This window comes from Streptomyces sp. NPDC055287 (genome assembly GCF_053646035.1).
In genome coordinates this window covers 55,248-104,998 of the sequence record NZ_JBSHNE010000022.1, presented here as the reverse complement: position 1 = coordinate 104,998, position 49,751 = coordinate 55,248, and the positions used below count along the sequence as shown (strand labels likewise).

The 49,751-nt window shown below is 71.0% G+C and carries 49 protein-coding genes, 1 tRNA gene, 2 pseudogenes and 1 riboswitch (1 of these 53 only partly in view); of the genes and pseudogenes, 27 read left to right on the top strand and 25 right to left on the bottom strand.

The window, feature by feature from the left end; all coding sequences use genetic code 11:
* Positions 1-165 precede the first annotated feature (165 nt).
* Complete coding sequence (locus tag ACWIHY_RS27905) at positions 166-849, bottom strand: DUF461 domain-containing protein (RefSeq protein WP_454378441.1); 684 nt, start codon at positions 847-849, stop codon at positions 166-168.
* A gap of 569 nt (positions 850-1,418) precedes the next feature.
* On the opposite strand from ACWIHY_RS27905, the gene ACWIHY_RS27900 reads away from it, so the two are divergent.
* From ACWIHY_RS27900 to ACWIHY_RS27875, 6 genes are all read left to right on the top strand, one after another.
* On the top strand, positions 1,419-1,901 hold the full coding sequence (locus ACWIHY_RS27900; protein WP_006380568.1) for a CarD family transcriptional regulator: 483 nt from the start codon (positions 1,419-1,421) through the stop codon (positions 1,899-1,901).
* 342 nt (positions 1,902-2,243) lie between these two features.
* Positions 2,244-2,999, top strand: coding sequence for a 2-C-methyl-D-erythritol 4-phosphate cytidylyltransferase (ispD, locus tag ACWIHY_RS27895; RefSeq protein WP_454378439.1), 756 nt, complete (start codon positions 2,244-2,246; stop codon positions 2,997-2,999).
* On the top strand, positions 2,989-3,492 hold the full coding sequence (ispF, locus tag ACWIHY_RS27890; protein WP_454378437.1) for a 2-C-methyl-D-erythritol 2,4-cyclodiphosphate synthase: 504 nt from the start codon (positions 2,989-2,991) through the stop codon (positions 3,490-3,492). Before ispD ends, ispF begins: the two co-directional genes overlap by 11 nt.
* Positions 3,493-3,683: 191 nt before the next feature.
* Positions 3,684-5,087, top strand: coding sequence for a cysteine--tRNA ligase (gene cysS, locus ACWIHY_RS27885; protein WP_454378435.1), 1,404 nt, complete (start codon positions 3,684-3,686; stop codon positions 5,085-5,087).
* Between the two features lie 112 nt (positions 5,088-5,199).
* Positions 5,200-6,156 (top strand): 23S rRNA (guanosine(2251)-2'-O)-methyltransferase RlmB, encoded by a 957-nt coding sequence (rlmB, locus tag ACWIHY_RS27880; protein WP_454378434.1) that lies wholly within the window; start codon positions 5,200-5,202, stop codon positions 6,154-6,156.
* A 108-nt stretch (positions 6,157-6,264) separates the two neighbouring features.
* Positions 6,265-7,953 carry a DoxX family membrane protein gene (locus ACWIHY_RS27875; RefSeq protein ID WP_454378432.1) on the top strand — a complete coding sequence of 563 codons (1,689 nt, stop codon included), beginning with the start codon at positions 6,265-6,267 and terminating at the stop codon, positions 7,951-7,953.
* Positions 7,954-8,115: 162 nt separating this feature from the next.
* Here the strand turns inward: ACWIHY_RS27875 and ACWIHY_RS27870 are convergent, their stop codons facing one another.
* From ACWIHY_RS27870 to ACWIHY_RS27860, 3 genes are all read right to left on the bottom strand, one after another.
* Positions 8,116-8,841, bottom strand: coding sequence for a nucleotidyltransferase family protein (locus ACWIHY_RS27870; protein ID WP_454378430.1), 726 nt, complete (start codon positions 8,839-8,841; stop codon positions 8,116-8,118).
* 39 nt (positions 8,842-8,880) lie between these two features.
* Entirely contained in the window at positions 8,881-9,297 is a 417-nt protein-coding gene (locus ACWIHY_RS27865) for a hypothetical protein (protein WP_454378429.1), read from the bottom strand.
* 232 nt (positions 9,298-9,529) lie between these two features.
* A complete protein-coding gene (locus ACWIHY_RS27860) occupies positions 9,530-10,666 on the bottom strand; it encodes an ABC transporter ATP-binding protein (RefSeq protein ID WP_454378460.1) in 1,137 nt (378 codons plus the stop codon).
* Between the two features lie 239 nt (positions 10,667-10,905).
* Here ACWIHY_RS27860 and ACWIHY_RS27855 point away from each other — a divergent pair.
* Positions 10,906-10,983, top strand: a tRNA-Thr gene (locus tag ACWIHY_RS27855).
* A gap of 59 nt (positions 10,984-11,042) precedes the next feature.
* Here ACWIHY_RS27855 and ACWIHY_RS27850 read toward each other — a convergent pair.
* Complete coding sequence (locus tag ACWIHY_RS27850; protein ID WP_454378427.1) at positions 11,043-12,434, bottom strand: NAD(P)/FAD-dependent oxidoreductase; 1,392 nt, start codon at positions 12,432-12,434, stop codon at positions 11,043-11,045.
* A 210-nt stretch (positions 12,435-12,644) separates the two neighbouring features.
* On the opposite strand from ACWIHY_RS27850, the pseudogene ACWIHY_RS27845 reads away from it, so the two are divergent.
* Together ACWIHY_RS27845 and ACWIHY_RS27840 are read left to right on the top strand one after the other, a co-directional pair.
* Positions 12,645-12,924: pseudogene (locus ACWIHY_RS27845) on the top strand (aminoglycoside phosphotransferase family protein); the annotation flags it as partial.
* Positions 12,921-13,394 (top strand): N-acetyltransferase family protein, encoded by a 474-nt coding sequence (locus ACWIHY_RS27840; RefSeq protein WP_454378425.1) that lies wholly within the window; start codon positions 12,921-12,923, stop codon positions 13,392-13,394. The pseudogene ACWIHY_RS27845 and the gene ACWIHY_RS27840, both read left to right, overlap by 4 nt.
* Positions 13,395-13,436: 42 nt before the next feature.
* Here the strand turns inward: ACWIHY_RS27840 and ACWIHY_RS27835 are convergent, their stop codons facing one another.
* From ACWIHY_RS27835 to ACWIHY_RS27825, 3 genes are all read right to left on the bottom strand, one after another.
* Entirely contained in the window at positions 13,437-14,783 is a 1,347-nt protein-coding gene (locus ACWIHY_RS27835) for an FG-GAP and VCBS repeat-containing protein (RefSeq protein WP_454378424.1), read from the bottom strand.
* Between the two features lie 181 nt (positions 14,784-14,964).
* Positions 14,965-15,999, bottom strand: coding sequence for a zinc-binding dehydrogenase (locus ACWIHY_RS27830; RefSeq protein ID WP_454378422.1), 1,035 nt, complete (start codon positions 15,997-15,999; stop codon positions 14,965-14,967).
* A 51-nt stretch (positions 16,000-16,050) separates the two neighbouring features.
* A complete protein-coding gene (locus ACWIHY_RS27825; protein WP_454378420.1) occupies positions 16,051-17,244 on the bottom strand; it encodes a phytoene desaturase family protein in 1,194 nt (397 codons plus the stop codon).
* A gap of 112 nt (positions 17,245-17,356) precedes the next feature.
* Here ACWIHY_RS27825 and ACWIHY_RS27820 point away from each other — a divergent pair, with 112 nt between their 5' ends.
* A complete protein-coding gene (locus ACWIHY_RS27820) occupies positions 17,357-18,055 on the top strand; it encodes a pentapeptide repeat-containing protein (RefSeq protein WP_454378418.1) in 699 nt (232 codons plus the stop codon).
* A 3-nt stretch (positions 18,056-18,058) separates the two neighbouring features.
* On the opposite strand, the gene ACWIHY_RS27815 is transcribed toward ACWIHY_RS27820, so the two are convergent.
* From ACWIHY_RS27815 to ACWIHY_RS27805, 3 genes are all read right to left on the bottom strand, one after another.
* Positions 18,059-18,562 (bottom strand): hypothetical protein, encoded by a 504-nt coding sequence (locus tag ACWIHY_RS27815; protein ID WP_454378416.1) that lies wholly within the window; start codon positions 18,560-18,562, stop codon positions 18,059-18,061.
* 174 nt (positions 18,563-18,736) lie between these two features.
* Entirely contained in the window at positions 18,737-19,378 is a 642-nt protein-coding gene (locus ACWIHY_RS27810; protein WP_454378415.1) for a response regulator, read from the bottom strand.
* Positions 19,375-20,511, bottom strand: coding sequence for a sensor histidine kinase (locus ACWIHY_RS27805; RefSeq protein ID WP_454378458.1), 1,137 nt, complete (start codon positions 20,509-20,511; stop codon positions 19,375-19,377). Before ACWIHY_RS27805 ends, ACWIHY_RS27810 begins: the two co-directional genes overlap by 4 nt.
* 331 nt (positions 20,512-20,842) lie before the next feature.
* Between ACWIHY_RS27805 and ACWIHY_RS27800 the strand changes: the two genes are divergently transcribed.
* The 3 genes from ACWIHY_RS27800 to ACWIHY_RS27790 all read left to right on the top strand — a co-directional run bounded on the left by ACWIHY_RS27800 (position 20,843) and on the right by ACWIHY_RS27790 (position 23,727).
* Positions 20,843-21,400, top strand: coding sequence for a GlcG/HbpS family heme-binding protein (locus tag ACWIHY_RS27800; protein WP_454378413.1), 558 nt, complete (start codon positions 20,843-20,845; stop codon positions 21,398-21,400).
* A 45-nt stretch (positions 21,401-21,445) separates the two neighbouring features.
* Positions 21,446-22,078, top strand: coding sequence for an ankyrin repeat domain-containing protein (locus ACWIHY_RS27795; RefSeq protein ID WP_454378412.1), 633 nt, complete (start codon positions 21,446-21,448; stop codon positions 22,076-22,078).
* Between the two features lie 188 nt (positions 22,079-22,266).
* Positions 22,267-23,727, top strand: coding sequence for a M1 family metallopeptidase (locus tag ACWIHY_RS27790; RefSeq protein WP_454378456.1), 1,461 nt, complete (start codon positions 22,267-22,269; stop codon positions 23,725-23,727).
* Here ACWIHY_RS27790 and ACWIHY_RS27785 read toward each other — a convergent pair.
* Both ACWIHY_RS27785 and ACWIHY_RS27780 read right to left on the bottom strand, forming a co-directional pair.
* Positions 23,720-23,881: pseudogene (locus tag ACWIHY_RS27785) on the bottom strand (M4 family metallopeptidase); the annotation flags it as partial. The gene ACWIHY_RS27790 and the pseudogene ACWIHY_RS27785 overlap by 8 nt on opposite strands.
* Positions 23,882-24,078: 197 nt before the next feature.
* Complete coding sequence (locus ACWIHY_RS27780) at positions 24,079-24,654, bottom strand: TerD family protein (protein ID WP_454378410.1); 576 nt, start codon at positions 24,652-24,654, stop codon at positions 24,079-24,081.
* A gap of 155 nt (positions 24,655-24,809) precedes the next feature.
* On the opposite strand from ACWIHY_RS27780, the gene arfB reads away from it, so the two are divergent.
* Entirely contained in the window at positions 24,810-25,235 is a 426-nt protein-coding gene (gene arfB, locus ACWIHY_RS27775) for an alternative ribosome rescue aminoacyl-tRNA hydrolase ArfB (RefSeq protein ID WP_454378409.1), read from the top strand.
* A 36-nt stretch (positions 25,236-25,271) separates the two neighbouring features.
* On the opposite strand, the gene ACWIHY_RS27770 is transcribed toward arfB, so the two are convergent.
* A complete protein-coding gene (locus ACWIHY_RS27770) occupies positions 25,272-25,772 on the bottom strand; it encodes a flavin reductase family protein (protein ID WP_454378407.1) in 501 nt (166 codons plus the stop codon).
* 347 nt (positions 25,773-26,119) lie between these two features.
* Here ACWIHY_RS27770 and cdgB point away from each other — a divergent pair, with 347 nt between their 5' ends.
* Together cdgB and ACWIHY_RS27760 are read left to right on the top strand one after the other, a co-directional pair.
* The gene (cdgB, locus tag ACWIHY_RS27765) at positions 26,120-27,793 is read left to right on the top strand and encodes a diguanylate cyclase CdgB (RefSeq protein ID WP_454378405.1); all 1,674 of its coding nucleotides are present in this window, start codon (positions 26,120-26,122) and stop codon (positions 27,791-27,793) included.
* 109 nt (positions 27,794-27,902) lie between these two features.
* A complete protein-coding gene (locus tag ACWIHY_RS27760) occupies positions 27,903-28,889 on the top strand; it encodes a carbohydrate-binding protein (RefSeq protein ID WP_454378403.1) in 987 nt (328 codons plus the stop codon).
* 10 nt (positions 28,890-28,899) lie between these two features.
* Here ACWIHY_RS27760 and ACWIHY_RS27755 read toward each other — a convergent pair whose 3' ends face one another.
* The 4 genes from ACWIHY_RS27755 to ACWIHY_RS27740 all read right to left on the bottom strand — a co-directional run bounded on the left by ACWIHY_RS27755 (position 28,900) and on the right by ACWIHY_RS27740 (position 32,967).
* On the bottom strand, positions 28,900-29,751 hold the full coding sequence (locus tag ACWIHY_RS27755; RefSeq protein WP_454378402.1) for a class II fructose-bisphosphate aldolase: 852 nt from the start codon (positions 29,749-29,751) through the stop codon (positions 28,900-28,902).
* Between the two features lie 34 nt (positions 29,752-29,785).
* Positions 29,786-30,712: a 1-phosphofructokinase family hexose kinase gene (locus tag ACWIHY_RS27750; protein ID WP_454378455.1), complete on the bottom strand. Its 927-nt coding sequence runs from the start codon at positions 30,710-30,712 to the stop codon at positions 29,786-29,788.
* 129 nt (positions 30,713-30,841) lie between these two features.
* Positions 30,842-31,996 carry an N-acetylglucosamine-6-phosphate deacetylase gene (gene nagA / locus ACWIHY_RS27745; RefSeq protein WP_454378401.1) on the bottom strand — a complete coding sequence of 385 codons (1,155 nt, stop codon included), beginning with the start codon at positions 31,994-31,996 and terminating at the stop codon, positions 30,842-30,844.
* Positions 31,996-32,967: an ROK family protein gene (locus ACWIHY_RS27740; RefSeq protein ID WP_454378400.1), complete on the bottom strand. Its 972-nt coding sequence runs from the start codon at positions 32,965-32,967 to the stop codon at positions 31,996-31,998. Before ACWIHY_RS27740 ends, nagA begins: the two co-directional genes overlap by 1 nt.
* Positions 32,968-33,114: 147 nt before the next feature.
* On the opposite strand from ACWIHY_RS27740, the gene ACWIHY_RS27735 reads away from it, so the two are divergent.
* The 3 genes from ACWIHY_RS27735 (at position 33,115) to otsB (ending at position 35,742) form a co-directional block, all read left to right on the top strand.
* Positions 33,115-34,410, top strand: coding sequence for an ABC transporter substrate-binding protein (locus ACWIHY_RS27735; RefSeq protein ID WP_454378399.1), 1,296 nt, complete (start codon positions 33,115-33,117; stop codon positions 34,408-34,410).
* Between the two features lie 129 nt (positions 34,411-34,539).
* Positions 34,540-34,809 carry a DUF3263 domain-containing protein gene (locus ACWIHY_RS27730; RefSeq protein WP_454378453.1) on the top strand — a complete coding sequence of 90 codons (270 nt, stop codon included), beginning with the start codon at positions 34,540-34,542 and terminating at the stop codon, positions 34,807-34,809.
* A gap of 75 nt (positions 34,810-34,884) precedes the next feature.
* Complete coding sequence (otsB, locus tag ACWIHY_RS27725; RefSeq protein WP_454378398.1) at positions 34,885-35,742, top strand: trehalose-phosphatase; 858 nt, start codon at positions 34,885-34,887, stop codon at positions 35,740-35,742.
* A gap of 124 nt (positions 35,743-35,866) precedes the next feature.
* On the opposite strand, the gene ACWIHY_RS27720 is transcribed toward otsB, so the two are convergent.
* Positions 35,867-37,261, bottom strand: coding sequence for an alpha,alpha-trehalose-phosphate synthase (UDP-forming) (locus ACWIHY_RS27720; protein WP_454378397.1), 1,395 nt, complete (start codon positions 37,259-37,261; stop codon positions 35,867-35,869).
* Positions 37,262-37,343: 82 nt separating this feature from the next.
* Complete coding sequence (locus ACWIHY_RS27715; RefSeq protein ID WP_454378396.1) at positions 37,344-38,294, bottom strand: glucosyl-3-phosphoglycerate synthase; 951 nt, start codon at positions 38,292-38,294, stop codon at positions 37,344-37,346.
* 177 nt (positions 38,295-38,471) lie between these two features.
* Positions 38,472-38,599: riboswitch (SAM riboswitch) on the top strand.
* Between the two features lie 17 nt (positions 38,600-38,616).
* Between ACWIHY_RS27715 and thrC the strand changes: the two genes are divergently transcribed.
* From thrC to ACWIHY_RS27690, 5 genes are all read left to right on the top strand, one after another.
* Positions 38,617-39,915 (top strand): threonine synthase, encoded by a 1,299-nt coding sequence (gene thrC, locus ACWIHY_RS27710; RefSeq protein ID WP_454378395.1) that lies wholly within the window; start codon positions 38,617-38,619, stop codon positions 39,913-39,915.
* Between the two features lie 73 nt (positions 39,916-39,988).
* The gene (locus ACWIHY_RS27705; RefSeq protein ID WP_454378394.1) at positions 39,989-40,264 is read left to right on the top strand and encodes a MoaD/ThiS family protein; all 276 of its coding nucleotides are present in this window, start codon (positions 39,989-39,991) and stop codon (positions 40,262-40,264) included.
* Between the two features lie 451 nt (positions 40,265-40,715).
* Positions 40,716-40,919, top strand: coding sequence for a cold-shock protein (locus tag ACWIHY_RS27700; RefSeq protein WP_005315736.1), 204 nt, complete (start codon positions 40,716-40,718; stop codon positions 40,917-40,919).
* A gap of 315 nt (positions 40,920-41,234) precedes the next feature.
* Positions 41,235-42,857 (top strand): chaperonin GroEL, encoded by a 1,623-nt coding sequence (gene groL / locus ACWIHY_RS27695; protein ID WP_454378393.1) that lies wholly within the window; start codon positions 41,235-41,237, stop codon positions 42,855-42,857.
* A 183-nt stretch (positions 42,858-43,040) separates the two neighbouring features.
* On the top strand, positions 43,041-44,213 hold the full coding sequence (locus ACWIHY_RS27690; RefSeq protein ID WP_454378451.1) for a S8 family peptidase: 1,173 nt from the start codon (positions 43,041-43,043) through the stop codon (positions 44,211-44,213).
* A 65-nt stretch (positions 44,214-44,278) separates the two neighbouring features.
* On the opposite strand, the gene ACWIHY_RS27685 is transcribed toward ACWIHY_RS27690, so the two are convergent.
* Positions 44,279-44,485 (bottom strand): DUF397 domain-containing protein, encoded by a 207-nt coding sequence (locus ACWIHY_RS27685; protein WP_454378392.1) that lies wholly within the window; start codon positions 44,483-44,485, stop codon positions 44,279-44,281.
* Positions 44,469-45,308: a helix-turn-helix domain-containing protein gene (locus ACWIHY_RS27680; protein WP_454378391.1), complete on the bottom strand. Its 840-nt coding sequence runs from the start codon at positions 45,306-45,308 to the stop codon at positions 44,469-44,471. Before ACWIHY_RS27680 ends, ACWIHY_RS27685 begins: the two co-directional genes overlap by 17 nt.
* Positions 45,309-45,424: 116 nt before the next feature.
* Between ACWIHY_RS27680 and ACWIHY_RS27675 the strand changes: the two genes are divergently transcribed.
* Together ACWIHY_RS27675 and ACWIHY_RS27670 are read left to right on the top strand one after the other, a co-directional pair.
* Positions 45,425-45,640 carry a hypothetical protein gene (locus ACWIHY_RS27675; RefSeq protein ID WP_454378390.1) on the top strand — a complete coding sequence of 72 codons (216 nt, stop codon included), beginning with the start codon at positions 45,425-45,427 and terminating at the stop codon, positions 45,638-45,640.
* Positions 45,637-45,858, top strand: a complete 222-nt coding sequence (locus tag ACWIHY_RS27670; RefSeq protein ID WP_454378389.1) for a hypothetical protein — start codon at positions 45,637-45,639, stop codon at positions 45,856-45,858. Before ACWIHY_RS27675 ends, ACWIHY_RS27670 begins: the two co-directional genes overlap by 4 nt.
* A 74-nt stretch (positions 45,859-45,932) precedes the next feature.
* On the opposite strand, the gene ACWIHY_RS27665 is transcribed toward ACWIHY_RS27670, so the two are convergent.
* The 3 genes from ACWIHY_RS27665 to ACWIHY_RS27655 all read right to left on the bottom strand — a co-directional run bounded on the left by ACWIHY_RS27665 (position 45,933) and on the right by ACWIHY_RS27655 (position 49,445).
* Positions 45,933-47,462, bottom strand: coding sequence for a PTS transporter subunit EIIC (locus ACWIHY_RS27665; RefSeq protein ID WP_454378388.1), 1,530 nt, complete (start codon positions 47,460-47,462; stop codon positions 45,933-45,935).
* A 33-nt stretch (positions 47,463-47,495) separates the two neighbouring features.
* Complete coding sequence (gene murQ, locus ACWIHY_RS27660; protein WP_454378387.1) at positions 47,496-48,437, bottom strand: N-acetylmuramic acid 6-phosphate etherase; 942 nt, start codon at positions 48,435-48,437, stop codon at positions 47,496-47,498.
* A gap of 75 nt (positions 48,438-48,512) precedes the next feature.
* Entirely contained in the window at positions 48,513-49,445 is a 933-nt protein-coding gene (locus ACWIHY_RS27655; RefSeq protein WP_454378386.1) for a MurR/RpiR family transcriptional regulator, read from the bottom strand.
* A 67-nt stretch (positions 49,446-49,512) separates the two neighbouring features.
* On the opposite strand from ACWIHY_RS27655, the gene ACWIHY_RS27650 reads away from it, so the two are divergent.
* Positions 49,513-49,751, top strand: partial view of a hypothetical protein gene (locus ACWIHY_RS27650; RefSeq protein ID WP_454378385.1) — the 5' portion only. 121 nt of this gene lie beyond the right edge of the window; only the first 239 of its 360 coding nucleotides appear in the window; the start codon lies at positions 49,513-49,515; its stop codon lies beyond the right edge, outside the window.

Here is a 49,751-nt window from a genome sequence, read left to right as displayed (position 1 = left end):
GTCCTGAGCCTCCGTCTTGAGCCGCTCGGCCTCGTTCGACGCCTCACTGCGCAGCCGTACGGCGACGGGCGCGCCCCCCGGGCGCGGCGGCGGCCCCCCCCGCCCCCCCCCCCGGCTCCCACGGGCGGGGGGCGCCCCCTTCAGTCTGTCGCGCGTGTACGGGCGTCAGTGACCCGCGCCGCCGTGCTCCCCGCCTTCGTCGGAGGATGCCGAGGTGCCCCCCGACGGGGTCGTCGACGCGGTGGAACCCGCCTCGCCGGTGGCCGACTCCGTCGGGCTGCCCGACGGAGTGGCGGTCGCCGAGCCGGACGGCGACTGGGCCGGCGGCTTCGGGAGCTCGCTCGGGCCGATGTCCTTGAAGTACTGCGTGGCCGGGACCACGAACGCCCGCAGCTCGACCGTGCCGGTATCGCTGAGCTCGAAGACGACGGGCTGCGCGTCGCCGTCCTTCGCCGCCTCGCGGCCGCTCTCGATCACGGCGGAGGCGTTGCCTTCGCCGCCGAGGAGGAGCGAACCGCCGGCAGGCACGGTCAGCGGGCCGGAGCCCTTGGCCGGCTTGAGCTTCACCTTGGCGCTCGTGCCGGGCAGCGTGACCGCTTCGAGCGTCTGCGCCTCGGCCCCGTTGTTGAAGACCGTTCCGGTGACGACCGCGGGTCCCTCGGCGTCGAGCTCCGGCTGGGTGACGATCGTCGCGTTCTGGATCTTGATGTTGTCGACGGTGGTTGCGGCATTGTCCGGCCTGACCCCCAGCGTCTGCGCGTCGTTGCCCGCACCACAGGCGGCAAGCGAAGCGATCGAGAACACGATGGCGGTGGCGGCGAGGGCACCGCGTCGAAGGCTGCGGCTCACGGCGGAGGCATCTCCTGTTAGACGGGTTCGAGCGGCGTGAAGCCGCCCCGAGGGTGTGATCGGCGCGCTTAGGTTACCGAGCCGTCGGGCGGCCCTCGCACCCGACCCGCCCCACCCCGCCCGCCCATACCGGCCGCCGGAGACCTTGCGGCTTGTTTCGTACGTCGTTCACATATCAGGGGGAGGTCATGCGTGCGTCCCGCGTGCGGATTATCCGTATGGAATGTATGGGGGCTCCGGAGAATTGATCACTGCCGCACGTGATCAATTCCCGATTGTGGCCGAACGGGTAGCCGATCGGCGAACGGAGTACACCAAGTTCACCGCTTGGAACCCGGCAAAACGGGACGTTCAGCCTCTTCGGAGGCCTCTGCGATGGGTGTAACGTACGCGTTTCTCTGCGCCCGTACAGCCGCTCCGACCTGCGAATACCCGCTTCCGGAACCCCTGCGCAGCACGTTCGTGTTGCTGTTGTCAAGCCCCGAGATATGCCCTGACCTGCGGAAACGCCATTCAGAAGAAGCCGTATCCGTGTTACTCTGGATAGCCACGGAAGGGGTACCTGTCACATGACGTTCAAGGTTGGCGACACCGTGGTCTATCCCCATCACGGGGCCGCACTGATCGAGGCTATCGAAACTCGCCAGATCAAAGGTGTGGACAAGACCTACTTGGTGCTCAAGGTTGCCCAGGGTGACTTGACTGTTCGTGTGCCTGCGGACAATGCGGAGTTCGTCGGTGTACGCGATGTAGTCGGTCAGGAAGGGCTCGACCGGGTCTTCGAGGTGCTGCGTGCACCGTATGCCGAAGAGCCGACGAACTGGTCCCGGCGCTACAAGGCAAATCTCGAGAAGCTCGCCTCCGGTGATGTCATCAAGGTCGCCGAGGTAGTCCGCGACCTGTGGCGCCGTGAGCGTGAGCGCGGTCTCTCCGCAGGTGAGAAGCGCATGCTCGCCAAGGCGCGCCAGATCCTGGTGAGCGAGCTCGCACTCGCGGAGAACACCAATGAAGACAAGGCCGAGGCTCTGCTCGACGAGGTCCTCGCGTCCTGACTCCGGGTCGCAGGGACTCCTTCCCTGATACCCAGTAATGATGCCGCGGTGCCCGCCGACAAGGTTCTCCAGCCCTTGTTGCGGGCGCTGCGGCATGTTGCGTTTCCTCCGCGCGCCTGATCCCCGTCCCCGCGTGCCCTGATGCGGTGCCTCTGTGCGTTGATGCCTGGTGCTCTGGTGCTCTGGTGTGCCGGGCCCGGGCAGCTGGCTCGACCAGTCCTCACGGAAGGGGCCGGTCAAGGCGTCGCGCCCGGCACGCTGTGGCCATACCCACCAGGGCCGCGGACACAAACCTGGCGGACCCAAACCCGTTCCCGAAGCATGTCGGCCCCGGAGCTACCGATGACAGACGAATCGCGCCCCACGCCCACTCCGCGCACCGCCGCCGTGATCCCCGCGGCCGGCCGCGGCGTACGGCTGGGCCCCGGCGCGCCCAAGGCGCTCCGCGCGCTGAGCGGCACCCCCATGCTGATCCACGCGGTACGGGCCATGGCCAACTCCAGGGCCGTCTCGCTCGTCGTCGTGGTGGCCCCGAAGGACGGCGCCGCCGAGGTCAAGAACCTCCTCGGCGAACACGCCCTGCCCGAGCGGACGGACTTCCTCGTCGTACCGGGCGGTGAGACCCGCCAGGAGTCGGTGCGGCTCGGACTCGAAGCGCTGCCCGCCGACATCACCGCGGTCCTCGTGCACGACGCGGCACGCCCGCTCGTACCCGTCGACACCGTCGACGCGGTCATCGAGGCCGTACGGGACGGAGCGCCGGCCGTGGTGCCCGCGATGCCGCTGGCCGACACCGTCAAGGAGGTCGAGCCCGGTGAGAAGGGCGAGCCCGAGCCGGTCGTCGCCACGCCCGCGCGGGCCCGCCTGCGCGCCGTACAGACTCCGCAGGGCTTCGACCGGGCCACGCTCGTGCGTGCGCACGCGACGATCGCGGCGAGCGGGGAAGGCGCGACGGACTGCGCCGGGATGGTCGAGCAGCTCGGCGTGCAGGTCGTGGTCGTGCCCGGCCACGAAGAGGCATTCAAGGTGACCCGGCCGCTGGACCTCGTCCTGGCCGAGGCGGTACTCGCCCGCAGGAGGGCCAACGATGGCTTCTGACATTCCCTCGCTTCCCCCGCTGCCGCTCGTCGGCATCGGCACCGACATCCACGCCTTCGAGGAGGGCCGCGAGCTGTGGTGCGGAGGCCTGCTCTGGGAGGGCGAGGGCCCCGGCCTGGCCGGCCACTCGGACGCCGACGTCGTCGCGCACGCCGCCTGCAACGCGCTCTTCTCCGCGGCCGGCCTGGGTGACCTCGGTGCGCACTTCGGCACCGGGCGTCCTGAGTGGTCCGGTGCGTCCGGCATCACACTGCTGACCGAGGCCGCGCGGATCGTACGGTCCGAGGGCTTCGGGATCGGGAACGTCGCCGTGCAGGTCGTCGGCGTACGGCCGAAGATCGGCAAGCGCCGGGAGGAAGCACAGAAGGTGCTGTCGGCGGCGGTCGGGGCGCCGGTCTCGCTCTCTGCCGCGACGTCCGACGGCCTCGGCTTCACCGGCCGGGGCGAGGGCCTGGCGGCGATCGCCACGGCGTTGGTGGTCCGCACCGGCTGAAGTCCGCCGCTGGGCGGGCAGTCCGGCCCGTCCGGCGTTCGAGGGAACGCCCGCAGGACGTCCGTGGCCCGGGCTCCGCAGGAGACGCTCAGCCCGTACGGGTGAAGCGGAACGGATGCGACCGCTGCGCCGCGACCCCTTGCACCGGAAAGGGTCGCTGGGCACTGCCGTCCGCCCACTACCCTGGTGTGGTGACTATTCGGCTGTACGACACCAGCGCCCGGCAGACTCGCGACTTCGCCCCGCTCACGCCGGGCTGCGTCTCGATCTACCTCTGTGGCGCTACCGTGCAGGCCGCCCCGCACATCGGCCACATCAGGTCGGGCCTCAACTTCGACATCATGCGCCGCTGGTTCACGTACCGGGGCTACGACGTGACGTTCATCCGCAATGTCACGGACATCGACGACAAGATCATCGGGAAGTCGGCCGAGCAGGGCCGCCCCTGGTGGTCCATCGGGTACGAGAACGAGCGCGCCTTCAACGACGGCTACGACGCCCTCGGCTGCCTCCCGCCCACGTACGAGCCACGCGCCACCGGCCACGTCACCGAGATGGTCGAGATGATGCGCGGCCTCATCGAGCGCGGTCACGCCTACGAGGCCGACGGGAACGTCTACTTCGACGTCCGCTCGCACCCCGGCTACCTGGAGCTCTCCAACCAGGAGCTCGACAACCTCCTCCAGCCGTCCGGCGAGGGCGAGACCGGCAAGCGCGACCAGCGCGACTTCGCCATGTGGAAGGCCGCGAAGCCGGGCGAGCCGAGCTGGGAGACCCCGTGGGGACGCGGGCGTCCCGGCTGGCACCTGGAGTGCTCCGCGATGGCCCACAAGTACCTGGGCTCCGCCTTCGACATCCACGGCGGCGGGATCGACCTGATCTTCCCGCACCACGAGAACGAGATCGCCCAGGCCAAGGCCTTCGGCGACGACTTCGCCAAGTACTGGGTGCACAACCACTGGGTCACCATGGCCGGCGAGAAGATGTCGAAGTCGCTCGGCAACTCGGTGCTCGTCAGCGAGATGGTCAAGGCATGGCGCCCGATCGTGCTGCGCTACTACCTCGGTACGCCGCACTACCGCTCCACCATCGAGTACAGCGAGGACGCCCTGCGCGAGGCCGAGTCCGCCTTCGCGCGCATCGAGGGCTTCGTCCAGCGCGTGATCGAGAAGGCGGGGGGCGTCGTCGAGCCCGCGGCCGAGGTCCCGCCCGCCTTCGCCGAGGCGATGGACGACGACCTGGGCGTCCCGCAGGCGCTCGCGATCGTCCACACCACCGTGCGCCAGGGCAACTCCGCGCTGGCCGCCGACGACAAGGACGAGGCCGTCGCACGGCTCGCGGAGGTACGGGCGATGCTTGCCGTCCTCGGCCTCGACCCGCTGTCCGAGCAGTGGACGGGCGGCGGCACGGAGCGCGGCGAGGACCTCCACGGGGTCGTCGACACGCTCGTACGCCTCGTACTCGACCAGCGGCAGTCGGCCCGTGACCGCAAGGACTGGGCCGCGGCGGACGCGATCCGCGACCAGCTCCAGCAGTCCGGCCTCGTCATCGAGGACAGTCCGTCGGGCCCGCGATGGACCCTCGGATCACGCTGACGGGCGCGCCGGGCACCGTGCGCGGCACGCGCGATGTGCCGCCCGGCGTCCCGGGCGGCACACTTTCACTTATACGTACGTACGTCTGAAGCAACGGAACAGGTAACAGGTCATGGCCGGGAACAGCCAGCGCAGGAACCGCCGCACGTCCAACAAGAAGGGCGCTACGGTCGGCAGCGGTGGCCAGCGACGCCGCGGCCTGGAAGGCAAGGGCCCGACGCCGCCGGCCGAGGCCCGTAAGAAGCACAAGAAGAACCGCATCGCGACCGCCAAGGCCAAGCAGGCCGCGGTCCGCCGCCCGGCCCCGCGCCGCGGCGGCGCCAAGGGCACGTCCGAGATGGTCGTGGGCCGCAACCCGGTCTTCGAGGCGCTGCGCGACGGCGTCCCGGCGACCACGCTGTACGTCCAGCAGTACATCGACAACGACGAGCGGGTGCGCGAGGCGCTCCAGCTCGCGGGCGAGCGCGGCAACATCAACCTGATGGAGGCCCCGCGTCCGGAGCTCGACCGGATGACGAACGGCCTGAACCACCAGGGCCTCGTCCTCCAGGTCCCGCCGTACGAGTACGCGCACCCGGACGACCTCACGGCGGCGGCGTACGACAAGCACGAGGACCCGCTGATCGTCGCCCTCGACGGTGTGACCGACCCGCGCAACCTCGGCGCGATCGTCCGCTCCGTCTCCGCGTTCGGCGGCCACGGCGTGGTCGTGCCGGAGCGCCGCGCGGCGGGCATGACGGCCGGCGCGTGGAAGTCCTCCGCCGGTACGGCGGCCCGTACGCCGGTCTCCCGCGTCACCAACCTGACGCGCGCCCTGGAGAGCTACCAGAAGGCCGGGATCACGGTCGTCGGCCTCGCGGCGGACGGCGAGCACACGGTCCAGGACCTGGAGCAGCTCGGCGGCCCGGTCGTCATCGTCATCGGCAGTGAGGGCAAGGGCCTCGGCCGCCTCGTCGGCGAGACGTGCGACTACCTCGTCCGCATCCCGATGCCGGGCGGCGCCGAGTCGCTGAACGCCGGTGTGGCGGCGGGCATCGTGCTCTGGGAAGCGGCGCAGCGCAGGCGCTGATCCGGAGGCGTGGGCGGAGTCGGATATGTCCCGGTAAGGGTGTCTTGACGGGTCTCGGACAGATCGGGGGCGTCAAGGCAGTGTCCTAACGACACATCACTCGGTTAGATGAGCGTGGACACCAGAACACCCGGGTTCGACGATCAGCCCGCCCTGAGCATGGTCAAGGTGCCCTGCGACCCAGCGCAGGTCATCGTCAACCACGCCAGCTTCCGCGTGCAGCTCGCCCCGGCCCAGAGCCAACGGCCCGTCCCGCCGTACGCGGGCGCGGGCGGTGTGGGCAGTGGGCTGGGGGGCACGGCTCGCATTCCGGCGATGGCCGGTGCGACCGCAGGCCGACGGCGGGCGCCCGTCGTCTGGAGCGGGAAGTCCGAGCCGGGAGACCCCGGCGCCACCGGGCTGCTCCAGGCCGTACGCAACTCCTCCCCCGGCGAGCGCCTCGACAGCGGCGCCACGCAGGTCATCCCCCGGCTCGCCGTGGGCGAGACCGCAGAGGACACAGCGGCGATCCCCACCGTCATCAGGCCGCGCTCCGAGCCGCCCATGACGCAGATGCTGCCCAGAATGAAGCAGACGGTCGGCGCGTACGACGTACCCGACCGGACAGGCGAAGACGCCTACGCCGCCAGGGAGTTCGACGACGACTACGACGACGACGAGTACGAGCAGGACGGTGAGCGCGGCCGCCGCGGCGGCGCCGACGCCGTCCGGCACGCGTACTACCCCGGGCGGCGGATGAACCTCGGCGTGGTGCTGCTGCCGCTCCGCGTGTTCCTCGGCTTCATCTCCATCTACGCCGGCATGGGCAAACTCTGCGACCCCGTGTACTTCGACGGCGGCGAACGCGGCTCCATGGTCAAGTGGCTCACTTCGCTGCACCCCTGGACCGTCGCCGAGCCGCTGCGCGACTTCGCGCTGAGCCACCCGGTGGGCGCCGGCCTGACCGTCGCGTTCCTCCAGGTCGTCGTCGGCGTGCTGACGGTGCTGGGGCTGTGGCAGCGCGTCGCCGCCTGCTTCGGCACGCTGCTCTCCGCCGCGCTGATCATGACGGTGAGCTGGAAGACCGTACCGGCGTACGACGCGCCCGACATCATCTACCTCGCCGCCTGGTCCCCGCTGATCATCGCGGGCGCGCCCGTCTACTCCATTGACGGCCGCCTCGCCGGCGAGGCCTGGCGCAAGCTCGGGCCGCGCTCGGAACTGTGGGAGCTGCGGTGCCGCGTACTGCGGCGCGGCACCGTCGTCGCCTCCCTCGTGGTGGGAGTCACGCTGCTCATCGGCTCGATGCTGGGCGGGGCCGTACGTTCCTCGGACATCGTCACCGTGCCCGGTCCGAACGACGACCCGACCAACTACCTCCCCGGGGCCCCGCTCCCCCAGGAGACGGGAGGCAGCACCGGCCGCGCCTCGCAGGGCCCGACCGGCCGCAGCCCCGCCCCCTCGGCGAGCAGCTCCGCCGGCCCCTCGGCCAGGGCCACGACGCCCGGCACGGTCCGTGAGACGGGCACGGTCGGCACGGACGTCCAGCGGCCGAGCCAGACGCAGGGCAGCACGGCCGGCCAGGCCCCGCCCCAGCGGCAGCCCGCGCCCCCGCAGGCGCCCACCACCAGCGCGGGACCGACGACCAGCGGCGGGGCGGGCAGCGGCGGGACCACGGGCGGCAGCAGCACCACCGGTGGGACCACCGGCGGCGGTACGACGAGCGGCACCACGGGCGGCAGCGGCACCGGCGGCAGCGGTGGCGGCAGCGGCAGCGGTGGCAGCGGCGGCCGGGTGATCGGCGGCCTGCTCGGCTGACGCGGCCGCGACGTATCGCCGCGACGTCACAAGGAAGGGCCCGGCGCACGGGATGTGCGCCGGGCCCTTCTCCGCGTATCGGCCGGCCGGCAGGGGAACCGGCCCGGCACGGGGGCCAGCGGCGTACCGGAATCAACGGGTAAAGAAATCAGCGTGGCGTACTCAACCGCGCGCGGCGGCGAGCTCCTTGGCGGCCTCGCTCAAGTCCTTGGCGGTGTCGATGGCCCGCCAGTACGCCCCGTGCGGCAGCGGGAAGCCCGCCAGAAGGCGCTCTCGCGCCAGCCGGGGGAACGTGGTGCGTTCGTGGTCGCCCAGGTCCGGGAGAAGCGCTGTGAAGGCCGCTGAGAAGACGTACACGCCCGCGTTGATGAGGTAGGGCGAGGGCGGCGACTCGATGAAGTCCGTGATGTGGCCGAAGGCGTCCGTCTCGACGGCGCCCCACGGGATCCGGGGGCGGGCCAGGGCGAGGGTCGCGGTCGCGTCGCGCTCGGCGTGGAAGGCGGCCATGTCCTGGAGGGAGAAGCGCGTCCAGATGTCGCCGTTGGTCGCGTACCAGGGCTGTTCGGGGTCCGGAAGGTGCGCGGCGGCGTACTTGAGGCCGCCGCCGCGGCCCAACGGCTCGCTCTCCACCACGGTGGTGACACGCAGCGGAAGGTCGGTCGTGTCCAGCCACTGCTGGAGCACGCCGGCGAGATGGCCGCAGGAGATGACCGCGTCGGTCACGCCTTCCGCGGCGAGCCAGGAAAGCTGATGGCCGATGATCGGGGTCCCGGTGCCAGGGATCTCGACCATCGGCTTGGGGCGGTCGTCGGTGTACGGGCGCAGTCGCGAGCCCTGGCCGCCGGCCAGGACCACGGCCTGCGTCGGATACGTCGTCGTACGGGTCATACGGGGCACGATATGCGGCAGGACGCCGTCGGCCGCCGCTCAGCCCGTCTGCCGGGCGACGCCGGAGGCGAAGGAGGTGTCGCAGACGGGGCGCGAGAACGACTGCGCGCGCGTCGGACCGTACTGCTTCACGGCGGCGCGGCCGAGCGAGCGGGCGATCGACATGCAGTGCTGGGCGAGCGAAGGGCGCCGCTCGACCTCGCGCTGGAGGTGCGTGAGCGCGACACCGGGGTCCTTCTCCTGGAGCTCCAGAAGGAGCTTGTCGCGCAGAATGTCCTGCGGAGCGCGGGGCTTGGCGCGTACGTTTGCCTTCTCGGACGACGCGGTCAGAACCTGCGTCTCGGGTCCGCTCGTGGACCACGGGACGTTGGCGACCGCGAGGGTCCCGGAGAGCACCAGGACGACGGGCAGGACGAGAGCGAGACTTCGGCCGATTCGGCGGGCTGTGTGGGTCACGCGAGTGAGCGTAGCGGGCAGTAATGATTTGGAGACATTTAGTCACTCTCCCGGGGGATGGTTCGATGGCATTTTTCGAATTGGGTGTTGACGTACGGAATTCGAAATGCCCGATCTGCCGGGGTATTTGTCGACACCCCGCACCTCGGCGCAAACACGAAGTGGGCCCCGCACCGAAGTGCGGGGCCCACCTTCGTACCGGGATCCGATGCCGGATGCCAGGTGTCGGATGTCAGTCGCTGAGGCGCTCGCCCGTCGAGGAGGAGAAGACGTGCGTCTCGCCCGCGCGCGGCACGACGTGCAGCTCGGTGCCCTTGCCCGGGACGGCGCGGCCGTTGACGCGGACGACCAGGTCCTGATGGCCGCCGCCGACCTGCGCGCTGCCGTAGACGTAACCGTCGGCGCCGAGTTCCTCGACGACGTTGACGGTGACGGCCAGGCCGGCCGGGGCGTCGTCGGTGGTCTTGGTGAGGGACGCGGCGGCGGCGCCGTTCTGCTCGACGATGTCGAAGTGCTCGGGACGGACGCCGACGGTGACGGTCGTGTCGCCCCGGTCGGCGGCGGCGGAGAGCGCCTCGCGCGAGACGGGAACGACGCTGTTGCCGAACTTCACGCCGCCGTCGGTGATCGGGACCTCGACGAGGTTCATGGCGGGCGAGCCGATGAAGCCGGCGACGAAGAGGTTCGCGGGACGGTCGTACATGTTGCGCGGGGAGTCGACCTGCTGGAGCAGACCGTCCTTCAGTACCGCGACCCGGTCGCCCATCGTCATGGCCTCGACCTGGTCGTGCGTGACGTACACGGTGGTGATGCCCAGGCGGCGCTGGAGCGAGGCGATCTGCGTACGCGTGGAGACGCGGAGCTTGGCGTCGAGGTTCGACAGCGGCTCGTCCATGAGGAAGACCTGGGGCTCACGCACGATGGCGCGACCCATCGCGACACGCTGGCGCTGACCGCCGGAGAGGGCCTTGGGCTTGCGATCCAGGTACTCGGTGAGGTCGAGGATCTTCGCGGCCTCTTCGACCTTCTTGCGGATCTCGCTCTTGTTCACGCCGGCGATCTTGAGCGCGAAGCCCATGTTGTCGGCGACGGACATGTGCGGGTACAGCGCGTAGTTCTGGAACACCATGGCGATGTCCCGGTCCTTCGGCGGCAGGTGCGTGACGTCGCGGTCACCGATGCGGATGGCGCCGCCGTTGACGTCCTCGAGACCCGCGAGCATGCGCAGGGAGGTCGACTTGCCGCAGCCGGAGGGGCCGACGAGAACGAGGAACTCGCCGTCCTCGATCTCGATGTCGAGCTGGTCGACGGCGGGCTTGGTGGAGCCCGGGTAAATCCGGGTGGCCTTGTCGAACGTGACAGTTGCCATGGTGATGTTCTCCTTCACCGGCAGGAACGTGCCGGACGATCCGAGTAAGGGAGTGGTGTAGTCCACCAGTGTGAACCTGCCGTGACGCTACCTGGCGAGGCCGGTTCTGTCAGTAGCGGGAAGGGAACGGTTTTCGAGAGGCGTGACCGCAGGGGCCGGGTGCGCAACGTGATGGATTGGGGATCAGGGGCCTGTGTAGAGTGGAGCAGCCTTCGCGCGCGGCTCTGACGTGGTGCGACGCCTCCTTAGCTCAGTCCGGCCAGAGCAACGCACTTGTAATGCGTAGGTCGTCGGTTCGAATCCGACAGGGGGCTCCAGCAGGCAAAACGCCCCGGACTCGACGAGTCCGGGGCGTTTGCTTTTGTGATTGTGGGGCTCAGCTGCGGCCCGCGATGCGGTCGGCGGTCCTGGCGATCGGGTCCGTTTCGGTGGTGCGGCCGTGGGCCTCGCGGCGGTCCGCCGTGCGGTAGGCGGCGTACATGGCCTGGACTCCGAGCCAGCGGAAGGGTTCCGGCTCCCACTTGCGGACCTTGTGGTTGACCCAGGGGAGGGTGGTCAGGTCGGTCGGGCCGCCCTGGCCCGAGTCCTGCTGGATCAGGTCGCGCAGGGTGCGGGCGGCGAGATTGGTCGTCGCCACGCCGCTGCCGACGTAGCCGCCCGCCCAGCCGATGCCGGTCGAGCGGTCGAGGGCGACGGTGGAGCACCAGTCGCGGGGGACGCCGAGCACGCCCGACCAGGCGTGGGCGATGGGGATGCCGGCCGTGGTGGGGAAGAAGCGGACGAGGATCTCGCGCAGGGCGTCGATGGTGGCGGGCTGGGTGCGGCCGTCGTTGTCGGTACGGGAGCCGTAGCGGTACGGGACGCCGCGGCCGCCGAGGGCGATGCGGTCGTCGGCGGTGCGCTGCGCGTACATGTAGGCGTGGGCCATGTCGCCGAGGGTCTCGCGGCCGTCCCAGCCGATCGTTTCCCAGACGGAGGCGGGGACCGGTTCGGTGACGATCATCGAGGAGTTCATGGGGAGCCAGGCGCGGCGCTGCCCCTTGAGGCCGGCGGTGAAGCCCTCGGTGCAGCGCAGGATGTACGGGGCGCGGACCGTGCCGTAGGGGGTGACGGCGTGCTTGGGCTTGATCTCCGTGACCGGGGTGGATTCGTGGATCGTCACGCCCAGGGCTTCGACCGCCGCGGCCAGGCCCTTGAGGAGCTTGACGGGGTGCAGGCGGGCGCCGTGCGGGGTCCACGTGGAGCCGACGGCGCCGGTCACGCGGATGCGTTCGGCGGTCTCGCGGGCGCCGTGGAGGGTGCGTTCCTTCTCGCCGAAGGCGATCTCGGCGGCGTGGAAGTGCTTGAGGCGGGCGAGCTGGGCGGGCGTGTAGGCGACTTCGAGTACGCCGCCCTGGTGGATGTCGGCGTCGATGTTCTCGGCGGCGGCGGTGTTGATGACCTCGGTGACCGTGTCGTTCATGGCCTGCTGGAGGCGGACGGCGGCGTCGTGGCCGTGCAGCTTGGCGTAGCGGTCGCGGCCGGCGATGCCGTTGTAGAGCCAGCCGCCATTGCGGCCGGAGGCGCCGTAGCCGCAGAACTTGGCTTCCAGGACGGTGATGTTGAGGAAGGGGACGGCCTTCTTGAGGTAGTACGCCGTCCACAGGCCGGTGTAGCCGGCGCCGACGATGCAGACGTCGGCCGTCGCGTCGCCGGGCAGGGGCTCGCGGGGGTCGGGCATGCCTTCGTTCGCGTACCAGTAGGAGATGCCGCCGTTGACGGTGCTCATGATGCCCCTGCGTTCGTTTCCGCTGCTGATCAGTGGTGGTGGCCGGGACGCTAGCGGGCGGGGGTGGGGTGCGGCAATGGAGGGGGGCCTTTGCGCGGTCGTAGGATCCGGCCGCGATCGAGATTCCGGAAGCTCTGGCCGTGACGCAGGTGGAGTTCGACGGGTGACGCGGGGCGGGAGTGGATCGCCGCGCTGCCCGGGGCGGGGCGCGGTGAGCCCTGGGTGGTGATCGATCCGAAGCCGCCGGCGGGGGATACGGGGTTCGAGCTGTTGCCGGCGCTGGTGAACCGGTTCGACGGGGCAGGTCGGGGCGCGGTTCGACCTGATGACGGAGGTGCTGGGGCTCGACCGGGGGCGGGCGCGGGCGTGGACGCTCGGGCGGGTGCTGCAGAACTTTCTGTGGGACTGGGAGGACGAGGAGGCCGGGGAGGGGGAGCTGCCGGGGGAGCAGGTGGAGGTCGCGCGGGCATTGCTTACGCTGCGGGGATGATTCGAAACGCCACACCTGCCGATGTCCCTGTCATTCACGAGATGGTCCGCGAACTCGCCGAGTACGAGAAGGCGTTGCACGAGGCGCGGGCGAGCGAGGAGCAGTTGCGTGAGGCGCTCTTCGGGGAGCGCCCGGCGGCGTACGCGCACATCGCGGAGACGGAGGAGGGGGAGATCGCGGGCTTCGCGCTGTGGTTCCTGAACTTCTCCACGTGGCGCGGGGTGCACGGGATCTATCTGGAGGACTTGTACGTGCGGCCTTCGCGGCGCGGGGGCGGGCACGGGAAGGCGCTGCTGGCGTCGTTGGCCCGGATCTGTGTGGAGCGGGGGTACGAGCGGCTGGAGTGGTCCGTCCTGGACTGGAACGAGCCGTCGATCAACTTCTACCGGTCGCTGGGTGCGCTGCCGCAGGACGAGTGGACGGTGTACCGGCTGACGGACGGGGCGCTGGCGGAACTGGGCGGGAGCTAGCCGCGGGGGACGTCGCCCCCGCGACCGGAGCGTGGCGGCTTCTTACTGGAGCATGCCTTCGATGACGCCCCCGTCGGCCGGGGAGACGCCCGTCGTGGTGATGCCGGACGCCGTGCCGGGGAGGCGCAGCGAGTCGGCGGCTATGCCGGTGGCGTACAGGTCGGCGTAGCCGTCGCGGTCGGTGTCACGGAGGCGGACCGTGGAGCCGAAGCAGTCGTTCCATGCCACGGAGCCCGGTACGCCGGTGGTGTCGCGGGAGAACCACTGGGAGCCGGTGCCGGTGAGGCCGCTTGCGCTGCCCTTCAGGACGTGGACTCCACCGGCATCCGCGTGGTCGCCGATCTTCTCTCCGTCCACGCCGACCGCCAGGTCCTTGTAGCCGTCGCCGTTGACGTCGGCGGCCGAGACGGAACCGCCGAAGCGGTCATCGGTCTCGGGTGTGCCGGCGACGCCGCTGGTGGCCTGGGTGATGCGGGCGCTGGTGCCGGGACCGGTCGAGGAGCCGTACCAGACCGACACCCGGCCCTTGTAGTTGTCGTGCATCAGCGTGCCGAACGCGATGTCGCCGTATCCGTCCTTGTTGAAGTCGGCGATCACGCCCGGCCGCGGGTCGGCGTAGTCCGTGGCGAGGCGTAGGGTCTTGCCGCCGGTCGGCGTCGAGCCGCCCTTGATGAACCAGGCGTCCGTGGCGAAGACGTTCGGGACGTCGACCACCCCGACGATCACCAGATCGGTGCTGGAGTCACCGTTCAGCTTGCCGGCGGTCAGGGACTGGGCGGCGAAGCCCGTCTTGGCCAGGGTGGACACGGAACCGGCCACGCCGGTGCGGGTGATGGACCCTCGGTAGACGTAGGTCTTGCCTGCGCTGGTGGCGGCGAGGTCCTTCTTTCCGTCTCCGTTGAAGTCTGCGGCGGCGAGGCCGCGGCCGAAGCGGCCGTTGGAGACCTTCGCGCCCATGTTGGGGACCGAGGTGCCGCCGTTGAGGCCGCTCGCGCTGCCCCACAGGATGGTGACGGAGCCCTGGTCGACGCGCCCGTCGACGTCCTCGCCGTACGCCGTCACCGCCAGGTCGGCGTAGCCGTCGGCGTTGAAGTCGGCGGGGGTCCTGATATCGCCGAACATGTCGTCCGCCTCGTCGCTGCCGGGGACGCCGGTGCTCGACTGGGTGATGAGCTGGGTCCGGGTGCCGGGGCCGTCGGCGGTGCCGAACGTGACGCGGACGCCGCCGCCGTTGTTCGCGGTGAACTCGTAGGCGGCGTAGTCGCGGTAGCCGTCACCGTTGAAGTCGTCGGCGTACTTGGCGGCGGCCGCTGCCGCGCCGGGCGCAGTGACGACCGGAACGATGGACGCCACGAGAAGTGCCGCGCCGGCGGCATGGCGTATGCGCATGAATGTCTCCTGATGTGTTCGCTACCGCCCGTTGCCCCCGGGGAGTGGTCCGGCAAGAGCGGTTGACGTACAGGAGACGATCAAAGGGCGTGCGAGGTTGTAGGGGTCTCAGGACTGGATGCCGGCCGTGCCGAAAGGGGCCCCGGCGGCCGCGCCGGGCGGCCGGGACGTGCGCCGACCGCTACGGGACGAGGACGACCTTGCCCATCGTGCCGCGCGTTTCCAGGGCGTGATGGGCCGCCGCCGCCTCCGCGAGGGGGAAGCGCTGGACTGCCGGGACCAGACGGCCGGCCGCCGCTTCCGCGAGGGCGCGGTTCTCCAGGGTGCGCAGGGGGTTGTCGCCGCCGGCTCTGCCGAGCATCGCGGGGCCGAGTACGCCCTCGGAGGTGATGCCGCGCGCGGCCAGTTCCTCGTCGGTGAAGGTCAGCGGGGAGCCGTCGTGCAGGCCGTCCGAGGACCAGCCGAAGACGACGTGCTGTCCGCCTCTGCCGAGGAGGTCCACGGCCGCGCGGCCGGTGTCCCCGCCGACCGAGTCGAAGACGACGGTGGCGCCGCCGTCGCCGAGGAACTCGCGTACGCGCTCCGGCCAGTCGGGCAGCGTGTAGTCGACGGCCAGGTCGGCGCCGTTCTCCTGTACGCGGGCGACCTTGGCGGGGCCGCCGGCCAGGCCGATGACGGTGCCCCCGGCGTTCTTCACGTACTGGACGAGGAGCGTGCCGATGCCGCCGGCGGCCGCCGGGACGACGGCGACGGTGTCGGCTGTCACCTCGGTGAACTGGAGGATTCCCATGGTGGTGCGGCCGGTGCCGATCATGGCGACGGCCTGGGCCTCGTCGAGGTTCTCCGGGATTTCCTGGAGGCGCTCGGCGTCGGTGACGGCCAGTTCGGCGTAGCCGCCGGAGGAGGTCCGGGGGTTTCCACCGGAAGGCTGGGGCATGCCGAGGTGGACGACGACGCGCTTGCCGAGCCACGACGGGTCGGTGCCCTCGCCGAGCGACTCCACCGTGCCGGCGACCTCGCGGCCGGGGACGGAGGGCAGTTCGGCGGGGGCGGGGAAGGGGCCCGGCATGCCCTGGCGCAGGGCGGTGTCGAGCAGGTGCACGCCGGCCGCCGCGACGGCGATGCGGACCTGGCCGGGGCCCGGGACGGGGTCGTCGGTCTTCTCGTACGTGAGATTCTCGGCGGGGCCGAAGGCGTGAAGGCGGACTGCGTGCATGACGGGCTCCTCGGAACTTCAGGGCTTCCGGATCTTTGACACGGCTCAGACTCATGCCTCAAGCGCGGTTGAGGTCAAGCCCTTGCCGGCCGCCGGTCCTTCGGGCTCCCGCAGCGCCAGTGTCGCCGCCTCCAGGCCGCTGTTGAACGCCACTTCGGCCAGCAGGCCCGGGGCCGCCACCTGGTCGCCCGCGAGGAACACGCCGTCACCGCGGTTGACGGAGGGGCGGTCCCGCCACGTGGTGCCGGGCCGGTCGAGTGCGCCCGTACGGCCCGCGGCGAGGGCCTCGCGCCGCCAGGTGGTGCGCTCGCGCCAGCCGGGGAAGCCGAGGTCGAGGAGGCGTTCGCCGCGCGCGATGCCGTCGGCCCTGGTCTCGTCGGGGGCGATCGGGAACTGGCTCTGGAGAAGCTGTTCGCCGGCCGGGGCGAGGGAGGGGTCCTGGGCGGTGAACCGTTCGATCCAGCCCGGCGCCTGGAGGTCGGAGATGATGAACGGGTCGCCCCTGCGCGTCCTGACGGCCAGATCGAGCAGTACCGTACGCCCGCTGTCCCAGGTCAGGGAGGCGTCGCCGAGCAGCCGGCGGGCCGCGTCCAGGGAGGTCGCGACGATCACGGGGCCGCGGTTGTCGGGGAGGGCGGTGACGCGCTCCGTCGTCTCGATCCGTACGCCGAGATTCCAGGCCCGCGCGGCCATCCGGTCGACGACCGAGGCCCAGCCGCCGCGCGGATAGTGCGCCTCGGGCGGCAGCTTGACGACGCGCCGCAGCCGCTCCTGCACGAAGCGGGCGGAGAGGGAGCCCGGGTCGTGGTGGAAGAGGGCAACCGCGACGAAGTGCGCTGTCGTGCGCGCCCCTGCCTCGCCCACCTCGCCGGTGGCCCAGGTCAGGAAGTCGGCGTCCACGGGGGCTTTCGCGGCGGAGCGCAGGGCGAGTTTCACCATCGCGAGCGGTGGGGTACGCCGCAGGGCGCCGCCCCGGTGGAAGCGCAGGCGGGCGGCTTCGAGCGGGGGCACGGCCACGACCGGGCCGAGCAGGTCACGCTGCTTGAGCCAGCCCCAGAGCGGGCCGCCGTTGTAGAGGGCGTGCGGGCCTTCGTTCGTCCGGTACGGTCCCTCGGCGGTGCGGGCCCGTCCGCCGAGGGTGTGGTGGGCCTCGTACAGCGTCACCTTGGCGCCCGATTCGGCCGCGGTGACGGCTGCGGTGAGGCCGGCGACGCCGCCGCCGATGACAGTGATGTGGTGCCGCATCTTCCGCTCTCCTTGCCGTGGTGGTCGCTCTCACGGGTGTGACGGACGGCGGGTTCGCGGATGTGACATCGGGGCCGGCGGAATTGTCAGTGGGGTGGTCCAGCATGGGGGGATGGCACGGAACGCGAGCACTCAGCCGAAGAAGTCCCCGCCCGTACGTCCCGTACGGCGCCCGGAGGTGCGGCTGCCGCCGCTGGAGCCGTTCGGCCCCGGTGAACTGGAGTCGGAGGGGGACTACGACGGCGTGGAGTTCCGCGAGCTGGACCTGACGGCGCAGGAGGGGCGCGGGGCCCGTTTCATGGACTGCGGCCTGTACGGCGTGGCGCTCGACGAGACGAGACTGGGCCGGGCGCGCTTCATCGACTCGGTGCTGGACGGGGTCCGGGGCGTGGGCACCGACCTGGCCGAGGCGTCCCTGCGCGACGTGGAGGTGATCGACGCCCGGCTCGGCGGGGTCCAGCTGCACGCGTCGTCGCTGGAGCGGGTGCTGGTGCGGGGCGGGAAGATCGATTACCTGAACCTGCGCACGGCGCGCCTCAAGGACGTCGTCTTCGAGGGCTGTGTGCTCGTCGAGCCGGACTTCGGCGGGGCGCGCCTGGAGCGGGTGGAGTTCCGCGACTGCGTACTGCGGCGGGCGGACTTCAGCGCGGCGACGATGGCCGACGTGGACCTGCGTACGGTCGCGGAGCTGGACATCGCACGGGGTGTCGACCGGCTGGCGGGCTCGGTGATCAGCCCGTCCCAACTCCTTGAACTGGCGCCGGCGTTCGCGACGCAGATCGGGGTGCGGGTGGAGAGCCCGGGGGGCTAGGGGTCAGGAGGGCAGGCGGGGGAAGCGGGCCTGGAGGTCCCAGATCGCCGGGTTGTCGGCGAGGCCGTCGTGCATGTCGGTGAGGTCCGCGATCAGGTCGTGCAGGAAGTCGCGGGCCTCGCGGCGGAGCAGCCGGTGGCCGAAGGTGATCGGGGGCTCCTCGACCGGCATCCAGTCGGCCGCGATGTCGACCCAGCCGAAGCGGCGCTCGAAGAGCATCCGGTCCGTCGACTCGGTGAAGTCCAGCTCGGCGAACTGCGGCTTGGCGGAGCGGCTGCCGCGCGGGTCCTGGTCGAGCAGCTCGACGATGTCGCACAGGGCCCACGCGAAGTCGAGCACGGGAACCCATCCCCAGGCTGTGGACACTTCCCGGTCCGCCTTGGTGTCGGCGAGATACACGTCCCCGCAGAAGAGGTCGTGCCGCAGGTCGTGGACGCCGGCGCGCCGGTAGTCGGTCTGCGGGGGGTCGGGGAAGCGGCGGGAGAGGGAGTAGCCGATGTCGAGCACGTAGTCGATGGTGTCACGCCCGGCGAGGCTCTCCGTACGGCCGGGAAACGGAGCGCTCCTGGCCCCGAGCTCTTCCCCTGCTGCCCCGCGCTCGGCCCACCTGCGTGAGGGCCAGGGGCCCCGTGCCCCCGCCCCGGCACAACGCTGTCCCCGCACACGCGCGACCCGCACACCTCACGGCAGCAGGCGTTGTTCCTTGGCCACCGCCACGGCGCCCGACCGCGTGTCCACTCCGAGCTTGGCGTAGATGCGGCCCAGGTGCGTCTTCACCGTCGCCTCGCTGATGAACAGCGCGCGGGCGATCTCCCGGTTGCCCAGGCCGTGCGCCAGCTGCCCCAGGATGTCCGTCTCCCGCTCCGTCAGCGTCGGGCGGCCCGCCCCGCGCATGCGGTCCATGACGCGGCTGGCGACCGGTGGGGAGAGCGTCGTGCGGCCCTGGGCGGCCGAGCGGATCGCGGTGAAGAGTTCCTCGGGGCGCTCCGCCTTGAGCAGGTAGCCCGTCGCGCCCGCCTCGATCGCCCGCGTGATGTCCGCGTCCGTGTCGTACGTCGTCAGGACCAGCACATGCACTCCGGTCGGAGCGATGCGACGGGTCGCCTCGACCCCGTCGATGCCGGCTCCCAGCTGGAGATCCATCAGGACCACGTCCGGGCTCAGCTTGGCGGCCAGTGCCACCGCCTCCTCGCCGCTGCCCGCCTCGCCGACGACCTCGATGTCCGGTTCGCTGCCCAGCAGGGCGAGCAGTCCGGCGCGTACGACCACGTGGTCGTCGCAGAGCAGAATGCGTACCGGGTTCACGGGCTGCGCGGGATTCATGGCCGAGGCTCCAGGGGGATCGCGGCGGAGAGCACGGTGCCCTCCCCGGGGGCGGACTCGATCGTCAGGGTGCCGCCGAGCTGCCGCACGCGGGCACGCATCGCGGGCAGTCCGTGGCCGCGTACGCCGCCGCGTACGGACGGGGCTTCTGCGAAGCCCGTGCCGTCGTCGGCGATGTCCAGGACCACTTGGTCGCCGAGGTACGTCAGGGTGAGCGCCGCCGCCCGCGCGTTCGCGTGTTCGCGTACGTTCGCCAGCGCGCCCTGCGCGATCCGCAGGAGCGCCGACTGCACCCGGTCCGGCAGAGCGGCGACCGGCGCCCCGTCCACCCGGAAGGCTGCCGACTCCCGCGTGGCGAGCATCCGCAGTGCCTCCTCCAGGCTGCCGCCCTCGGCCAGGTCGGCGGGGGCCAGGTCGTGCACGAAGCGGCGCGCCTCGGCGAGGTTGCGTTCCGCGATGGACTCGGCCGTACGGACATGACCGCGCGCCGTCTCCGGGTCCGCTTCCCACTGCCGGTCCGCCGCCTGGAGGAGCATCTGCTGGCTGGACAGGCCCTGGGCCAGCGTGTCGTGGATCTCCATGGAGAGGCGCTGACGCTCGGCCAGCGTTCCCTCGCGCCGCTCGGTCGCGGCCAGTTCGCGGCGCGTACGGATGAGGTCGTCGATCAGCGCCCGCTGCCGCGCGGCCTGCCGCTGCATGTAGAGGAAGACGGCGGTCGCGACCGCCGCCACCGCCGGGGGCGCCAGCACCAGGTTCGGGTCGAAGCCGCCGCGGGCGAGCTGGAGCTGCGCGGCGACGACGAACGCGGTGAGCACGCAGACCAGGACGAGCGCGGCGCGGGAGGGCAGGGTACGCAGCCCGGTGTAGAAGAGCGGCACCGCGCACCAGGCGAAGCTCGGCGCCAGGACCACGAGCACCATCCACACGGCGACGACCCCGCCGAGCCAGACCAGCCTGCGGGGCGCGGGGCGGGCCGCCCCGGGGGCGGTGGGGCCCAGGACCGGGCCGAGGACGTACAGCAGGGCCAGCGTGATGCTCAGCGCGATGATCCACGGAGTGCGGGCCTCGCCGGGGTGCCGCAGCAGGAACCGGGTGAGCGAGGCGCCCAGGAGCAGGAAGAACGCCACGTGCATCACGGGGGCGAGCCAGCGGGCGTCGGGGTCCGGCTGCTGCGGACGCTCCTCCGGCCTGTGCTCCTGCGGCTCGTGCTCCTGCGCCTGCTGCACCGTTCGCTCCTCGCCGACCTGCGCCTGTGTCCCCATGGTGACCCGGTAGGACCAGAGCCGCATCAACCGATCGGCTGACGGGAAGGTCGGCCGTCCCGCGCACCGTATGCAGCCGGTACGCCGACGGTACGGGCCCGGCAGCGGCCGGAGGATCGATACCGGAGCCGGGTGAGGCGGAAGAACGCCCCACCGCGGTCCACCCGAGACCCCACCCGAGACCTTTCCCAGGAGTCCCGCCATGAAGAAGCTTTCGCTGCGCACCCGTGTCCTGACCGGCGCCGTCGCCGCTGCCGCCCTGAGCGCCGGCACCCTCGGTGCGATGTCCGCCAACGCCACCGAGCCCGCCGCCGCCCCGGCGGCCGCCGTCACGGCCGACGCGGCGAACAAGAACCTCCAGCAGTCCACCCACCTGACGATCGCCGCCGCGACCGAGGCCGCGCAGGCGGCCCTGGACGCCGCCGAGAACGAGAACCAGCGCATCACCGTCGCCGTGGTCGACCGCAACGGCAACACCGTCGTCACGCTGCGCGGCGACGGCGCCGGCCCGCAGTCGTACGAGTCCGCCGAGCGCAAGGCCTTCACCGCCGTCTCCTGGAACGCGCCCACTTCCGAGCTGGCCAAGCGCCTCGCCCAGGCCCCGAACCTGAAGGACATCCCGGGCACCCTCTTCCTGGCGGGCGGCGCCCCGGTCCAGGCCAAGGGCGCCCCGGTCGCGGGCATCGGTGTGGCCGGCGCGCCGAGCGGCGACCTGGACGAGAAGTTCGCGCGGGCGGGCGTCGCGGCGCTGGCCAAGTGAGCAAGCAGATACGAGTCGAGCAGTACGAGTGAGGAGGGCCTCCACATGAACCCGACCCCTGCCGAGCGACGGCTCCTCGACGCGGCCGCGCGCGGCGACGCGTCCGGTGTCCGGGCCGCCGTCGACGAAGGCGCCCGCGTCGAGAGTCGTGACGAGGAGCTGCGCACGCCGCTGCTGCTCGCCTCGCTCGGCAGTCGTGTGGAGGCCGCCGCGGTGCTGGTCGCGGCCGGGGCCGACCCGGACGCGCAGGACCGGCGCGAGGACAGCGCGTGGCTGGTCACGGGCGTGACCGGCAGCGTGCCGATGATGCGGGTGCTGCTGCCCGCCGGGCCCGACCTGAAGCTGCGCAACCGCTTCGGCGGGATCTCCCTGATCCCGGCGTGCGAGCGTGGCCATGTCGATTACGTACGGGCGGTGCTGCGCGAGACGGACATCGACGTCGACCACGTCAACCGGCTCGGCTGGACCGCCCTGCTGGAGGCCGTGATCCTGGGTGACGGCGGCCGCGCCCATCAGGAGATCGTCGAACTGCTCATCACGGCGGGCGCGACCCCGGACCTGCCGGACGGCGACGGGGTGACCCCGCTGGCCCACGCGGAGCGCCGGGGCTTCGACGCGATGGCGGGGCTGCTGCGGGCGGTCGGTCGCGAGGACCGCCGCGCGGGCACCGCAGGCTGACACCCGCTGCACCCGCTGCACCCGCTGCACCCGCTGCACCCGCTGCACCCGCTGCACCCGCTGACATCCGCTGGACCCCTGGCATCCCTGATACGCGCAGGCTGCCCGGGTGGGTGGCACATTTCGCGCATAGGATCATCTGTGTGGACCAATGGACTCGCGTACGCCGCACAGTTCCCGCCGTCGCCGTGGCCACCCTGCTCGCGCTCACGTCGTGCACGAGCCTCGGCGGCCTCGGCGGAGTCGAGGGCACACCGGGAGCGTCGGGCGTACGCGACCCGTACTTCCCGAGGCTCGGCAACGGCGGCTACGACGTCCAGCACTACGCCCTGACCCTCGACTACACCCCGGCACCCGGCAGCGGTGACAGCGCACCCGGCGACACACGTGGCAGCGCACCCGGCGACAGCACGCGCGGCGCCGGCCGCAGCGGCCGCGCGGACCACGGCGGCCCCGCGGGCCGGCTCACCGGTACCGCCGAGATCACCGCGCGCGCCACCCAGGACCTGAGTGCCTTCAACCTCGACCTCCACGGTCTGGACGTCTCGTCCGCGACCGTGGACGGCGCCGACGCCGCCGTCAGCCGCGCGGGCGACGAGCTGACGCTGCGCCCCGACGCCGAACTGTCCGACGGCGAGACCTTCACCGCCGTCGTCCGCTACGCCGGCAACCCGGCCACGATCGTCGATGCCGACGACTCGGAGGAGGGCTGGCTGACGACCGTGGACGGCGCGGTCGCGCTCGGCCAGCCGACCGGGTCGATGGCGTGGTTCCCGGGCAACAACCACCCCAGCGACAAGGCGTCGTACGACATCACGGTCACCGTGCCCAAGGGCCTGAAGGCCATCTCCAACGGCGAGTTGAAGAGCGAGCGGACCCGGGGCGGCCGCACCACCTTCGCCTGGCGCAACGGCGAGCCGATGGCCAGCTACCTCGCCACCGTCGCCATCGGCACGTACGAGACCAAGACCTCACGGACGCCGTCGGGCGTGCCCGTCCACACCGCCGTGGACCCGGCGGTCGCGAAGAGCAGCGCCGAGGTCCTGGCCACCGTCCCCGAGGTGATGGAGTGGGGCGTCAAGAACTTCGGCCCCTACCCCTTCTCCTCCACCGGCGCGATCGTCGAGCGCGGCAACGACTCCGAGTACGCCCTGGAGACCCAGACCAAGCCGGTCTTCCCCGGCGCGCCCGACCAGGGGCTGCTCGTCCACGAGCTCGCGCACCAGTGGTTCGGCGACTCGGTCACGCCCAAGTCCTGGCGGGACATGTGGCTCAACGAGGGGTTCGCGACGTACGCGGAATGGCTGTGGGCGGACGACTTCGAGCACATCCCCGTGGGCGCCAGCTTCCGCCGGGCGTTCGGTGAGAAGGCGAACTGGGCCTTCCCGCCGGCCAGTCCGCCGACCGCGGCCGACATCTCGGACGAACCGGTCTACGGGCGCGGGGCGATGGTGATCCACAAGGTCCGTGAAGCGGTGGGCGACGACGCCTTCTTCGACATCGTGCGGGGCTGGACCGCCGCCCACCGCCACGGCAACGCGTCGACGGACGACTTCACGGCGTACGTCGAGAAGGAGTCCGGCAAGGACCTGACGGCCCTCTGGGACACCTGGCTCTACGGGAAGAGCAAGCCGCGGGCCGCTACTTGACGTTGATGGCGGTCCAGGTGGCGGCGACCGCCTGGTACTCGGCGCTGCTCGCGCCGTACAGGTCGCCCGCCGCCTTGAGGGTCGCGGTGCGCGCGCTGGCGCAGTCGGTGGACGAGGTCATGCAGGCGGAGAGTGCCTTGTACCAGATATTGGCACGGTCTCGACAATCCTTGACCGGTTCTTGTCCGAAAGGTGCGTACCACTGTCCGTTAATCGGGCGTTGGGGCAATCCTTGCCTTGTTCATCGGGGCCGCCGCCGATGTATATGACGATCCGTCACATCGCCGGGGCCGTACGACGCAGCAGGGCCCCGGCCGAAGCCGGGGCCCTGCTCGATGCCGGTGGTGGGCGTCAGACGTTGACGCCGAAGTCCGTCGCGATGCCCGTCAGGCCGGACGCGTAGCCCTGGCCGACCGCGCGGAACTTCCACTCCGCGCCGTTGCGGTAGAGCTCGCCGAAGACCATCGCGGTCTCGGTGGCGGCGTCCTCGCTCAGGTCGTAGCGGGCGATCTCCGCGCCACCGGCCTGGTTGACGATGCGGATGTACGCGTTGCGCACCTGGCCGAAGTTCTGGCTGCGGGTCACCGCGTCGTAGATCGAGACCGGGAAGACGATCTTGTCCACGTCGGCCGGCAGGCCGGCCAGGTTGACGTTGATCGCCTCGTCGTCGCCCGCGCCCTCGCCACTGCGGTTGTCACCGGTGTGGACGATGGTCTGGTCCGGCGTCGCCTTGTTGTTGAAGAAGACGAAGTGCCCGTCGGAGTAGACCTTGCCGGTCGGGTTGACCGCGATCGCGGACGCGTCGAGGTCGAAGTCGGTACCGGTGGTCGTACGGACGTCCCAGCCGAGGCCCACCGTGACGGCGGTCAGGCCCGGGGCCTCCTTGGTGAGCGAGACGTTGCCGCCCTTGGACAGACTTACAGCCATCGGGGAGTCCTCTTCCTTGAAGTCGTGCGGGCCGGTCGGACCGTGGGTCCGAAGCTACCGTCACCCGCTCTAACGCCGACAGGCCGCCGCAAGGTTCCAGGTCTCCACGGAAAAGTGGGTGACGGGACGGCCACGGACACGGGATCATTGGACGCATGTCCGGGCCTCATGTCATTCGCGGTGCTGTCTCCCTGCCGGAGGCAGAGCTCATGTGGCGTTTCTCCAGGTCCTCCGGGCCCGGCGGCCAGCACGTCAACACCACGGACTCCCAGGCGGAACTCCGCTTCGACCTGGCGAAGACCGAAGCGCTGCCTCCCGTCTGGAAGGAGCGCGCCCTGGAGCGGCTCGCCTCCCGGCTCGTCGGCGGCGTCGTCTCCGTACGGTCGTCCGAGCACCGTTCCCAGTGGCGCAACCGCGAAACCGCGCTCGTACGCATGGCGGCCCTGCTCGCCGAGGCGACCGCCCCGCCGCCCAGGCCGCGCCGGGCCAAGAAGATCCCCCGGGGAATCAACGAGCGCCGCCTGCGCAACAAGAAGGCCCGCGGCGAAACGAAGCGCGGCCGTTCGGGCGGATGGGACTAGCGACTGGGCGGAAGCAGCGCCGTACGCGCACAGCCCTCAGGCCAGATGCCGGTACCGGCCCATGAAGTAGGTGAGCGGGCCGCCGTCCGCGCCCGGCAGTCCGACGTCGAGCACCCGGCCGATCACCAGCGTGTGGTCCCCCGCCTCCACCCGCTGCTCCGTCCTGCACTCCACCACCGCGAGCGCGCCGCCGATCAGCGGGGCCCCGGACACCGTGCCGCGCGTATGGGGGATGTCCTCGAACAGCAGTCTGTCGCTCAGGCGGCCCTTCATCGCGAACCGCCCCGCGATGTGTCGCTGGTTCTCCGACAGCAGCGAGACCGCCCACAGCGGCTGCTCGGCCAGCAGATCGTCCATGCGTGAGCCGTTGCGCACGCTCACCAGCACCAGCGGCGGGTCGAGCGACACCGACATGAACGCCGTCGCCGTCATGCCGACGTCCTCGCCGCGCGCGCCACTGTCCCGATCGTGCGCGGTCACGAGGGTCACGCCCGCCGTGAAGCGGGCCATCGCGGCCCGGAACTCTTCGCTGCTCACCCCCACAGGATGGGGGATCGGGGCGGGGGGCTGGGGGGAAGTCGTCTGGAACACACAGGGAACGCTAAGCCCGGGCTCCCCGCCGCCGCCATCGGGCATGGGGACCAGTACGCTGCCTCTCCGGTCCTAGGACCGGGGCGGTGTTTGCGTTCAAAAAACCTATGGAGCGCTCCCACGCGCCTCTCGTGGCCGTTCATCCCCTAACGTGACTTGAGTCACAGAGCCGAGTATTTGCTGACCCTGTGTACCGGGTGAGCAGCTCGCTGTGATTCAGTGGCCGTGATACTGCAACAAGTGCGGCGATGAGAATCCTGGAGTTGCTGTCGAGGTCTCGGGGAGAGCGAACAATGGAGGCCGAGTCCGAGCCGTACGTCCGCCTGGCGACGCTGCGGCAGCTGCACCAGGTGGTCGCCGATCTCAATCGGGCCACCAGCCTGGCCGACACCCTGCAGGCCGTCGCCGACGGCATCGTCGCGGGCCTCGGGTACGAGCTGGCCTGCGTCAACCTCGTCCAGCCCGACGGTGACCTGGTCATAGCCGCTTTCGCGGGCAACCCGGCGGCCGAAGCCCTGATCACCGGACGCGTCGGCTCCCGCGCCTCCTGGGAGCGCCGCCTGTCCATGGGCGAGGCATGGGGTGACCTGCACTTCATCCCGCACACCGAGGGCTGGGTCCTCCTCGACGACGACGTACCCCAGTGGCACACCGAGGGCCCCGAGCCGCGCTTCGCCGACGAGTGGCACCCGCACGACCGCCTCTACGCCCCCATGTACGCGTCGGGCGGCGGCCAGGAGCTCCTCGGCGTCATTTCCGTCGACCGGCCGCGCAACGGGAGACACCCCGGCGCCTGGGGCCAGGAGGCGCTCCAGATGTACGCGTCCCAGGCGGCCATTGCGATCAGCAACGCCCGGCTTCGCGCAAACATGCAGCGCGCGCTCGTCCGGCTGGAGCGCGAGCAGCAGGCCCTGCGCGCCAGTGAGGAATCCTTCCGCCAGGCCTTCGAGTACGCCCCGAGCGGCATGGCCATCGCCGAGATGGGCGGCGACCAGCACGGCCGCCTGCTGCGCACCAACGACGCCCTGTGCCGCCTCCTGGGCCGCCCTGCCTCCGCGATGCGCCGCTACTCCTTCGCCGACCTCGTCCACCCCGAGGACATCGGGACGCTGCTGCGTACGTCGGCCGAGGGCGGCCGCGCCGAGCTGCGGCTCGGGCGGCGCGACGGGACGTACGTCTGGGTGTCGCTGCGCAACTCCGTCGTCGCCGACACCACCGACGGGCCGCGTTTCCTCCTCACCCACGTCGAGGACATCGAGGAGCGCAAGCGCCACGAGCTGCACCTGGCCCACCGCGCCTCGCACGACTCGCTCACCGGCCTGCCCAACAGCGCCGAGCTGCGCTCCCGACTCGCCGCCCGGCTGTGCCGTCGGCCGCACTCCGTGCGCGCCACGGCCGTCGAGGCGCTGGACGCGGCGTACGGCGAGCCGTCCGCACCCGGGACGGCCGTGCCCGAGCACGACTTCGACTACAACCCGCACACCGACGCGGGCTCCTTCGACCACCACGTCCACATGGTGGCGCCCACCTCCGAGGGTGCGGGCGGAGGAGGCGGCGCCGACGACGGCACGAAGGGGCTCGCCGTCCTCTTCTGCGACCTGGACGGCTTCAAGTCGATCAACGACCGGTTCGGGCACCACACCGGCGACGCCGTCCTGATCGAGGTCGCCCGCCGGCTGACGACGTGCGTACGCGACGGAGACACGGTCGCCCGGCTCGGGGGTGACGAATTCGTCGTTCTCGCCGACGGTCTCGGCAGCGCGGACGCCGCCGACCTCGCCGTACGCTTGCGAAACGCCATCATTCCGCCGATTCGGGTCGACGGCAGGGCGGTCCGCGTCGGAGCGAGCTTCGGCATCGGCTGGGCCAGCTGCGGAATGTCCGCGGACGAGGTCTTGCAGTCCGCTGACCAGCGGATGTACGTGGAGAAGCGCTCCCGTGCCAAGGTTCACAGGCGAGCGGGCTGACCGGCCCCCACTACCGCACTGTGGTCAACGCCAAACCTTCGGGTTGCCCGTTCGGGGTAGGCTCGCCGGGTCGGCGACGGCTGGCGAACATGGTGAGGAGTGACCAGGGATGACTGCCGCGAACAACGGCACGAGCACGCCTGAGGACGACGATCCGTTCGGCTACCTCTACGAGGACGGCCAGGCGGCGGGCGCCGTCTCGCCCCGCTCGGGCGGCTACGGCTACCCGGGCCCCGCCTCGCAGCCCGGGGTGCCCAGAACCTCGTACCACCAGGTGGGAACGGTCGGCCAGCGGCAGTACGGGCAGCAGCAGAGCCAGCAGCAGTACGGCCAGCAGGTGCCCCCGCAGCAGGCACACGGCCAGCAGAACTACAGCCAGCCCAACGCCCACTACGCGGCTCCCGAGACGCAGCCCGGCGGCGCTCCCACGCGCCCGGTGCCGCACGCGGGCGGCGGTGGCGGCCGCAGCGGCGGCCCCAACACCAAGGGCCTGCTGATCGGCGCGGTCGCGGTCGTGGCGGTCGTCGTCATAGGCATCGGTGTCGCCCTGCTGACCAGCGGCGACAAGGACAAGGACACGCAGGCCGGTGACACCGGCGGCGGCGGCTCCAGCGCCGGCCAGACGGTCAAGCCGAGCGAGGACCCGAAGGACGAGCCCGAGAAGCCGACGGTCGAGCTGCCCAAGAAGGACGCGGCGCTGCTCCAGCTGTCCCCGGGTCTCTCCACGGACACGACCATCCCCGGCGCGAGGTCGTCGAGCGGGGCGTACGTCCCGCTGAATACGCCGGGCGCCTCGGCGACCTGGACGGTAAAGGTGCCCAAGGACGGCGCGTACACACTGTCGATCGACTACGGCGTGCCCGGCAAGGACGCGAAGACCTCGCTGACCGTCAACGGGAAGCCGCACGGCAGCGGCCTGAACATGAAGAACTTCGCGCACGCCGAGGAAGGCGCCTGGGACAAGGGCTGGACCAACACGTTCGCCTACGTCAATCTCACCGAGGGCGAGAACACCTTCGTGATCTCCTGCGGCGCAGGCGACCAGTGCGAGGCCAACCTCGACCGGCTGGAACTCAAGGCCGGCCACACCAAGTGACTTCCTTGCGCTAGCGGCCCATCAGCCCCAGGAAGTGCGCCACCGTCCCGGTCATCGCCTCGCGAGCCGGGACGATGTACTTCCTGGGGTCGACCGTCGCCGGGTTCGCGGCCAGGTACTCGCGTACCGCGCCCGTGAACGCCGTGTTCAGGGCCGTGCCCACGTTGATCTTGACCATGCCGGCCGCGACCGCCCGCCGGATCTCCTCGTCCGGTACGCCCGACGAGCCGTGCAGCACCAGCGGCACCGGTACGGCGTCGCGCAGGGCGGCGATCAGGCCGTGGTCGAGGGCGGCCGTGCGGTCGGTCATCGCGTGGGACGAGCCGACGGCGACGGCCAGGGCGTCCACGCCCGTGTCCGCCACGTAGGCCTGCGCCTCCGCCGGGTCCGTGCGGACGCCCGGCGCGTGGGCGTCGAGAGGGGCCTCGCCCTCCTTGCCGCCGACCTTCCCCAGCTCCGCCTCGATCCAGATGCCGCGTTCGTGACCCCAGCGGACCGCCTCCGCCGTGGCCTTCACGTTGTCGCCGTACGTCAGCTTCGAGGCGTCGAACATCGCCGAGCTGAAGCCCGCCGGGTGCGCCGCGCGCAGCAGCTCGACCGACTCGACGTGGTCGAGGTGGAGGGACAGCAGGGCCGAGGACGCCCGCGCCACGGCCGTCGCCGCCGCCGCGACGGCGGTCAGGTCGCCGCCGTGGAACTTGACCGCGTTCTCGGAGATCTGGAGGACGGCCGACGCGCCCGCCCGCTCCGCTCCGGCCGCGATCGCCTCCGCGTGCTCCAGCGTGATGACGTTGAACGCGGCCAGGCCGTGGCCCGACTCCCGGGCTGCGGTGACGAGTTCGCCGGTGCTGACGAGTGGCATGCGGTCCCCTGGTGCTGGTGGTGGGAGTGCTCGGTTACGCCGCCGCGGCGTGCGTGGTGACTTCGACCCGCGGCAGCAGGTCCTCGTACGTCGTCGCGTCGAACTCGCCCGCCGCCGGGGCCAGTACGGTCGCCGCCGACAGCGCCACCGCCCGCGCGAGACGTTCCGGCCAGGACAGTCCCTCCACCAGCCCGGAGAGCAGCCCGGCCACCGCCGAGTCGCCCGCTCCCGTCGGGTTGCCCTTCGCCCGGACCGGCGGGGCCGCCTGCCACAGGCCCTCGGGGGTGGCGGCGAGCATGCCGGCCGCGCCGAGCGAGGCGATCACGGTGTGCGCTCCCCGGCGGCGGGCGTCGCGGGCGGCGCGCAGCGGGTCGCGGGAGCCGGTGAGCTGCGCGAGTTCGTCGGCGTTGGGCTTGACGAGGTCGGGGCGGGCGGCGATGCCCCGGCGCAGCGGTTCGCCGCTGGTGTCCAGGAGCACGGGGACGCCGGCGGCGCGGGCGCGGCGTATCAGGTCGGCGTACGCGCCCACGTGGATGCCGGGGGGCAGGCTGCCGCAGAGGGCCACCGCTTCGGCGCTGCCGAGGAGGTCGGCGTACGAGGCGAGGAAGGCGGCCCACTCCTCGGGGGTGATGGCCGGTCCCGGTTCGTTGAGCTGGGTGGTGTCGCCGGTGGTGGCGTCGACGACGGCGACGGTGCGGCGCGTGCGGCCGGCGACGGGGACGAGCGCGTCGACGGGGGCGAGGTGGGCGAGGAGGTCGCGCAGCACGGCGCCGGAGGGGCCGCCCGCGAAACCGGTCACGACCGTGTCGTGGCCCAGGGCTGCCAGTGCGCGGGCGACGTTGAGGCCTTTGCCGCCCGGCCGTTCGGTGACGTCGGTGACCCGGTGGGTGGCGTGCGGGGTGAGGGCCGGTACGCGGTAGGTGATGTCGAGTGCGGTGTTCAGCGTGACCGTCAGGATCACCTGCGTCACCCCCAGTAGAAAGCGCTTACCCTTTGTCTCTGTCGGGGTGATCATGCCAAAGAAACGGCGGTTGGCCCAGGGTTCGAAGCCAACCGCCGTGTGATGCTTTTGTATGGACTGGCGGTGAAATCAGCCCACTTGGGGCTCAATCACCCAAGCCCCCTTGCGCATCACGCCCTTGAGCGTGAAGTCCGCGTCCAGGACCACCAGGTCCGCGTCCTTGCCCGGCTCCAGCGAGCCCACCTTGTCGTCGACGCCCAGCAGACGGGCGGGGATGGCGGAGATGGAGCGTACGACGTCGTCGACCGGGATGCGGTCGACGGTCACCGCACGCTTGAAGGCCGTGTCGAGGGTGAGCGTGGAGCCCGCGATCGAGCCGCCCTCCGCGAGCCGCGCGACGCCGTCCCTGACCTCGACCGCCAGCGGCCCGAGCGCGTACGTGCCGTCGCCGAAGCCCGCCGCGTCCATCGCGTCCGTGATGAACGCGACGCGGGCCGCGCCCGCCCGGTGGTACGCCAGCTCCAGCGCGGCCGGGTGCAGGTGCGTACCGTCGTTGATCAGCTCGACCGTGATCCGCTCGTCCTCCAGGAGCGCGGCGATCGGGCCCGGCGTGCGGTGGCCGAGGGCGGGCATCGCGTTGTAGAGGTGCGTGGCGACGGTCGCGCCCGCGTCGATGGCCTCGACGGTCTGCTCGTACGTCGCGTCCGTGTGGCCGATCGCGGCGATCACTCCGTGCTCGGCGAGCAGCCGCACGGAGTCGATGCCGCCGGGCAGTTCCGTCGCCAGCGTGACCATCTTCGCCGTGCCGTGCGCGGCGTCGATCAGCTTGCGCACCTCCGCCGGGTCGGGGTCGCGCAGCAGATCCTCGCTGTGCGCGCCCTTGCGGCACGGCGAGATGAACGGGCCCTCGAAGTGGATGCCGGCCAGGTCGCCCTGCTGGACCAGTTCGGAGAGCAGTGCGGCCTGCCGGGCGAGTACGTCCATCTCGCCGGTCACGGTGGAAGCGGCGATGGTCGTCGTGCCGTGCTCGCGGTGCGTCCGTACGCCCGTGAGTACGTCCTCGGCGGTGCCGGAGGTGAAGGAGGCGCCGCCGCCGCCGTGCACGTGCATGTCGACGAAGCCGGGCACGATCCAGTGGCCGGACAGGTCCAGGGACGGAGCGTCCGCCGGGGCGGCGCCGGCGATGCGGCCGCCCTCGATGATGACCCGGCCGTTCTCCACGGTCCCGGTCGGCAGCGCCACCCGGGCACCGGAGAGAACCTTGCTTGCAGCGCGTCCGGCCATCAGGCGGATACCTCCGTGGCTTCTTCTGTGGCGTGCGTGGAATCCGCAGCTTCCGTGGCGAGAAGATCCCAGGCGAGGAGCCCCGCGCCCAGGCAACCGGCGGTGTCCCCGAGGGCCGCCGGAACGATGAGGGGCAGCTTCTGGAACGTGACGCGCTCCGCGACGGCCGCCCGCAGGGGTGTGAACAAGGTTTCCCCCGCCTCGGCCAGTCCGCCACCGATGATCAGCGTGCGCGGGTCCAGGAGGGTGAGCGCGGTGACGAGCCCGTCGGCGAGCGCGCCGATGGCTGCCCGCCACACCTCGCGTGCCCTCGGGTCGCCCGACTCGACCGCCTTCGCGCAGTCCGCGGCGTCGGCGCCGGGGTCGCCGGAGGCGGCGGCCCAGGCGGCGGACACGGCTGAGGCGGAGGCGAAGCGCTCCAGGCAGCCGCGCTGGCCGCAGCCGCACAGGGTGCCGCCGGGGCGCACCACGATGTGGCCGATCTCGCCGGCGTAGCCGTGCGCTCCGGACTCGATCACGCCGTTGATGCCGATGGCACCGGCGATCCCGGTGCCAAGCGGTACGAACAGGAACCGGTCCGCGCCCTTGCCCGCGCCGATCCGGCCCTCGGCGAGGCCGCCGGTGCGTACGTCGTGGCCGAGCGCCACCGGTACGCCGTGCAGTCTCCGGCTGAGCAGATCGCGCATGGGTACGTCGCGCCAGCCCAGGTTGGCGGCGTACACCGCGATCCCGTTCGCGGCGTCGACGATGCCGGGCACGGCCACGCCCGCGGCCGAGGCGCTCTCGCCGTAGCGCTCCTCGCCGTACGCCCGCAGCTCGGCGGCGAATCCGGTGATCGTCTCGACGACGGCCTCGGGCCCCCGCTCCCTGCCGGTGGCCCGGCGGGCCTCGTGCAGCAGTGCGCCGTCCGCGCCGACCAGCGCGGCCTTCATCCCGGTGCCGCCCACATCGAGGGCGATGACGTGTTTCACGGGAACAGTCTCGCGCGTAGACCATGGAAAGGTCTAGTCCACTCGCTGCCGTTCCTGCACCCCGTACGAGTGGAGGCGTTGCACAAGTGAGACCACACTGGTGTAGACCTCACCTCGCGGACTGGGAGAAAATCGCAGCTCATACGCATGTCGGACAATGAATCAGGGTGGGACAGAGCTGTGCACCGGCGCTTCTTGGGTTTGACCGCGACCGTGGTCGCACTGGGCATGACAGTGGCCCTCGCGGGATGCGGAAGCTCCGGCGACGGGGAGATCACGCTCAAGCTGGTCGCGGCGGACTACGACCCCGAGGGCGGCGACAGCACCAAGCAGTACTGGAACGGCGTCGTCAGCGCCTTCGAAGCCAAGAACCAGGGCGTCAAGGTCGATGTCTCCGTCTACGACTGGAAGGACGTCGACCGCAAGGTCGCCGAGATGGTCGAGGCGGGCGACGCCCCCGACATCGCGCAGATCGGCGCCTACGCCGACTATGCGGCCGAGGACGCGCTGTACCCCGTCGACGACCTGCTCTCCATCCCCACGCAGGCCAACCTGCTCGCCCCGCTGGCCGAGGCGGGCGAGGTCGGACGGGTGGCGTACGGCATCCCGTTCGTCGCCAGCACCCGGCTGCTCTTCTACAACGAGACGCTCTTCACCCAGGCCGGCCTCGAGGCCCCCAAGACGTGGGACGGGATCGAGAGCGCGGCCAAGGCCCTCAAGCAGCGCGGCGTGAAGTACCCGTTCGCGCTGCCGCTGGGCAACGAGGAGGCGCAGGCCGAGACCATGATGTGGATGCTCAGCAACGGCGGCGGGTACACCGACTCGGTCGGTACGTACACGATCGACTCCGCGCAGAACATCGAGGCGTTCAGCTGGCTGAAGAACACCCTCGTCGCCGAGCAGCTGACCGGTCCCGTCGCCCCCGCCGAGCTCGACCGGAAGCCCGCCTTCACCGCGTTCGCGAACGGTGAGGTCGGCATGCTCAACGGCCACCCCTCGCTCCTCCAGCAGGCCGCAGGCAAGGGCGTCGAGGTCGGCATGGTGCCGCTGCCGGGCCCCGAGGGCAAGGCGAGGTCGAGCATGGGCGTCGCCGACTGGATGATGGGGTTCAAGCAGAACGGTCACGCCAGGGAGATCGGCAAGTTCCTCGACTTCGCGTACAGCGACGAGAACGTGCTGGACTTCGCCGAGGAGTACGACCTGCTGCCGGTCACCGTCTCCGCCTCCGACACGATGGCCGAGGACCCGGAGCACAAGGAGCTCTGGCCGTTCCTCGAGGCGCTGCCCGGGTCGACGCTCTACCCGGTCGGCAAGACGTCGTGGGCGAAGGTCAGCGAGAGCATCAAGAAGCAGATCGGGTCGGTGGTCGGCCCCAACGGCGATCCGACCGGGACCCTGGGCGCGATCAGCCGGGACGCGGCGGCGACGGAGAACGCCGAGTAGCGCGTTTTCGCGCGGCCCTAGACTGCTCATATGCCTGACGACCCGGAGGAGCCCGACGCGGCCGACGCGCCTGTCGAGCCTGCCGGGTCGGTTGAGCCCGCGCCTCTCGTCGAGCCGGTCGGGTCCGTCCTGGCGGAGCCCGACGCGAGCGGTCCCGAACCCTCGGGACAGACCGGGGGGCTCTCCGGGCGGGACCGCGCCGTACTCGCCGTCGAGCGGCGGTCGTGGCCGGGGCCGGGTGCCAAGGAGCGTGCGATGCGGGAGCAGCTCGGCATCTCGCCGACCCGCTACTACCAGCTCCTCAACGCCCTGCTCGACGACCCGCACGCCCTCGCCCACGACCCCGTCACGGTCAACCGGCTCCGCCGGGTCCGCGACGCACGGCGCGGCCGCCGCTGAGCGGGTGGCCCGGCCGGGGGCCCGCCGCGCCCGGCCCGGTGCCGAGCCGGGCGCGCGCCGGTAGGGTCAGGGGGCATGGGCAGCCAATCGCAACCGCACCCCCTGCCGACCGAGTTCACGCCCGCGACCCCTGCCGGCCGCGACGGCCTCGCCGCGCTGCTGGCCGCGCCGGACCGGGCGGTGATCGCCCTCGACTTCGACGGCACGCTCGCCGACATCGTCCCCGACCCCGAGCAGGCCCGCGCCCACGTCGGCGCGGTCGAGGCGCTCGCCGCGCTCGCGCCGAACGTCCGCTCCGTCGCCGTGATCACCGGCCGCCCGGCCGGTGTCGCGGTCCGGTACGGCGGCTTCGCCGGAGTCCCCGGCCTCGAACACCTCGTCGTACTCGGCCATTACGGCGCCGAGCGCTGGGACGCGGTCACCGGTACCGTCCGCGCCCCCGCCGCACACCCGGGCGTACAGGCCGCCCGAGCCGAACTCCCCGGCTTCCTCGACGGCATCGGCGCGTGGCGCGGCTCGTGGATCGAGGACAAGGGGCAGGCCGTCGCCGTCCACACGCGCCGTGCGGAAGACCCCGTGAAGGCGTTCGAGTCCCTGCGCGTTCCGCTCGCGGAGCTGGCCGCCCGCCACGGGCTGATTGTCGAACCCGGCCGCCTGGTACTGGAGTTGCGCCCGCCGGGTATCGACAAGGGCGTGGCGCTCGCGGAGTACGCACGTGAGGCCGGCGCGGGCTGTGTGCTGTATGCGGGGGACGATCTGGGGGACGTAGCCGCGTACTCCACGGTGGAGAAGCTGCGTACGGAGGGCGTTCCCGGGCTGCTGGTGTGCAGCGGCAGCGAGGTTCCCGCGCTTGCCGACCGCGCCGACCTGGTGGTGGACGGCCCCGCGGGAGTGGTCGCCCTGCTGAAGTCCCTGGCCGCGGCCGCCGCTTGACCTCGCGCGGGGGGTGCGGTGCGGGTTGCCTGCGGCGCTCTCCCCGACCCGCCCCTCCCCGAACCGGGGCTCCACCTCGGACCCCGGTCCACAAAGGCCGTTGGGCTGGACTCCGCCCCCGCTCCTACGCTCGCGTCAGCGCGTTCAGCTGCGCCAGGAACCACGCCGCCGGTGACAGCGCCGTCGACGCCGCGGCCAGCCGCTTCGTGCGCTCCGACCGCTCGCCCGGCTCCATCACCAGCGCCGCGTGCAGCGCCTCCGCCGTCGCCATGACGTCGTACGGGTTGACGACGATCGCGTCGTCGCCGAGCTCCTCGTACGCCCCCGCCTCCCGCGACAGCACCAGCGCACACCCCGCGTCGGAGACGACCGGCACCTCCTTCGCCACGAGGTTCATACCGTCCCTGATCGGGTTGACCAGCGCCACGTCAGCCATGCGGTACGCCGCCAGCGACCGCGCGAAGTCGTCGTCCAGCTCCATCAGCACCGGCTGCCAGTCGGCCGTCCCGTACTCCGTGTTGATCTCGTCGGCGAGCCGCCGCACCGCCGCCGTGTAGTCGCGGTACACCGCGAGGTCCTGCCGCGACGGGTAGGCGAAGGCCACGTGGACCACCCGGCCGCGCCACTCCGGCCGGTCCACGAGCAGCTGCCGGTACGCGAGCAGTCCGCGCACGATGTTCTTGGAAAGTTCCGTACGGTCCACCCGGACCACGGTCCTGCGCCCGGTCCCGACCCGCTCCCGCAGCCGGACCAGCCACTCGTTCACGTCCTCCTGGTGCGCCCGCTCCCGCAGGAAATCCGCGTCCGCGCCCAGCCCGTGCACCCCGACCGCCGTGCCGTCCAGCGCCCCGGCGCCCAGGACGTCCACCGCGCACGCCGCGAACGCGTCCGCCCAGCGCCGGGTCAGGAACGCCACCCGGTCCGCGCCCAGCAGGCCCCGCAGCAGCTGCCGCGCGATGTCGTCGGGGAGGAGGCGGAAGTAGTCGACCGGCGCCCACGGCGTGTGCGTGAAGTGGCCGATCCGCAGGTCGGGGCGCAGCTCGCGCAGCATGCCCGGCACCAGGCACAGGTGGTAGTCCTGCACCAGCACCGCCGCGCCCGGCGCCGCTTCCGCCGCCAGCGCGTCGGCGAAGGCGCGGTTGTACGTTTCGTACGCCGCCCACTGCCGCCGGAACTCCGCGTCGAAGGCCGGCTCCAGCGGCGTCTGGTAGAGCATGTGATGGACGAACCAGAGCACCGAGTTCGCGATGCCGTTGTACGCGTCGGCGTGCACGTCGGCGTCGATGTCGAGCATCCGTACGCCCGCCGTGCCCGTCCCCCGCCGCACCGCCTCCCGGTCGCCGTCCCCCAGCGCCGCGCACACCCACAGCGAATCGGCGTCCTTCCCGATCGCCGACAGGCCCGAGACGAGACCGCCGCCGCCGCGCTTCGCGGCCAGCGTGCCGTCATCACGGAGCGTGTACGAAACCGGGCCGCGATTGGAAGCGACGAGAACCTGGGCAGCGTGCTCGGAGACCATGTGCCGAAACCTAGCCCGTCCGGGAAGCCCTCAAACGTGCGTACGGCCGGGCTGTGCCACGCCCGGGATTACGCCGCGTGGATTACGCCGCGCGCCGCGCCGCGTACTCGTCGATCTCGCACATCGGCGGCCGCTCCTCCGTGTCGACCGCATGCGTGTGCGGTACGAACCCGAAGCCGTCCACTCCCCGCTCGAACTGCGTCAGCGTCGGCCGCACCAGCGGGCCGCGCGAAAGCCGCAGGTGAGCCGTCCGGTAGATGGTGGCGGCCATTCGCCCGAGAGCCTGCCCGTCCTGGTGGCGGTGCTTGCGTACGCCGACATCCACCTGGGCCAGCGCGTCGAGGCCCACGGTGTGCAGCGAGTCGACCAGCAGGCCCAGCTCCACTCCGTAACCGACGGGGAAGGGCAGCCGCTCCAGGAGTGAGCGGCGTACGGCGTACTCGCCGCCCAGTGGCTGGACGAACCCGGCCAGCCGCGGCCAGTGCAGATTGAGCAGGGGGCGCGCCACCAGCTCCGTCACCCTGCCGCCCTGACCAGTGGCTTCGCCGAGCGGACGGTCGTACATCGCCTTCACGAAATGTACGTCGGGCTCGGTCAGCAGCGGCCCGACGATGCCGGAGACGAACGAGGCGGAGAAGTCCCTCAGGTCCGAGTCGATGAAGCAGATGATGTCACCGCTCGTTACCAGGAGTGACCGCCACAGGACTTCGCCCTTGCCGGGCAGGGCCGGTATGCGCGGCAGCACGGCGTCACGGTGCACGACCCGCGCCCCCGCCGCCGTCGCCACCTGCGCCGTACGGTCCTTCGAGGCGGAGTCGACGACGACGAGCTCGTCGACGAGGGGCACGGCCTCCATCAGCTCGTGGCGTATCGCCGCGACGATGTCGCCGACCGTCTCCTCCTCGTCGAGGGCGGGCAGCACCACGCTGACGGTGAGGCCACGCCCGGCCTTGGCCGCGACCAGCCGGTCCAGCGGCCGGTCGGCCGTGGACCAGGACCGCAGGTCCAGCCAGCGCTCCACCTCTTCCAGCACGGGCCTTCTCCCTCGTCCGGCGAGCCGTCGTACGACTCGTCCTGTGATCCATCTCGCGGTGCGGACGACTGTCTCAACCGTCCGGGGGTTCGGTTACAGTCTTGAACAACGCGGACGCCCCTCGCATCTCGGGGGCGTCGCGGAACAAATGCGCCGGGCCCAGACCCGGCGCCATAGCGCTCATCCAGAGGGACAGAGGGAACGGCCCGTTGAAGTCCCGGCAACCATTCCGCCGACCGCGAGGTATCGGTGGGGACGGTGCCAATTCCGTCTCACGGCGAAACGCGCCGTGGGGAAGATGAGGAGAAAGGGCCTCGCCACCATGGCTGTGCAGTCTGTTGAAGCTGATGCAAGCACCACGAATTCCCTGCCCGTAGACCTGGGCCCCGCCACCGCGCTTTCCTGCCGCGAGTGCGGAGAGCGATTCGAACTCGGCCCGATCTTCGCCTGTTCTTCCTGTTTCGGTCCTCTTGAGGTCGCCTACGACCTCCCGCTCGGTGACGCCGACGCGCTGCGCAAGCAGATCGAGGCCGGACCGGACAACATCTGGCGGTACGCGCCGCTGCTGCCCGTCCCCGCCGACGTGGCCTCGAAGCCGAGCCTGAACCCGGGCTTCACCAAGCTCGTCAAGGCCGACAACCTGGCCCGCGAGCTGGGTGTGACCGGCAACCTGTACGTCAAGGACGACTCCGGCAACCCGACGCACTCCTTCAAGGACCGTGTCGTCGCCATCGCCGTCGAGGCCGCCCGCGCGTTCGGCTTCACCACGCTCTCCTGCTCCTCCACCGGCAACCTCGCCGGCGCGGTCGGCGCCGCCGCCGCGCGGGCCGGTTTCCGCTCGTGCGTGTTCATCCCGCACGACCTGGAGCAGGGCAAGGTCGTCATGGCCTCCGTCTACGGCGGCGACCTGGTCGGCATCGAGGGCAACTACGACGACGTCAACCGCTTCTGCTCGGAACTGATCGGCGACCCGCTGGGCGAGGGCTGGGGCTTCGTCAACGTCAACCTGCGCCCGTACTACGGCGAGGGCTCCAAGACGCTGGCGTACGAGATCTGCGAGCAGCTGGGCTGGGAGATCCCGGACCAGCTCGTCATCCCGATCGCCTCGGGCTCGCAGCTCACGAAGATCGACAAGGGTCTGAAGGAGCTCATCGCCCTGGGCCTGGTCGAGGACAAGCCGTACAAGATCTTCGGCGCTCAGGCCGAGGGCTGCTCCCCGGTGTCGACGGCCTTCAAGGCCGGGCACGACGTCGTACGGCCGCAGAAGCCGAACACGATCGCCAAGTCGCTCGCGATCGGCAACCCGGCCGACGGCCCGTACGTCCTGGACATCGCCCGCCGCACCGGCGGCGCGGTCGAGGACGTCAACGACGAGCAGGTCGTGGAGTCGATCAAGCTGCTGGCCGAGACGGAGGGCATCTTCGCGGAGACCGCGGGCGGAGTGACCGTCGGCGTGACGAAGAAGCTCATCGAGGCCGGGCTGCTGGACCCCACCCTCACCACCGTCGTGCTCAACACGGGCGACGGTCTGAAGACCCTTGAGGCGGTGGCCCCGACCACGGGCCAGTCCGCCGTCATCCGCCCCAGCCTGGACTCTTTCCGAGAGGCCGGCCTCGCGTGAGCGAGCGCAGCGAGCGAACCCAAAAGGAGGCGCGTCACGCCGTGCGTCTCCGAGCGTCAGCGAGGAGAAAAGCATGAGCGTCAACGTCCGCATTCCGACGATTCTCCGTACGTACACGGACGGCAAGGCCGAGGTCGCTGCCGAGGGCGCGACCCTCGCCGAGGTCATCGCCGACCTGGAGAAGAACCACACGGGCATCGCGGCCCGCGTCCTGGACGACCAGGGCAAGCTGCGGCGCTTCGTCAACGTGTACGTGAATGACGACGACGTGCGCTTCGAGCAGGGCCTGGAGACCGCCACGCCGGACGGCGCCGGCGTTTCCATCATCCCGGCCGTCGCCGGAGGCTGACCGTCCGGCACTGTGCCGGAGGCTGACCCCCTCTCAGGACACCCCGCGTTACGCCGATTGCCCTCTCCGCCATGAAAGCGGAGGGGGCAATTCTGCATGGTTGAGCGCGGTACAGTTGGGGAAGCCCCCTTCGCTGCTTGTGCCCGGCGCATATGAGAATGCGTCCCCGCACGACAAGAAGCAGCCAAAGTGCCGGACCCAATTGCCCGCTCATGTGCGCCTTGTCCGGCCCGAGTTGCCCCGGAAGTCGGGGAATTCATCGCATTCGCCTGTTCCCTCATGCCCAGATTTCTCGTCGGATTGACCTGTTGCAGAGGGCAGTTGGGCGGATACATTCAGCCGCGGTCGACGCGTTCCGGCGCACGCCCTCTCCTGTCGGAGGGTGGAGGAGTCTGACCCAGGGCCCGCGAAGTGCGGTCCTGTGCAAGGGCCAGAAATAGGGGAGTTAGGCATGGCTCAGGGCACCGTCAAGTGGTTCAACGCGGAGAAGGGGTACGGCTTCATCGCGGTCGACGGTGGTGCGGATGTTTTCGTCCACTACAGCGCGATCCAGATGGACGGGTACCGCACCCTTGAAGAAGGTCAGCGAGTCGAATTCGAGATCTCGCAGGGCCAGAAGGGTCCGCAGGCGGACATGGTCAAGCTCGCCGTCTGATCTCGGCGCGATCGGCCACCGACGCACTCACACAGGAAGGGCCTGTACCCCACACCGGGTGCAGGCCCTTCCTGCGTGCCGCCGTCCCTCAGTACGCCTGTCCACATCCGAGGGGGACGCTTGCACTCGAAGGGGTCGAGTGCTAATCATTGGCGTTAGCACTGTTAGCACTCTCCCAGTGAGAGTGACAGAAGGACCGGGCCGGTGAGGCCCGCAGGCCGGGTGGGACAAGGAAAACCACCAGGCAGGCAGGCCGTCCGTCGCGGGCGCCACTCGGTCCGGAGAATCCACCCCAGTCCGGGAGGACCACTTCACATGGCCAAGATCATCGCGTTCGACGAGGAGGCACGGCGCGGTCTCGAGCGCGGGATGAACCAGCTCGCCGACGCCGTCAAGGTCACCCTCGGCCCCAAGGGCCGTAACGTCGTCCTCGAGAAGAAGTGGGGCGCCCCCACGATCACCAACGATGGTGTTTCCATCGCCAAGGAGATCGAGCTCGAGGACCCGTACGAGAAGATCGGCGCCGAGCTGGTCAAGGAAGTCGCGAAGAAGACCGACGACGTAGCCGGTGACGGCACGACGACCGCGACTGTCCTCGCCCAGGCTCTGGTCCGCGAGGGCCTGCGCAACGTCGCCGCCGGCGCCAACCCCATGGCCCTCAAGCGTGGCATCGAGAAGGCCGTCGAGGCCGTCTCCGCCGCTCTCCTTGAGCAGGCCAAGGACGTGGAGACCAAGGAGCAGATCGCTTCTACGGCCTCCATCTCCGCCGCCGACACCCAGATCGGCGAGCTCATCGCCGAGGCGATGGACAAGGTCGGCAAGGAAGGCGTCATCACCGTCGAGGAGTCGCAGACCTTCGGTCTGGAGCTTGAGCTCACCGAGGGCATGCGCTTCGACAAGGGCTACATCTCGGCGTACTTCGCCACCGACATGGAGCGCATGGAGTCGTCGCTCGACGACCCGTACATCCTGATCGTCAACTCCAAGATCTCCAACGTGAAGGACCTCCTTCCGCTGCTGGAGAAGGTCATGCAGTCGGGCAAGCCGCTGCTGATCATCGCGGAGGACGTCGAGGGCGAGGCACTGTCCACGCTCGTCGTCAACAAGATCCGTGGCACCTTCAAGTCCGTCGCCGTCAAGGCTCCGGGCTTCGGTGACCGCCGCAAGGCCATGCTCGGCGACATCGCCATCCTCACCGGTGGCACCGTCATCTCCGAGGAGGTCGGCCTCAAGCTGGAGAACGCCGGTCTCGACCTGCTCGGCCGTGCCCGCAAGGTCGTCATCACCAAGGACGAGACCACGATCGTCGACGGCTCCGGTGAGAGCGACCAGGTCCAGGGTCGCGTCAACCAGATCCGTGCCGAGATCGAGAACTCCGACTCGGACTACGACCGCGAGAAGCTCCAGGAGCGCCTGGCGAAGCTGGCCGGCGGCGTGGCCGTCATCAAGGCCGGTGCCGCCACCGAGGTCGAGCTCAAGGAGCGCAAGCACCGCATCGAGGACGCGGTGCGCAACGCCAAGGCCGCCGTCGAGGAGGGCATCGTCGCCGGTGGTGGCGTGGCTCTGCTCCAGGCCACGGCCGTCTTCGAGAAGCTCGAGCTCTCGGGCGACGAGGCGACCGGCGCCAACGCCGTGAAGCTCGCGCTGGAGGCCCCGCTCAAGCAGATCGCCGTCAACGGTGGTCTCGAGGGTGGCGTCGTCGTCGAGAAGGTGCGCAACCTGGCCGTCGGCCACGGTCTGAACGCCGCGACCGGCGAGTACGTCGACATGATCGCCGAAGGCATCATCGACCCGGCGAAGGTCACGCGCTCTGCACTGCAGAACGCCGCGTCCATCGCCGCGCTGTTCCTCACCACGGAGGCGGTCATCGCCGACAAGCCCGAGAAGGCCGGTGCCCCCGCGGGCGGCGGCATGCCGGGCGGTGACATGGACTTCTGATCCGTCAAGGATCGGTAGCTCCATCGTCGTACTGCTGTACGCGACCGAGGGCGGCATTCCCCGTGAGGGGGGTGCCGCCTTCGGGCGTTTCTGCCCGCGCCCCGGCGTGTCGCTACGTAAAGTATTCAAACCACCGCACAGAGTGATTGCGCGTGATCGTTTCTGCATGGTGACATCGTGACCATGCCACACCTCATGAGGATCGCCCTCGCGGCCGCCGTCACGGCTGTCCTGGCGACCGCAGGTCCGTTGTCCGCCTCCGCGCAGCCCGCCGAGTCGGCACCCGCCCCGCTCCGTCTGGCCGACCAGCCCGTCCCGGACCAGTACCTCGTCGCCATGAAGCCCGCGTCGGACGTCGCCCAAGCCGCTCAGGAGGTTGGCGTCACCCCCCTCTTCAGCTTCGAGAAGGTGATGCACGGCTTCGCGGCCAAGCTCACGGACGACCAGCTCGCCAGCGTGCGGGCCGACCCGAACGTGGCGGCCGTGGAGCAGGACGCCGAAGTCACCGCGTCCGGGCCCGCCGCGTCCTGGGGCCTGGACCGGATCGACCAGCGCGCCCTGCCGCTCGACAGCCAGTTCAGCACCGCCGCGACCGGCGCCGGAGGCAACGCGTACATCCTCGACACCGGTATCGACTACAACCACAGCGAGTTCGAACAGCGCGCCAGGTTCGGCTTCGACGCCTTCCCGGCCCAGGGTCAGTTCGGTAGGGACTGCGCCGGCCACGGTACGCACGTCGCGGGCACGGTGGGCGGCAGGACGTACGGGGTGGCACCCCAGGCGAATCTCATCAGCGTCCGGGTCCTCGACTGCCAGGGAAGGGGCAGCAGCGTCACGATGATCGCCGGGCTCGAATGGACGGCGTCGCACGCCGCGCAGAACCCCGGCAGGCCGGCCGTACTGAACGGATCGCTCGGCGGCGGGTATTCGCGCCTGGTGAACGAGGCCGCCACCGCACTCTCGGACAGCGGTGTCCTGCCGGTCCTCGCGGCGGGCAACGACGCGAAGGACGCCTGCGGCGTCTCCCCGGCATCCGCCGACCGGGTGGTCACGGTCGCCGCGTCCGACAGCTCCGACGCGCAGACCTCCTTCTCCAACCGGGGCCCGTGCGTGGAGCTCTACGCACCGGGCGCCGCCATCGTCTCGGCCAGGCTCGGAGGCGGAAGCGTCGCCCTGAACGGCACGTCCATGGCCTCTCCCCATGTTGCCGGGACCGCCCTGCTCTACAACACGGTCAACCCGGCGGCCACGCCGACACTGATCGCGACCTGGCTCGACGCGAACTCCACGAAGGACGCACTGTCCGGCGTCACCCCGGGCACGCCGAACAAGCTCCTGTTCACCGGCGGCCTCTGACCCCCCGCGGCGCCCTGCCCTCCACTCCTCGGCTCCGGGGGTGGGGGGCAGGCGTCGTTGCCGTTCTAGCGCCGCTTGAGATCCGCGACGAAGGCGGACCAGGCGGCGGTACGGAACACGAGCGCCGGACCGTTGGGATTCTTGGAGTCGCGGACGGGGACGATGTGGGGGTGGCTGTCGGAGACCTCCAGGCAGTTGCCGCCCTCGCCGCCGCTGTAGCTGGACTTGTGCCAATTTGCTGTCGTCAGGTCGTAGTCAGGGCTGATCTTCATGCGCGCAATCCTCCGCCACTGATGTGATCAGAGCCAGGGATTCCTTGGGTGACAATGCCATGGCCCTCACCAAATCGTATGACAGTTCGTAGCGGGCGACGGTTGCCGGATCGTCCTCCAACTGCCCTGTTCCCAGCACTTCGAGGTAGGCGAGCGGGGGCGCATCTTCGAAGGCCATCAGCTTGAGGGCGCCGTTCATGGCCGCGTGCGCCCCCGCCTCGAACGGCAGCACCTGCACGATGACCCGGCGGCGCCGGGCTATCGCCGTCAGGTGGCGCAGCGCCCCCGCCATCTCAGCGGGCTCGCCCACCCGCCGACGCAGTACCGCCTCGTCCAGCACCGTCCACAACAGCGGCTTTGTTGGATCGTCGAGGAGGCGCGCTCGCTCCAGCCTCGCCGCTACCAATTCGTCGATGACATCCTCGGTCGCTGTCGGCTGGTACGCGCGGAAGATCGCCCTTGCGTACGGCTCCGTCTGCAACAACCCCGGGATCAGCAGCGGCGCGTACTCCTTGATCGCCACCGCGATCGCCTCCGCTTCGGCCGCCTCCGCGAAGTGGTCCGGGTACTTCGACTTCGTGGACGCCTTGCAGTTCCGTTCGAAGAATCCGCCCGTCCCCAGGATCTCGTCTATCTTCACGGCGTACTCCGGCATCATCCGGCGGGTCCCCGCCTCCAGTTGGCCGATGAACGAGCCGCTCACGAAGAGCGGCTGACCGAGTTCCTCCTGGGTGAGGCCCTCCTTCTCGCGCGCGTGGCGCAGTTCCGCGCCGAGCAGCGCCCTTGGGGAGGAAGACGGATCGAGGCCCTTGGGTCCGGGCATGGCAACTCCCTGTACGACAGCTGGGGTTGTTGGACTGCCACCCCTGGTCAGGCTAGGCGACTTTCCGCCACTCTGAGTGAGGAAAGCGAACACTCGGTGTGGGAGGTGCCTGGTCAATGGTGGTGCGATCGTCGGAGCGGCTGCGGGCTGCGGAAGAGGTGGTGGCCCAGTTGCGGGAGGGGCTCGGGGTGGTGGCGGTGACCCTGCCGTCGCTGCGGGTGGACGTGGTGTCGCTGGCGAGCGAGGCTCCGTACCCGCTGGTGGACCTGGGGCGCTGCAACCTCGACACCGCGCTGCGGCTCGCGGCCGTGCTCCAGGGGCTCAAGCCATGACGGAGGGTGAGCCGCCGCAGGCGGGGGCGTACGCCGTCGATGTCCGGGACGGGCGCGTGGGCCGGGTCATGGGACGGGTGGGCACCTACGTACAGCTACGGCCGCCCGGCGGGGGCAAGGAGTGGGACTGCCCACCGGAGGACGTGCGTCCGGCGGCGCTCGGAGAGGTGCTGAGGGCGCGGGTACGGGAGATCAACGCGGAAGGGCGGCTTCCGTGAGCGGTGCGGGCCGGTGCGCCGCTCACGGCCGGAGCCCCCGCAGGACCGGGGGAGCCGCCCCACCGTGCGTACGGTCAGACCCGTGAGGTTTCTTCCCGCGGGGTCACCGGCGCCGGGGAGCCCGGCAGCGGGGCCGCCTCGGTCCCGGGTTCCTCGTCCGTGTTCAGGTCGGTCAGCATCTGCTTGCTGAAGCCGAAGAAGTAGGTGGCGAGGAATCCGGTGACGTAACCGACGACCAGGCCGACGGCGTAGATGGCGACCATCGCGCCGACGCTCCTGTTGCCGTCCAGGAGGGGGAACAGGGCCCAGCCCGACGGGCCGATGGCCGTGGAGCCGACCGTGTCGCCGAGCTGGCTGAACAGGCCGACGAATCCACCGCCGAAGGCGCCGCCGACGCAGGCGGTGATGAACGGGCGGCCGAGCGGCAGCGAGACGCCGTAGATCAGGGGCTCGCCCACGCCCAGGAAACCGGCCGGCAGCGCGGACTTGACGGTGCGGCGGACGGAGCCGTTGCGGGGCAGGCGGACGTAGACCGCGACGGCCGCGCCGACCTGGCCCGCGCCCGCCATGGCGAGGATCGGGAGGAGGACAGTGAAGCCCTGCTGCTCGATGAGGGTGGTGTGGATCGGGATGAGGGCCTGGTGCAGGCCGAGCATGACGAGGGGCAGGAACAGGCCGCCGAGGACGAATCCGGCCGCCGCGCCGCCGGTCGCCAGCAGCCAGTCCGCGAAGTCGCCGATGGCGGTGGAGATCTCACCGGCGACGAACATCAGGCCGAAGACGGTGACGAGACCGGAGATGAGGACGGTGAGGGTCGGGGTGACCAGTACGTCGAGAGCTTCCGGGACCCGGCGTCGGCACCACTTCTCGACGTACACCGCGAGCACCGCCGCGCCGAGCGCGCCCAGTACACCGCCCTGGCCGGGGGACAGGGTCTGACCGAAGGCGTCGATCTTGGCGACGCCCGGGAAGACGATGATCGAGGCGACCGCGCCGCCCAGGATCGGCGTACCGCCGAACTCCTTGGCGGTGTTGAGGCCGACGAAGACGGCGATCAGGGCCATGAAGCCGGTGGCGATCGAGGCGAGGGCAGGGGTGAGGGCGGGGAGCAGGCCGAGGTTGACCAGCAGGCCGTTGAAGCCGGCGATGATGCCGCAGCCGATGAGCGCGGGGATCAGCGGGACGAAGATGTTCGCGATCCTGCGCAGGAAGAGCTTGAAGGGGGTGGCGTTCTTCGCCTTCCGCTCGGCCTTGATCGCGGCGCCCTGGGCGGCGAGTGCGTCGGCGGTCATGGCGGAGGCGGTGACGGGTGTGGCAGGCGTGGCGGGTGTGGGGGTGGCCGCCCGTTCCTCCTCGACCAGGGCCTCGAACTCGGGGGCGACCCGGGCGACCGTGCCGGGGCCGAGGACGATCTGGTACGTCGTGTCCTCGACCACGCCCATGACGGCGGGGAGGGCCTTCAGCCGCTCGTCCTGGACGAGGGTGCGATCGCGCAGACCCAGCCGGAGCCGGGTCATGCAGTGGGCGATGGAGGTGACGTTCCCCGCGCCTCCGACGAGCGGAAGGATCGCGGCGGCGGTGGCGCGGTTCTTGTTCTCTGTCATCGTGCGTGGTGCCTTGCTGTGGGGGGAGTTGGATCAGGCGGTACGGGCAGCCTGGAGCGCGTCGCGCAAATGGCCCCGAGCTTCGTCGAGCAGGGCCGCGGCTGTGGGCCCGTCGACGGATCCCAGGAGCACCAGGATGGCGTTCTTCACCTCTCCGTCGGTGGCGGCGAGCGCTGCTTCGATCTCCGTGTCGCGCGCGCCGGTCGCCAGGGCGACGATGCGGCGCGAGCGGGCGCGCAGCTTCTCGTTGGAGGCGCGTACGTCGACCATCAGGTTTCCGTACGTCTTGCCGAGCCGGATCATCGTGATGGTCGAGATCATGTTGAGGACGAGCTTCTGGGCCGTGCCCGCCTTCAACCGGGTCGACCCGGTGAGGAGTTCGGGCCCGACGACGATCTCCAGGCCGTGCTCGGCGGCGGCTCCCAGCGCGCTGTCCGCGTTGCAGGACAGGCCGAGGGTGAGGGCTCCGCGCGTACGGGCGTGCTCGACGGCGCCGATGGCGTACGGGGTGCGACCGGAGGCGGAGATGCCGACGACGGTGTCGTCGGCGGCCAGGCCGAGTGCGTCCAGGTCCTCGGCCGCGAGCTCCTTGGAGTCCTCGGCGCCTTCGACCGCTTTGATCATCGCGGACGGTCCGCCCGCGATGAGGCCGACGACCTCGGCCGGGTCGGTGTTGAAGGTGGGCGGGCACTCGCTCGCGTCCAGTACGCCGAGCCGTCCCGCCGTACCGGCGCCCGCGTAGATCAGACGGCCGCCGCGGGCCATCCGCTCGGCTGTGGCGTCAATGGCGGCGGCGATCTGGGGGAGGCGGGCGGCGACGGCCTCGGGGACGGTGCGGTCCTCGCCGTTCATGATGCGGGCGATCTCGGCCGTCGGGAGCTGGTCGATGTCGGCGAGCTCGGGGCGGAAGGCCTCGGTGGTGAGGGTGGCGAGCTGGGCGCGCAGTTCGCCGTACGTGTTGCTGGTGGAGGTCATGGGGAGTGCGGCTCTTTCTCGTCGTACCGACTGCGTGTCTGCCTGGCTGCGTTCCCGCGTGACCGCGGGGCCGGGCTAACGGCTGCTGTTGCGAGGGGTGTGGCGGTGCGCGAGCGCCTCGTAGGAGGCGGCGAGGGCAGGGGCGGCCGTCTCGTACGTACGCTGGGCGACGCCTATGAACAGGCAGTCCACGACGAGAAGTTGGCTCGTGCGGCTGGACATGGCGGCCGGGCGCAGTTCGCTCTCGCGGGCGGTCGACGTGGTCAGGATGTGGTCGGCGTACTGCGAGACGGGTCCGTCCGGGCGGCCGGTGATCGCGACCGTCGTGGCCCCCCGGTCGAAGGCGACGCGGAGCGGTTCTATGGCGTCGCCGGTCGATCCCGAGTGCGTGATGGCTATCGCCACGTCGCCGGCGCGCAGCTGCACGGCGTTGGTGACGGCGAGGTGCGGGTCGGTGTGCGCGTGCGCGATGAGGCCGATGCGCAGCAGCTTCTGGGCGAGGTCCATGCCGACGAGGCTGGAGGCGCCGACGCCGTAGATGTCGATGCGGCGGGCGGCGGCGAGGGCGGTGACGGCGGCGCCGAGCTGGACGGTGTCCAGGCCGGCGGCGGTGTCGGCGAGGGTCTGCTGCTCGTCGTACGCCAGCTTGGTGACGACGTCGGCGATCGGGTCGTCGACCGCGATGTCGGCGGTCACGGCGGGCGCCCGGCCGGACTGCTGCTGGGCGGCGAGCCCGGCGAGCGCGAGGCGCAGGTCGCGGTAGCCGGGGTAGCCGAGGAGGCGCGCGGTGCGGACGACGGTGGCCTCGCTGGTGCCGGTGAGCTCGGCGAGGCCGGTGACCGTGAGGGCGGCGCAGCCGGCCGGGTCGGCGGCGACGGCTTCCGCGACGCGCTGCATGGAGCGGGTCATGGACGGGGCGAGCGTCCGCACCTTGGCGGCGAGGGCGGCGGGCGCGGGCGGGGCGGTTCTGCCGGCGCCGGTGAAAATTTCCTTCACTTCATTGGTCACACCTGAAAGATATTTTCGTGCTCCGGGGGCGTCAACCCCCTCCGTTCCCGCGCGCGACAATGGCTGCATGGACCCCACGACTCCTCCCCTGGAACAGGCCTTGCACGTGGCCCGTGCCCTGGTCATGGCCGACCTCGCGGCGCGCGACGTGGCCCAGGCGGACGTCGTGTCGCTGGTCGAGGACGCGGTGGCGCACCGCCGCTGGTGGGTGGAGCAGTGGCCGGAGGGTGCGGGGTACGTCGTGGGTCTGATAGCCCAGGACGTGCAGGACGCGCTGCTGGAGCGCTACGGGCGCTGGCCGCTGTG

Excerpts from the sequence above, each read along its gene's own strand:
- ACWIHY_RS27675 (WP_454378390.1), top strand. The coding sequence starts at position 45,425 with ATGGTGGTGCGATCGTCGGAGCGGCTGCGGGCTGCGGAAGAGGTGGTG.
- rlmB (WP_454378434.1), top strand. The coding sequence starts at position 5,200 with ATGGCCGGGAACAGCCAGCGCAGGAACCGCCGCACGTCCAACAAGAAG.
- ACWIHY_RS27830 (WP_454378422.1), bottom strand. The coding sequence starts at position 15,999 with ATGCACGCAGTCCGCCTTCACGCCTTCGGCCCCGCCGAGAATCTCACG.
- ACWIHY_RS27800 (WP_454378413.1), top strand. The coding sequence starts at position 20,843 with ATGAAGAAGCTTTCGCTGCGCACCCGTGTCCTGACCGGCGCCGTCGCC.
- ACWIHY_RS27680 (WP_454378391.1), bottom strand. The coding sequence starts at position 45,308 with ATGCCCGGACCCAAGGGCCTCGATCCGTCTTCCTCCCCAAGGGCGCTG.
- ACWIHY_RS27690 (WP_454378451.1), top strand. The coding sequence starts at position 43,041 with ATGCCACACCTCATGAGGATCGCCCTCGCGGCCGCCGTCACGGCTGTC.
- ACWIHY_RS27755 (WP_454378402.1), bottom strand. The coding sequence starts at position 29,751 with ATGCCACTCGTCAGCACCGGCGAACTCGTCACCGCAGCCCGGGAGTCG.
- arfB (WP_454378409.1), top strand. The coding sequence starts at position 24,810 with ATGTCCGGGCCTCATGTCATTCGCGGTGCTGTCTCCCTGCCGGAGGCA.
- otsB (WP_454378398.1), top strand. The coding sequence starts at position 34,885 with ATGGGCAGCCAATCGCAACCGCACCCCCTGCCGACCGAGTTCACGCCC.
- ispD (WP_454378439.1), top strand. The coding sequence starts at position 2,244 with ATGACAGACGAATCGCGCCCCACGCCCACTCCGCGCACCGCCGCCGTG.
- ACWIHY_RS27900 (WP_006380568.1), top strand. The coding sequence starts at position 1,419 with ATGACGTTCAAGGTTGGCGACACCGTGGTCTATCCCCATCACGGGGCC.
- ACWIHY_RS27835 (WP_454378424.1), bottom strand. The coding sequence starts at position 14,783 with ATGCGCATACGCCATGCCGCCGGCGCGGCACTTCTCGTGGCGTCCATC.
- ACWIHY_RS27700 (WP_005315736.1), top strand. The coding sequence starts at position 40,716 with ATGGCTCAGGGCACCGTCAAGTGGTTCAACGCGGAGAAGGGGTACGGC.
- ACWIHY_RS27795 (WP_454378412.1), top strand. The coding sequence starts at position 21,446 with ATGAACCCGACCCCTGCCGAGCGACGGCTCCTCGACGCGGCCGCGCGC.
- ispF (WP_454378437.1), top strand. The coding sequence starts at position 2,989 with ATGGCTTCTGACATTCCCTCGCTTCCCCCGCTGCCGCTCGTCGGCATC.
- ACWIHY_RS27825 (WP_454378420.1), bottom strand. The coding sequence starts at position 17,244 with ATGCGGCACCACATCACTGTCATCGGCGGCGGCGTCGCCGGCCTCACC.
- ACWIHY_RS27720 (WP_454378397.1), bottom strand. The coding sequence starts at position 37,261 with ATGGTCTCCGAGCACGCTGCCCAGGTTCTCGTCGCTTCCAATCGCGGC.
- ACWIHY_RS27870 (WP_454378430.1), bottom strand. The coding sequence starts at position 8,841 with ATGACCCGTACGACGACGTATCCGACGCAGGCCGTGGTCCTGGCCGGC.
- ACWIHY_RS27860 (WP_454378460.1), bottom strand. The coding sequence starts at position 10,666 with ATGGCAACTGTCACGTTCGACAAGGCCACCCGGATTTACCCGGGCTCC.
- murQ (WP_454378387.1), bottom strand. The coding sequence starts at position 48,437 with ATGACCTCCACCAGCAACACGTACGGCGAACTGCGCGCCCAGCTCGCC.
- ACWIHY_RS27760 (WP_454378403.1), top strand. The coding sequence starts at position 27,903 with ATGACTGCCGCGAACAACGGCACGAGCACGCCTGAGGACGACGATCCG.
- ACWIHY_RS27780 (WP_454378410.1), bottom strand. The coding sequence starts at position 24,654 with ATGGCTGTAAGTCTGTCCAAGGGCGGCAACGTCTCGCTCACCAAGGAG.
- ACWIHY_RS27840 (WP_454378425.1), top strand. The coding sequence starts at position 12,921 with ATGATTCGAAACGCCACACCTGCCGATGTCCCTGTCATTCACGAGATG.
- ACWIHY_RS27685 (WP_454378392.1), bottom strand. The coding sequence starts at position 44,485 with ATGAAGATCAGCCCTGACTACGACCTGACGACAGCAAATTGGCACAAG.
- ACWIHY_RS27665 (WP_454378388.1), bottom strand. The coding sequence starts at position 47,462 with ATGACAGAGAACAAGAACCGCGCCACCGCCGCCGCGATCCTTCCGCTC.
- ACWIHY_RS27735 (WP_454378399.1), top strand. The coding sequence starts at position 33,115 with ATGTCGGACAATGAATCAGGGTGGGACAGAGCTGTGCACCGGCGCTTC.
- ACWIHY_RS27810 (WP_454378415.1), bottom strand. The coding sequence starts at position 19,378 with ATGAATCCCGCGCAGCCCGTGAACCCGGTACGCATTCTGCTCTGCGAC.
- thrC (WP_454378395.1), top strand. The coding sequence starts at position 38,617 with ATGGCTGTGCAGTCTGTTGAAGCTGATGCAAGCACCACGAATTCCCTG.
- ACWIHY_RS27705 (WP_454378394.1), top strand. The coding sequence starts at position 39,989 with ATGAGCGTCAACGTCCGCATTCCGACGATTCTCCGTACGTACACGGAC.
- ACWIHY_RS27820 (WP_454378418.1), top strand. The coding sequence starts at position 17,357 with ATGGCACGGAACGCGAGCACTCAGCCGAAGAAGTCCCCGCCCGTACGT.
- nagA (WP_454378401.1), bottom strand. The coding sequence starts at position 31,996 with ATGGCCGGACGCGCTGCAAGCAAGGTTCTCTCCGGTGCCCGGGTGGCG.
- ACWIHY_RS27670 (WP_454378389.1), top strand. The coding sequence starts at position 45,637 with ATGACGGAGGGTGAGCCGCCGCAGGCGGGGGCGTACGCCGTCGATGTC.
- ACWIHY_RS27875 (WP_454378432.1), top strand. The coding sequence starts at position 6,265 with ATGAGCGTGGACACCAGAACACCCGGGTTCGACGATCAGCCCGCCCTG.
- cdgB (WP_454378405.1), top strand. The coding sequence starts at position 26,120 with ATGGAGGCCGAGTCCGAGCCGTACGTCCGCCTGGCGACGCTGCGGCAG.
- ACWIHY_RS27805 (WP_454378458.1), bottom strand. The coding sequence starts at position 20,511 with ATGCACGTGGCGTTCTTCCTGCTCCTGGGCGCCTCGCTCACCCGGTTC.
- ACWIHY_RS27850 (WP_454378427.1), bottom strand. The coding sequence starts at position 12,434 with ATGAGCACCGTCAACGGCGGCATCTCCTACTGGTACGCGAACGAAGGC.
- groL (WP_454378393.1), top strand. The coding sequence starts at position 41,235 with ATGGCCAAGATCATCGCGTTCGACGAGGAGGCACGGCGCGGTCTCGAG.